The organism is Larkinella punicea, assembly GCF_003334855.1.
Taxonomy (GTDB): domain Bacteria; phylum Bacteroidota; class Bacteroidia; order Cytophagales; family Spirosomataceae; genus Larkinella; species Larkinella punicea.
The window spans coordinates 57,672-115,342 of the sequence record NZ_QOWE01000026.1; the positions used below are offsets into that span (position 1 = coordinate 57,672).

A 57,671-nucleotide genomic window follows, 5' to 3' on the forward strand; every position below is an offset into this window, starting at 1 on the left:
TACGGCCTGGATGCGCGGTATAAGTTTGTCGTGGATGGCGAGACGCTGGCCGACGAAAAACGAACGCTAACCAGCGACGATGCGCGGCTCGAATACGGTGTAACCGGTGGCCTGGGCGTATCGATTCCGGCCGGACCGGGCCGGTTGCTAATCGAAGGACGGTACAACTACAGCCTGGGAACCGACGCCGACCCCCAACCGGTGGAATACGTCAGCCAACAGGTGGCAACGTTCTCGCTGGGCTATGTTTTCCCGCTGGGAAGACGCTAGGCCGACCGATTACTCGATCACTACCGCCGTGCCGTTGGCACTCACCATGAGCAAACCGCCGTTGTTGCCGATGGTTTGGTAATCCAGATCGACGCCGATAACCGCGTTGGCACCCAGCCGCTGGGCCTGTTCGATCATTTCTTTCATGGCAATGCTTTTGGCTTCGCGCAGGGCCTGTTCGTAAGCGGCTGAACGTCCGCCCGCTACGTCGCGCACGGTGGCAAAGAAATCTTTAATCAGGTTGGAGCCAATGATGGCTTCACCGTTGGCCAGGCCCAGGTATTTGGTGATCCGTTTGCCTTCGATATTCGAAGTAGTTGTTATCAGCATAGACTTGATCTCGGTGTAACCGTCGGGCGGTTCCTGGTTTTAATGATGACTTGTTCCTCAAAATTAAATACCGGGAACATGCTAAATGACAGAGTTACACAGAAGATTATTTTTAATGGATGGGGTATTTGTTTTGCCTTACAGGCGGTAGTCGGTATGATTCAAATTCGGGTACAGAACGGGTATCGACCTTCAAAAACGATCTCCGAAAAGCCCCAAAAACCGGTGAACGCACTTCAGCAGACGGAAGTACCTGTTTAAACCTCAATATAGGCAATTCAGGCGTAATGAACTGGGTGGCCGCACCAATTTTGCCCAATTTTGAATCACAAATCAAACTTTTCTAACAATCAAATCAAACAACAGATGAAAAAGACAACCTTACTTTTGAACCGCGTGAATTTCCGTTATGGATGGACTATGGTCATGTTGCTGGCCCTACCGCTCTGGTTTGCAAGCTGTAGCAAAGATAAAGACGGCAATGGCGAACCGGATGTGAAACCCAATGCCATTGAAGGAAGCTGGAAGATTACAGGTATAAAAGCCAATGTCCAGATTGATTTGGGGAACGGTACGAAAACGAATGATTTTTTTGTCCTAATGAAAGCAATTCCCGGAACGGATGCCAATGCCTTAATTGCCTGTTTGACCGATTCCAAAACCACTTTCAACGGAAATGGTAGCATTTCAGGGACGCCGTCGCCAGCCTGTGCATCAGCGGATGTCGATGATTATAATCCAGTGGCAGACAAGTCGACCTGGAAGGTTGATGGCAATAAATTGACCATTACTACTGGTGGAACCTCTGAAATTTACGACTTGACTATCGATGGAAGTGTCATGAAATGGTCAACTCCGATTGAAGATTTAAATGATGATGGAAAAGAAGATATGGTGACGTTTGAATTCAAAAAAGCGTAATCTTCCTCGAACTCTTATACCACCGCCCGTCGACATTCGATGGGCGGTTTTTTTGTGTTGTGAAAATTTAGTTCTGAAAGTGTTACATCATCACCCCCGGCTAATCCACAGCCACAGGAACAGCCAAAATTCGTTACCGCTTAGGTAATTGTAAAAACATGTTGTTGCCTTTTTAAATGATCCGTAAACTGAATTTGTCGGTCACAAAAAAATAGTATGGGAATGGTTTACCCGGCATGAAATAGATGCTTTATTGCACAAGCATTTAAACGGTAAGCATTAATTCACATCAGGTTTCACTGCGCAACGGTGAGGTAATTTATAGTGTATGAAAAACACAGTAATAAGTTATGGGCTGATACTCACACTATGTGTAGTAAATTTTTGTTGCAAACAGCGAAACGAAGAAACCGCCCCCATTCCCTCATGCCGGATTGTTAGAGTCGTATTAAAGTCTTCCTCAACTCGTGATCGACCTATTCGTGATGAGGAAACAATACGGGTAGGCGGCAAAGACGTAAAAGTGAGTTTCTACAAAGAAAGCTTTTACACCTATGATCCACAGGGGCGACTAATCCGGGAAAAAGACCGGGTGGTAACCGGGGACTCTACGGTCGTCGGGTATGTCTATTCGCCGGGATTAGTGCTTAAGCAGACTACTTCATACTCCCGCCAATTGGGTACACAAGTATTCAATGATAGTATAGTCTTAAATACACAAGGGTTGGCTGAATCCAAATTTTATCAGCAAAAAGTCAAATATGATTCAGAAGGATATTTGACCCAACAAACAGTGCAGACAAGCTATGGCCAATATATAGGGCAAGTGGTAAACGGCAACTTAATAAAAGAATATAAGGAACTGGATTGGTTGTATATTTATAATTATTCTTATGATTTGACTCGTGCTGGTCAGCCTCCAATTCACATCTTCTTGGGAAAAGGAAGTCGTAATCTGCTTATGCATGAAGCAATTGAGCGAACAGACTTCAACCGACCACTGGTTTATTCAACCGACTACTCATATAAATTCGACGAAGAGGGCCGTGTAAAGAGGAAAATTGCTCACAGTGAAAAACGGACGGGCTGGCCCTATGATGCTAAAGTACATACTGTCGTGTTTGACTATGAGTATGATTGTTCTTCTTCCAGCCTTCATTTTAAACTCCCGCCCAAAAACGCTGAGCAATTCTAAGCACCTTGCCAGCCAAACTACCTCCAGACGTTCCTAAATTTAAATGGTTCTCCATCTCACTACAGGCCACTCTTTGTAGTAACCGATTTTGAATATGAGTGTAGTTGAAATTTACAACCCTCATTTTTAGCGATTTAGAATCATGTTACCGATTTTTGGTTCTAATAACCGCTTGATTTACAGGGTTTTTATATTGGAAGCTTACGTAAAAAAGCGCATAAAATCTTTGATTGTTTGTCTTGTAAATTATAGGTTTGTCCCGTCCCTTTTAGATCACCCATGAAGACTTCTTTCTTATCCATCCTGTTTTTGCTCAGTCTGCTGGCGATGGCGCTGAGTTGTAAAAAAGACCGGGATCTGCATCCGGCCGAGGAGTGGTTTACCGATCCGATGAATTTACCGCAACCGCCAAAAGGCTGTAAGATTGTCAAAACCACGTATAAGACCCTGATGCTGCCTAATGATCAGCGCCCAGGTGTGGAAACCATTACGCTGGAGGATGGCCAAAAAGTAAAGGTTGGCACTGTTTTTACGACTACCTACTCGTATGATGATCCAACTGGTCGGCTTGTGGAGGAATACCAACGTCGCTTACAGGGCCAGTATACCCTACAGCGCTATTCCTACACCCCTACTCACTTAAAACGCTACAAAGAGTATACGAGCGAAGGGGATAAAGGAGAACTAAGAGGTCCCTTTATCGAAGAGAATGAGTTTGCTTTAAATGCTAAGGGCAAGGTGAGCATAGGCATTGACTATACGGTTCCCTTAAAATATGATGAGGACGGGCATTTGGTTTTAGAAGGAGTCGAAGATAACACGTCGAATCAAGGCGTTTATAATTATGTGGAAGGAAACCTGGTACTCTTTCAACATGAGTCACTAAGGTATACCAATATACCGGCGGTTATGACTTTTACTTATACCTACCAATTAGACCGTCCCAACCTACCATCCATTTACAATTTTCAGGGAAAGGAAAGCAGAAACTTACCTTTATTAGAACGATGGGCAATCAAAAATAGCCGTGATTTTGAAGATGGCTCCCTCTATCAGATTAAGTACCAATACTTTTACAATAAACAAGGGTTTGTGAAGCGCCGGATTAAACACGGTAAAGCACTCAATCCCCAATGGCTGATCGAACAGGATCCTTTTGGTATCGCCGTGACGGATTATGAATATGAATGCCCCTAATTTTCCACTACTATCTAATGTGTGGCTTAACCTTGCTTAGTTAAAGGCCAGTCTGGTACTCATTCACTTTTCCACATTACCCTAATTTTTACTAATTATGCGAACAACTGTATGGTTTGTTATTTTAATTTTATTGCATGTGCATACAATTTTATGCGCTCAGACTCTTAACGTAAGTTTACCGCTGGATGGAGCTGTTTACCAACAGGTTGGAGGGAATGGAAATGTCAAAGTGTTGGGAACCTTTAATTCTAAAACATTTTTAGGGGGTGGGTACGTCGTACAGGCTTTCTTTCAGAAATTAGACCTGACCACCGGAAACCCAACGTCAGAACAGCCCCGTATCTATCAGGCCGCTCAGGGAAATACCAATTTTAGCATTTCCGCCAACGATTTGCCGAAAGGTTGGTATGAATTGACCGTAAGGGCCGTTCGAAAACCGACCTTTGGAAGCCCCAAAACGTATGAACAGAAACGAAAAGTAGGTATTGGGGAAGTTTTTCTAATTGCCGGACAATCCAATGCCCAGGGGGTACCGGGGCGAGTAGCACCTAATACCGTTTTTATGGATGCGGTTCGGGTATCACCCAATGTCATTCCGGAAGCACAATTGGGTATGACTGATCCCACTCAGTTGCCAGATAAATACAATAAAGTTCAGAACCTGGTACCCACGACGAGTCAGCCTTCTGGTATCGGTCCCTTGGGCAATTCGATGTGGTATTGGGCATCCGTTGGGGCTAAAATAGCCCAGGCATGTCAGGCACCGGTTGCATTTTTTAATGCTTCTTATGGAGGAACCACAGTAACTCAGTGGGTAACGTCCACTAATTTTGAGGCAAGATCGGCGAGTTTTGATTTCGCTGGGCAAGATAATCGTTACCAGCCAGGATCGCCCTATCAGTTTTTCGCTAATGTACTTCGCAACTATGCATCGGCGTATGGTGTGCGGGCAGTGCTCTGGATGCAGGGTGAAACTGATAACCTAGCCCAACGAGAAGGTAGCTCAGGGCAATCTCAGTGGAGCGATAAAACCTTGGTCAATCGCGCTTTTAGCCCTATTAATGCAATTTTAGGGAATGGAGCATCGCCGAATAGTCAGGAAAAACGTTACGTGCGCAACTCAGCAGAATACGCTCAAAAACTGCAATATGTTGTCCAGCAATCTCGGAATGATTTAAAACGCAGTGTTCCCTGGGTCATTGCTCGGGCATCCTATATCCAGAACACTACATCCCAACTGATCATCGATGGGCAGAACATGGTATTAAATTCGTCGGGATTGGGTTCCCTGGTTGCTGGCCCGGCCACCGATGGGATTACCAGCCGGGAAGATGGAACCCACTTCGGCTTGGGTGGTTTGGATCAAGCTGCGGATGCCTGGACAAATAGTATCATCAGCCTGTGTTCAAACCCAAATTGGGGCCAGGTGACTGTTCAAGACTTGGGAACAGAGGCCCAAAGTGTCAATATTAGTGCTGATGGGTCAACCGTATCGGCACCGGGCGGTTTATCCTATTCTTGGGTACGGGATGATGGAACTACGACCGATATGGATGCTGCTTTGTGTTTCGATCAGACAATTGGCAGCAATTGCACCGGGCGGTATCGGGCTGTTGTCAAAAACGCAGATGGAAATTTGGTCTTTTCCCAAGCCATTGATTTTCCCTATACGATCGTTGACGACACCAACGATGGCTCCACTGGCTCAGCCCCCCTCGCCACCGGCTGCTACACCCTCAAAGCCAAACACTCCAACAAATTCCTGCAGGTAGCCGATGGAAATGCCGGTACCCGCATCCGTCAGCAGGACGGCAACGGTTCTACCAACCAGATTTTCAAACTCGAAGTGGTCGATGGCTCCCTCTATCGCATCATCTCCCAATTCAGCAACAAAGTCATGGATGCGAATGGGGCCGGTACGGGCAGTGGTACCACGGTCAACCAGCATGACTGGGCCAACAGCGCGCAACAGAAATGGCGCCTGGAAGCCTACGGTGACGGCACCTACAAATTCGCGCCCTCGTATTCCAGTGCCCTGGTCGCCGATGTGGAGGGTCCCGGTCAGGACAATGGCGCGGGGCTGCATCTGTGGAGCCCATACGGCGGTGATAGCCAGCGGTTTTACGTGCAGACTTCCGGCTGCTCCGGCGGCACGACCCCTCCGCCCACCAATCCGCCTACCGGTTCATTAAGTGGCTGTTATGTGATCCGTTCCGTCCAGACCAATCAGCTCATGGAGGCCATTGCGGGCAACACCGTTGAGCAACGGGGCGCCAACGGAGCGAACAATCAGATTTGGAAAGCCGAAACTACATCGGCTAATCAGTACCGCTTCGTAACGCAAAATGGCAGTGGCCTGGCCATGAGTGTCAACGCCCTAAACAATGGCGAACTCCTGCGCCTGAGTGCGTCTTCCGGGGATACCCGGCAACTGTGGACGATTCAGGACAATGGCAGTGGAGCCTACCGCATCAACGGGAGCAATGGCGTGACCTGGGATATGAAAAATTACGGCAACGAGCCCCAATTGCAACTCTGGGGATCGACCAGTGAAGGCTTTCAGAATCAACGTTTGTTCCGTTTCGAGTCGACGGGCTGTCCGGGTGGCACCCCGAATCCAACCACTCCAACGGGGGGTAGTTTGGCTTTTCAGATTGTGAGTTATAATTGTACAACCGGGGTACTTCAATACCAGTTTACCAGTAGCAATAGCACTCCCGTCACGGTTTTTTTGCCCGGTATCTTTGCCGGAACCATGAATCCGAATATCGTCACCAGTTATACCTTTCCCAATGATGGACGAATAGGACAGACTGCTACGGGTTCGGCTACCCAATCCGGGAACCAAATCGCTATTAACTTTACCACGGGGTGTTCGATCCCAACAAACCCAACAACACCGACCAATCCCAATCCATCGGGCAGTTATGAAGGGCACTTAGATGGGGCAAATTGTGGCAATATATGGGGTTGGGTCTATACGCCCAATAGCCCCAATACGCCCGTCACTGTGGAACTACTTGCCAATGGTAATGTCGTCAGTTCGTTCGTCGCATCCGAGTTTCGTCAGGATCTACAGAATGCAGGGAAAGGGAATGGAGCACACAGCTTTAATTATTCTCCCCCATCTTCGATTAAAAACGGTCAGAATCAGTCAATCAGTGTACGAGTGTTGGGCAATGGTTTTGTTTTGACAGGTAGTCCCCAAACTATCAATTGCTCCGGTGGGCGGTTGTCGACTGGCGAAAATCTGGTTCAGGGAAAAATAACCCTATTTCCTAACCCGACAGATGGAAACTTTACGGTGCGATTCTTTGCTGCCAAAGACCAGTTAACTCAACTTAGCGTCCTCGATTTAACAGGCCGTAAACTGAGTGAGCGCACAATTACGGGAGAAGGAGTCGAACACGAAGAAGCGGTTTCGTTGTTTGGAGCTTCTAATGGCATTTATTTAATTCAAATTCAGCAGGATGTGAAAACAATTACCGAAAAGCTGATTTTGCGTAAATAATGCCGTGGGGCTTCGTTTAGGCAGCCTCCAGAAAGACAAAAACTAAAATAGCCTGATGGTCAGTTGTCAGGCTATTTTGGTACACAATCACCAGCGAAGCCCACCGGACACTTCCCGACCCCTCACGGGCAGCAATGGTCGGGAAACCCCGACGTGAAGGTTTGCAAAACCGTTTTACCTGTGTAAATTGCAGCGTTAAACGAAACGTCACGTATGAATTTTCCCGGAGAATTAAAGTATACGCAAGATCACGAGTGGATTCGCATCGAAGGAGATACGGCCATTGTCGGTATCACGGATTTTGCCCAGAGTGAATTAGGTGATATTGTCTTTGTAGACATCACGAGTGTCGGACAGAGTTTGGCAAAGGGTGACATATTTGGTTCGATTGAAGCTGTCAAGACGGTTTCGGACCTTTTTCTGCCCGTTGCCGGTGAAGTACTTGAAATTAATCCGGAAGTTGAAAAATCACCCGAACTGGTCAACGACGATCCGTATGGCCGGGGTTGGATCGTGAAACTGAAATTGACCGACGGTGCCGAATCCGATGATTTGATGTCGGCCGAAGCCTATAAAGAGTTGGTGGGGGCCTAAGTCCCCAATTGAATCAGGAAGCTCCAGCCGGGGCTTTTTTTTTGCATTTCCATGAAACTACTCATTCGTGCCGTCCGAATCATAGACCCACAGTCGCCCTTTGATGGACTGGTTCGTGACGTACTCCTTGAAAATGGTCTCATCCGCCAGATCGGCGAAGCGCTCCCGGTCGATGAGGACGACTCCTCGATTCAACGCATCGAACCGGCCGGTTTGTGCCTGTCTCCGGGTTGGGTCGACCTCCGGGTTTCGGCCAAAGATCCGGGCTATGAACACAAAGAAGACCTGACCACGGTTTGCCGGGCCGCCATGCTGGGCGGTTTTACGGACATTGCCGTGTTGCCCAATACCAAACCGGTTCTCGATTCAAAAGACACGCTCGGGTATGTCCGGCAGGCCACCCAGGGCCAAGCCGTCAGTGTGCATCCGATTGCCGCCATTACGAAACGGGCAGAAGGTCAGGACTTTACGGACATGATCGACCTGCACCACGCCGGAGCGGTGGCGTTTTCGGATGGCGAACAACCGCTGACGCATCCCGATCTGCTGCTGAAAACGCTGCAATATTTGCGGCCGTTCAACGGCTTGCTGATGAACCGCCCCGAAGAGCAGAACCTGACGCATTTCGGACAGATGAACGAGGGGCTTTCCAGTACCTTGCTGGGGTTGAAGGGTATGCCCGCCATGGCCGAAGAAATGATGATCGAGCGGGATTTGCGGCTTCTGGAATACCTGTATCCGCAATCTGCCGGGCGACCCGCCGAAACCGTCCTGCATTTCTCCACGATTTCAACGGCGCGTTCGGTTGAGTTGATTCGGCAGGCCAAGCAGCAGGGTTTGCCGGTGAGTTGCGATGTGGCCGCCCACCAACTGGCATTCACCGATTCAGATTTGATGGGGTTCGACACCAATTTGAAAGTAAATCCGCCGTTTCGACTGCCCGCCGACCGCGAAGCCCTGAAGCAGGGGCTGGCCGACGGCACCATCGACGCCGTCGTGTCGGACCATAATCCGCAGGACGACGAAAGCAAGAACATCGAATTTGACCACGCCGATTTTGGCATCATCGGGTTAGAAACCGCTTTTGCCGTCGTCCGCACGCATTTTCCGGATTGGCCGTTGGCATCGTTGATCGAAGCGTTGACCCACCGTCCGCGCCAGATTCTGCGATTGCCGGCGCACACCATCGACGAGAACCAGCCGGCCACGCTGACGGTTTTTGATCCGGACGTCGAGTGGACGTATGAGCGGACAGCTTCCCGGTCAAAAAACTCGCCGTTTTTTGGCAAGACTTTACGGGGAAAGGCGTTATGGATTATTAACAAAGGTTTTGTTGAATCTTTATAACACGCAGTGAAACAACTTATTTCGTTTTTTAACCACCCGCTGTTAAAGCTGCCGGTAATTTTCGGGCTGTTGGCGGGGGTATTGTGTTTCGGGTATTTCCTGGCGCTCTACGCGTTGGGCATCATGCCGCTGGGGAATCATAAAGTGCTGGATTTTGGTTTTCAGATCATCATGATGGTAGCGGCAGTCTGGTACTACCGCAAGCACATCGGGAAGGGATTTTTGCACCTTTGGGAAGCCCTGAGCATCTGTTACGTGGTCAATACGGTGGGCGCGATGCTGACGGCCTGGCTGATTTACCTCTTCCTGAAATACATTGATCCAACGATATTTACCCAGTATCTCGACGAAATGCGGCAGTTGATCGTTTCGACCAAAGGGCGACTGGTAGAAACACTGGGGCAGGCGGAATACGTGAAAATGCTGAAAAATGTCGATTTGATTACGCTGGAAACCCTGGTTGGTGACGAAATCAGTAAAAAAACCGTGCTGGCTATTTTACCCGTCCTGATTATTTCTTTACTTTTCAGAAGGCAGGACTATAGCCTCTACAATCCAACCCCCGACTTGCCGAATCCTTCCGAATCCCCTAAATCAAACTGATAAAACACGCACTGAAATGGAAGAAAAACCCTCTACCGCTCGTCTGGCCCTGAAATGGGGATTAATCTCCGGGGTTATTTTCATGGTCTACACCACTGCCATCAACGTCACCGGCCAATTTTCAAACACGGCCTTGCCCTGGCTCAGTCTGGTGATTTCCATTGTAATCACGGTTATGGCGATGCGCGAATACCGCACATTGAATGGCGGTTTTATGAGCTTTGGCGAAGGCGTTGGGTTGGGTACGCTGGTATCGGTCATTTCCGGCTTGATCTCCGTCACCTACAACCTGATTTACACCTCGTTCATCGATCCAACCATTCGTCAGCAAATCCTGGACAATGCCCGGGAGCAGATGGAAAACCGGGGGATGCCCGACGAGCAGATCGAACAGGCGATGGAGTTTACCGAAAAACTCCAGGGACCCGGTTTACAGTTTATGATTGGTATCCTGGTTGCCGCCATTTTTGGCGCACTCATTTCACTGGTCGCAGCCGCCTTCATCCGCCGGAACCGTCCGCCTTTTTCAGATTTTCAAAATTGATGGAGAGAAAAGACGTTAGACAAGAGAAATGAGATAAAAATATACCCATACCTGTAAAGCGTACGTCTTTGCTCTCTTGTCTAACCTCTCTCGTCTTATTAAACCATGCTCCCTGTTTTTCGGAAAGAAATCAACGGTTTTTTTAGCTCGCCGGTCGCATATGTCATCATGGTCGTCTTTCTGACGGCGGTGGGGCTGATGTTGTGGGTTTTCCCGGATACCAGCCTGCTGGACTACGGCTATGCCGACCTGGGGGTTTTCTTCAACCTGACGCCCTACGTCATGCTGTTTCTGATTCCGGCCATCACCATGCGGTCCATCGCCGAAGAAGTTCGGGCCGGCACCATTGAGTGGCTGCTGACCAAACCGCTGACCCGCTGGCAGTTGGTTCTGGCAAAATTTGGGGCCAACTGGCTGGTTGTGGTACTGTTATTGCTTCCCACTTTACTGTACTATTATTCGGTTTACCAACTGGGCAATCCGGTGGGCAATCTGGATTCCGCTTCGGTTTTCGGTTCCTACGTCGGGCTGCTGTTGCTGGGGGGCGTCTTTGTAGCGGTGGGCCTGTTTGCTTCCTCCATTAATGAAAATCAGGTAGTTGCGTTTGTGGTTGGCGTGTTTCTGTGTTTTTTGCTGTACGTCGGTATCAGTTCGGTGGCCGACCTGTCATTCTGGGGAACGCTCTCGTATCCACTCACCTGGCTGGCGCTCGATGAACAGTACCAGGCGCTGGGACGCGGTCTGATCGACTCCCGAAATGTGATCTATTTGCTCAGTGTGATTACGGTTTTTTTAGTTCTGACCGAGTGGCGAATGACCGCCCTCACCCGCTGATATGCGACTTGAAGTGTTGGTAAAATGGGCCGCCATCGGCTGGACCATCATCGTTTTTATTGGCTGTGCGTGGCCGAGTGATTATCCCTCACCAGAGATGACGGTAGATGATAAGTTTCTGCACATCAGTATCTTTGGCTTGTGGGGTTTCCTCTGGGGAACCGTCTATCGGTTTCCGCTGCGCCTTTTTGTCATCGGGGTTGTATACGGTTTTTTGATCGAGATTTACCAGTTGGTCATGCCCATCAACCGCAATTTCGAATGGCTTGATCTGGCGGCTGACGCCGTTGGTGTTGCGGGTGGGCTGCTGGTCAGTACCATCCTGATGCGAAGGATTATGAAGGGTTGATCGATTACTTAATTTTCATTTTTCGATAAATTTGTTGTGAAATCGTAGGAAATAAAACGGCTTTCTTTTTTATTTGCTCATATATGTACCACATAAGTACATTAAATAGATGAAGATCACGGACATTAGCACCCACCGGATTCGCCTGAGTGCCGAAGCCTGGTTCCATCCCCGGCCCATTCCACCCGGCCATGTTCCCTACTGGGAGTTTCCGCTGACGACGCTTCACACGGACGACGGCATTGAAGGCTACACGATGGATTACGGACCGCTGGGGCAGGGGCGGGCGTCAGCCTACGCCGTGCACGACGTCTATTACCACGAACTGGTTGGGAAAGATCCGTTGAATCACGAAGCCATCTGGCAGTCGATGCGGTCGAAACAGCGGCATTTGTATAACCTCCGGGAAGCCATCTGGGGCAATCTGGATGTGGCGTTGTGGGACATCAAAGGCAAAGCCGCCGGAATGTCGATTGCCAAACTGCTGGGTCAATACCGGGATAAAGTGCCCACATATGCCACCTGCCCACCGCAAACCATTCTGACGGTGGACGAAGTGGAACAGGAGGTTCGCCAAAAAATCGGACAGGGTTTTCGCGGGATTAAACTGCAACTGTCGGGTGGTTCGGCGCTGGACATTCCCCGTCTGCGGAAGGCGCGGGAGGTGGCGGGTGACGGTTTTCCCCTCATGCTCGATTCGTCGGCGGTGTTGACGTTTGAAGACGCACTCAGGATTGGGTATGAGCTGGACGCACTCCGGTATGAATGGTTTGAAGAACCGTTTCCGGATGCGCACCTCGTGTTGCTGAAAAAACTGTCGCAAGCCATCCGAACCCCGGTTCTGGCCGCCGAAACCGTGGGCCTGTTCGAATTGCCGCACTATATGACCGAAGGTGCCATTGACCTCATTCGGGCGGATGTTCACCACAAAAGTGGCGTCACCGGGCTGATGAAAGCCATGGGCATGTGTGAAATGATGGGCTACGGGCTGGAAATTCACACCGCCGGTGCCCCGCTGCTGGATGTGGCGAACCTGCATGTGGGCTGTGCTACGAAGCTCTCGCGTTTTCTGGAAAGTCACCATCCCATGTTCCGGTTTGGCCTGAAAACCGATCCGCTGGAAATTCGCGAAGACGGTTGCCAGCACTGTCCCACCGGACCGGGTCTGGGCGTCGACCTGGATTGGGATTGGCTGGATAACCATACCGTTGATGTGATCCGGGGATGCGAGTATTGAATCAGTCCTGAGTAGTCCTTAACCCGTATTATTTTTTCTGATAGAAATACAAAAAACTGGGGCTGCTCTTGGAATTTTCTTTCTTTCTTTTCAATATTGTGTAATTATGTACTACTTATTTACATAACAACAAAAGTCCTTTCCTAACACAACCTTACCTTATTTCGATTATGATCAATCCTCTATTTCGAGCCATCAGCTTGATTGGAATGCTGGCATTGCTGTTCAGCGGACCGGTCGCGTTGGCACAGGCCCGGCTTCAGGTGCAGGGTCGCATTGTCGGCGGAGATGGCGACGGCCTGCCGGGTGTCAGCGTCGTCATCAAAGGAACATCGACCGGCACGGTTACGGACACCGAGGGCAATTATACGGTTAGCGTTCCCAATCCGAAAAGCACGCTGGTCGTGTCGTTCATCGGCTACGTCAGTCAGGAACTCGCCGTCAATGGCCGCACACGGCTGGATGTGAAACTGGTGGAAGATGTGAAAGCGCTGAATGAAGTGGTCATTGTGGGCTACGCCGAACAGTCGCGGGCCAAAACCACGGCATCCGTATCGAAAATCGATGTGCAGGAACTCCGCAACATCCCGTCGGCGAGCCCGGTTCAGGCCTTACAAGGAAAACTGGCCGGGGTTTCGGTACCGGTTTTGTCCGGACAACCGGGAGCCGCGGGCAACATCGTTATTCGGGGTGGCACGACCCTGAATCCCTACGGAACCGGCTCGACCGGCAGTGGCACCAATCCGGTTTCCAACATCCAGGCCAGCAATCCCCTGGTCATCGTCGACGGCGTTTTTCGGAGCTTCAACGATGTCAATCCCGACGACATCGAGTCGCTCCAGGTGCTGAAGGACGCGGCTTCGACCGCTGCCTACGGCGCGCGCGGGGCCAACGGCGTAATCATCATTAAAACCAGAACCGGCAAGTTCAACGGCGGAAAAAGCAACGTAACCTTCCGGTATCAGCACGGGGTGGAAACCCAGGCCCGCAACTACAATTACCTGAATGCCAGAGAATACCTGAATCTGGCCCGCCGGACCTGGGCGCGTGGCCTCGACGTTTTCGACATCAACCAGAAGCTGTATTCCGCCGGTAATTCGGCCACTACGCCCACCTACACCCAAAAAGGGCAATATGGCAACGCGGTTTTTACGACTGCTTACCAGGACAATCTGGTGGCGGTTGAAGGCCAGCCCTACGTCGATAACCTGCTGGCCAACGGTTGGGAAACGATGGACGATCCGGTCAATCCGGGCCGAACGATTATTTTCAAGGACAGTCAGTATCAGGACGTGGTTTGGAACACGGCCGCAACCAACAACTACAACATTGGAATCGATGGCGGCACCGAACGCGCCAGTTACAACGTATCGCTGGGCTATATCGACCAGGGCGGGGTTTTTCTGGGTACGAATTACAAACGCTTCAGCTCCCTGGCCAACGCCAATTTCAAAGTGAGCGACCGGTTTCGGCTGGAAACCAACGTTTCCTACCTCTGGAACGACAATAAATTTCTGTCCAACAACCAGGTGCAGTTGACGCGCAGTGTGCGGGTGCCACCGCTGAACCGCCTGTATTACGACAACGGTTTACCGGCGCTGGGCGAGAGTGTTTCGGTTCGAAACCGGCTCCACGAGTTGTATTACCAGGATTTAAGCTCCAACAACGACCAGACGACGTTCCGGCTGGCGGGTGATCTGGAAATCGCCAAAGGGCTGCATTTCCGCCCGTCGGCTTCGCTCTATATCGTTCAAAACCGCTATCTATTTTTTGAGCGGGCTTTTCCCGGACAACAACGCCAGCGCGACAAGGCAGAAGAACTCACGCAGGACAAGCAGTTTATGACCGACCAGATTTTGCAGTATGACAACACGTTTGGCGGAAAGCACAACCTGACCGCCCTGGCCGGTTTCAACTTTACCCGCCGGGTTGAGTACAATTTGCGGGGAACGGGGCAGCGGTCTACGGATGATTACCAGACGACTTTTAATGGCAATCCGCCGACCACAGTGATCAACGGCGTTCAGCAACCGAACTTTGGGTTAACATCGGGGTACTTCGAAACCAAAACCGCCAGCCTTTTCGGTCAGGTCAACTACGATTACGATGGCCGGTATCTGCTGGGGGCTTCGTTGCGGTACGACGGTTTTTCGAGTTTCGCGCCCAACAACCAGTACGCGCTGTTTCCATCCGTTTCGGCGGGCTGGAATGTTCACCGGGAAAACTTCTGGCAGGTCAAGGCGATCAATCAGTTGAAAGTTCGGGCGAGCTACGGGCAAACCGGTTTGTCCGGATTGAATTACACCGATACCTACGGCGGCTATGGTTCGGCTCCGTACGGCGGCAACGGCGGTATTTTGCGGACCACACTCGCCAACCCGAACCTGCTCTGGGAAACCACCGAAACCATCGACGGCGGCATCGACATGAACCTGTTTAACCGGGTGACGCTGATTGTCGATGTGTATAACAAACTGACCAAAAACCGCCTGGATAACCTGCCGCTGCCAACCGAAACCGGGTTTAACAGCATTCGCTACAACGTCGGCAAACTCCGCAACCGGGGCGTCGAGGTCGAGTTGGGAGCTACCGTCCTGAAAAAAGGCAACTTTGCCTGGAATACCAATTTCTCGTTTGCGTTCAACCGAACCACCATCGTTGAATTGCCCGACAATGGCCGCGATAAAAACCGCATCAATGGCGGCTTGATTTATGATCCGGCCACGGGCAAGGACATTGAAGTCGGCGGTTACGCCGAGGGCGAGCGTCCGGGTGGTCTGTGGGCTTTTCAGTCGAACGGTATTTTTGCCACCGACGAAGAAGCCAAAAGCGCACCCAAAGATTTGCTCGTTACCAGCGTCGCACTCGGCAAACCCAAACACGGTGGCGACGTCAACTGGGCTGATCTGAATGGCGATGGTCAAATCGACGGTAAAGACCTGGTATTCATCGGGTACCGGGTTCCGGACAAGATTGGCGGGATGCAGAATGCCTTCACCTGGAAAGGCTTATCAGCCCGGTTTACAATGGATTATGCCCTCGGACACGTCGTCAGCGACGGTGCGCTGGCCCGGGCGATGGGGCAGGCAAGGGCCTCCAATGAAGGGGCGCCCCGCGAAGCCCTCAGCGACGAAACCTGGCAGAATCCGGGTGAAACCGGGAAATACTACCCCCGTTTCAGCTTCGGCGATGCCGACTTTGGCTACCGGAACCACCTGCGGCAGGTGACGCAGGTCGGCTACAACCAGGTGGGGCTGGACGACGGTTACGGCAGCGACAACTCCATTTATTTCGCCAAAGGCGACTGGCTGGCTCTGCGAGAGCTTTCGTTCTCGTACCAACTGCCAACCGCAATGGCCCGCCGGATTTTTGCGGGCTCGGTTCAGCTCAACGCCGGGGTCTACAACATTGGGTATTTGACGAAATACAAGGGACTGAATCCGGAAGTTTACAAGGGGTACGATGAGGGCGGTTATCCGCGTCCGCGTCAGTTTACGTTCGGAGCCACCATCCGGTTTTAATCAGGCATTCAATCGCTGCACTCATGAAAAAGACATTCATCCAATTCCTTTTGTTGACGGCGACGGGCTGGCTCGGCTCTTCCTGTCAGGATATTCTGGAGGTAAAACCGCGTTCGCAGATCACCAATCAGGTTTTCTGGCAGAGCGAAGGTGACTTCACGACCTACATGACCGGCATTTACCAGCGGTTTCGGGGCCACATGAACGAGCAGGCTTTCGGCGAAGACCGCAGCGAACTGTACGTTCAGGGCTCGCTGCCCCGGTTTTCGGCCTACTGGTCGCAGGTTATCAACGCGGGCAACTCGCGCGACTGGACGGCATTTTACGGCACCATCGGCCACGTCAACCTGCTGTTGCGGCAGATCGACGGTTTTACGTTCACCAACGAGGTGGTCAAAAAACGGACGCAGGCCGAGGCCCTGTGCGTTCGGGCGTACCTATATTATTACATGGCCAAAATCTGGGGCGATGTGCCGCTGGTGCTGGAACCGGTGGTCGATGAGAATGTGCCGCTGGTGGCCCGAACCCCCGTTGCCGACGTATTCAAGCAGGTCTTTGCGGATCTGGATCAGGCCCTTGCGCTCTTTCCCGAAGCCGGATATCCGGACAAAAACCGGTTTTCAAAACCGGCCGCCTATGCCTTCAAAGCCGACGCGAAGCTGTGGACGGCCAAAGTCCTGGGGGGCGGCAATGCGGATTTGAACGAGGCTCTGGCGGCCATTGCGGAGGTTGAAAAATCAGGTGTGAGTCTGTTGCCGGTTTTTCGGAATGTCTTTTTGTCTACCAATAAAAAGAACACCGAAGTGATTTTTTCGCTGTATTTCAACCGCAACGAAACGGGTAGCGATATGTACGCCCGGTCGGCTCTCCCGCTGATCAACTACTCCGGCACGGCTGCCAATGCGGCCGATTTACCGCTGGTGAAAGAGCCGGGCAATGCGCAGGCGGGTTATGCCGCCAGTCCGGAAGCCCTGGCGTTGCTGGATATCTATCCGGGCGATGTTCGCCGGGATGTGAGCTACATCTGGGAATTGCAGGGCACCAAAAAACTCATTGCCTGGCCCAATAAGTTCCGGGGGACGTTGTATGCAGAAGACCGGCTGGCCGACGATGATGTGATTCTGTACCGCTTCGCCGACCTGTTGCTGTTGAAAGCCGAAGCACTGGCGGCTTTGGGCCAGTCGGCCCCGGCCCTGGTTGAACTGAACAAAGTCCGGAAACGAGCCGGTGTGGCCGACTTCACGGCGACCGATAAGAAGACGCTGGAAAAGGAAATTCTGGACGAGCGCGGCCGGGAGTTTTTCCACGAAAATAAGCGCTGGTGGGATCTGGTCCGCTTCCACAAAGGTGGCACCATCAATGTCTACGAACTGGTGCCGAACCTGCGGGGAAAAACCACACCTTTGTACTGGCCGGTAGCGACGCGCGTGCTTTCGCTGAATAATTTGATTAAGCAGACCGAAGGGTACTGATCAATGTCCGGAATCCATAGACTCCCTAAACCTTTACTCTTAAAACATGAGGCACTTTATTTATTTCCTGTTTCTGAGTGTGTTGCTGGCGAATTGCAGGACCGCGAACCGCCCCGCTCAGGTGAGTGAGCAGCCGGTTTTTGAAACCACGGCTACGGTTTTTGATCCCGGCACTTCCTACGCAACGACCCGCATTCCGGCTTTGGTGATGACCACCAAAGGCTCGCTGCTGGCGTTTTGTGAAGCCCGCGTTAATAATTCCGGCGACTGGGCTGACATCGACATGATCATGCGCCGGAGCACGGACGGTGGGAAAACCTGGGAAGAAAATGTGGTCATTGCCGCCCGTGAAACCAAACGGCCGACATCCAATTGCACGCCCATTGTCGACCGCGATGGCAAAACCATTCATGTGCTCTATCATCGGAACTACAGCAATTGTTATTACGTCCGCTCGACCGATGACGGCAAAACCTGGTCGGCACCGAAAGAAATCACCTACGCTTTTGATCAGTTTCGGCCCGAATACAACTGGAAAGTGCTGGCCCCCGGCCCCGGCCATGCCATTCAGCTTCAGAACGGGCAGCATAAGGGGCGGCTGGTGGTGCCGGTCTGGCTCTGCGAACCGAATCCCAAAATTCCGGGCGGTGACCACCGGCCTTCGTGCGTGGCCACCATTTACAGTGACGATTTTGGCCAGACCTGGAAACGCGGAGCCATCGTGGCGAACACCACCCCGGAAATCAAAAATCCGAGCGAACACGTTGCCATCGAAACCGCCGATGGGCGGGTGATGCTCAACATTCGCACCGAATCCGCACCGCATCAACGGATGATTGCCTACAGCCCGGACGGTGCTACGAACTGGACAAAGCCGGTTTTTGACGAGGAACTGTTCGACCCGGTTTGTATGGCGAGCCTGATTCGGGTGAGCAGCCCCGGCAAGGGCAGTAAAAACCGTATTCTGTTTGTGAATCCAGACAGCCAAAATGATCCGGAATACCTCAACAAACGCAACGATTTTCGCAAACGGCAGAACCTGACGGCGAAGTTGAGTTACGACGATGGACAGTCGTGGCCGGTGCAGAAAGTGATCGATGCGGGCAAGGCGGGGTATTCTGATCTGGCCGTTGGTCCGGATGGCATGATGTACTGCCTTTACGAAACCAACGAAGGGTCAACCGAAACCTGGCGGTATCGCATTGTGCTCAAACGCTTCAACCTGGCCTGGCTCACGGATCAGAAAGATCAGGTCAACATGGTGTCTTCTACCCGCTAAATCTTATGAATTATTTCCTGAAACAATCGATAAAGTGCTGTATAGTAACGGTTTTAGGGGCTAGTGCGACTTTGTCTGCTGTAGCACAGCCTTACCACCCAAATCTCCCGATTTTGGATGTGTCCGGCGAGAAAAACCGGCAAACAGTCGTCGCCCGGGGAACGGATGAAATCTACCAGGGCCACCCGACAACGGTCTTGATGCCCGACGGCAAGACGCTGTTTTGTGCCTGGTCGTTCGATCACGGGGGCAAATGCGGTCCGCTGGCGAAGAGCACGAACGGCGGTGTGCAGTGGGAAATGATCCCGACACCCGCCGACTGGAGCACCACCTTCAATTGCCCCAGTATTTATCATTTAACGGACAAAACCGGGAAGGCACGTCTGATGGTGTTTGCGGCTCGTCCGGGCATGTCCCAGACCTGGAGCGAAGACGGCGGCAAAACCTGGACACCTGTCAAAAGTCTGGGAAAACCGTGCGTCATGGCCTTTTCGAGCATCGTCAAACTACAAAACGGTGATTATCTGGGGCTGTATCACCGGGGACCGGACGACAAGGACAAATCTCCGCTGAAAATCTGGCAATCGATCTCGACGGACGGCGGAGTGACCTGGGGCGAATCGGTGATGGTGGGCGAAATGGAAGGCCGCTCGCCCTGCGAACCCGCCGTGTTTCGGTCGCCCAACGGCAAACAATTGCTGTGTTTGATGCGGGAAAACCAGCGGAAAGGCCGGGCGTTGATGATGACGTCGGAGGACGAGGGAAAAACCTGGTCGAAGCCCGTCGAAACGCCCTGGGGGCTGACCGGCGACCGCCATATGGTGCGGTATACGCCGGATGGCCGGATTGTGTCGGTTTTTCGGGATATGGCCCCCAACAGCCCCACCAAAGGGCATTTCGTGGCCTGGGTCGGAACGTATAATGACATAATCAACGGGCTTTCGGGGCAATACCGGGTGAAACTGCTGCATAATTACGCCGGAACCGATTGCGGGTATCCCGGTCTGGAACTCCTGCCCGACGGTAAGCTCGTGGCGACGACCTACATCAAATATGAACCCGGAACGAAAAAGCATTCGGTCGTCTCCGTGCGGTTCAAGCTCGACGATTTCGACAAGAGGCTTTAAAATTAATGAGCGTAGAATTGACCAAAACACCATGAACGTACCAAAAACCGAAGGACTGTTGTCCGCACCATTCACCCCTTTTCACGAAGACGGTTCCCTCAACCTGGAATTAATACCGGTTATACTTGACAAAATGGTTGCCGATGGGCTGAGTGGCGCCTTCATCTGTGGCAGCAACGGCGAAGGCCCCAACATGACGACACAGGAACGCATGACCGTGGCCGAAGCGTTCGTGCAGGCATCGGCGGGGCGGTTGCCCATCTGGGTTCACGTCGGGCATTCGAGTATTCGGGAATCGCAGGCCTTGCTGCAACACGCCTACTCAATCGGGGCCGATGCGGCTTCGTCGGTCGCTGCGTTTTACTTCAAACCCACATCGGTTCAGAATCTGGTCAGCAGCATGGCCGAAATCGCGTCGGCCGCGCCCGAAATGCCGTTTTACTATTACCACATTCCGACCCTGACCGGTGTAGGCATGGACATGGTTGAGTTTCTCCGGTTGAGCGAAAAACAGATTCCCAACCTGCGCGGAATTAAGTATACGGCCACGACGATCTGGGAATACCAGGTGTGCCTGCGGTATGCCAACAGCCGGTTTGACGTTCTGTACGGTTACGACGAAATGTTGCTGCCAGCCCTGAGCATTGGGGCAAAAGCAGCCATTGGCAGCACGTATAATTTTGCCGCCCCGCTGTATCTGGAAGTTCAGCGGCATTACAAGGCCGGGCAGATGGAGCAGGCGCAGGAGGGCATGGCCCACCTGATCGAGATGATCCGGGTGATGACCAAATTCCCGCCCATTCCGGCTCAGAAAGCCATCATGCACATGCTGGGCTACAACGTAGGGCCGTGCCGTTTGCCATTGACGCGGCTTTCGGAGAAGCAGTACAATCAGTTATACACCGAACTGGAAACCATCGGTTTCTGGCAACGGCTCCAGGCGGCTTCCGAAAGTCCGGTCGTTCTGCCAGTAGTGAGCACGTCGAACGGCCAACCCTGAGTCGGTTTTTGAACGGGCTGAACGGCCCATCAACGCGTTTTTTTACAGACGTTATGAATCGAAACGGATTTTTTGTTCTTCTCTTTTCAATGGTATATGATCTTGCTTTGGCGCAATCACTGACCTGGCGACTATTGCCTCCCGTTCCCGATCCAGTGGGGTTTGCGGGTTCTGTCGCCGGGATCAGCAACGGGGCTATGCTGGTAGGAGGGGGCGCTAATTTTCCCGATAATGTAGGTCCCTGGGGCAAAACGCCGAAAACCTGGTACGACGATCTGTTTGTGCTGGAAAAACCGGACGGTTCCTGGAAAAAAGTGGGTAAACTGCCGCGAAAAATGGGGTACAGCGTGGCCTTGACGGTGCCTGACGGTGTTTTGTGCATCGGTGGTGCCGACGGGGATCGGCATTATCCGGACGTATTTGTATTGCAATACCGGCATGGCAAGGTGACGACGAAAAGCCTGAGTCCGTTGCCATTGCCGTTGGCCAATGCCTGCGGGGCGGTTCTCAACGGAATCGTTTACATGGCCGGTGGGATTGAAACGCCGACCGATACCACCGCCGAAAATCTTTTTCTGAGCCTGGATTTGCGCCAACCCGAATCCGGCTGGCAGCGGTTACCACCCTGGCCGGGGCCGGGCCGAATGCTGGCGGTGGCCGGTGCGCAGGCCGGAAAATTCTATCTCTTTAGCGGTACGGAAGTCTTTGCGGAGCCAAAAACCGGAGCGATCAAACGCCGGTATCTGGCCGATGCGTATGCCTACGACCCGGAACAACGAACCTGGACGCGCCTGGCCGATTTGCCGAATCCCACCGTTGCCGCGCCCTCACCCGCTTTTCCGTCCGGACAAAACCAACTGCTGGTGCCGGGTGGCGACGACGGTGCCAATGCCGACCGGAATCTGATTCTGAAAGAAAACCACCCCGGTTTTCGTGCCGAGGTTCTGGCGTACAACACCCTGACCAACACCTGGACGGTTGTGGGCAACGTCAGTCCCAAAACCGGGGCGAATGACGACACTAAGAAACCGGCGTTGTGGGCACCCGTTACCACGCCTGCGGTGGTCTGGAACGGGAAATGGATTCTTCCCGGTGGCGAGGTACGACCCGGCCTGCGCACCAACCGGGTACTCATCACCAGCCCCCAAAAACAATGAATCAGCCCCTCAACGTGCCGAAGCTGAAACCGGCTACCGGTTATCGACCCTGGAAACACCTGCGCTGGTGGGTGCTGGCGGTTTTGTTTCTGTCGGGTATTGTCAACTACGTGGATCGCAATGTGCTGTCGTTCACCATGATTGATCCGTCCTTCAAGCGGGATATGCTGGGGCTACCCGCCGATGCGGTTCTGACCCCGGCGCTCGACGGGCAGTTTAAGGAGCAGATGGGTTTTGTCGATGCGGCTTTCAAAGCGGCCTATGCGGTGGGCTTTCTGCTGACGGGCTGGCTCACCACGCGGCTGGGCCTTCGTCGGGGATTTTCGCTGTTTGTGATGATCTGGAGCCTGGCCGGAATGCTGACTTCGCTGGTCGGCTCGATCCGGTCGCTGGCGTTGGCGCGGGCGGGGCTGGCCGTTGGCGAGGCCGGGAATTTTCCGGCGGCTACGCGCACGGTATCGGAGTGGTTTCCCCAAAAAGAACGCTCGATTGCATTTGGTATTTTTAACGCCAGCGGTAACATCGGGATCATTCTGACGGCCTGGCTCGTGCCGTTCCTGACGCTGCAATACGGCTGGCGAAGTTGCTTTTTGCTTACCGGTTTACTCGGTATCGGGCTACTGGTGGCCTGGTTGGTGATTTACCGCCCGCTGGCCGAACATCCCCGTTTGTCGCCCGACGAACACGCTTTGATTCGGGCCGATGAGGTTCCTGAGCCGGAGCGGGCTTCCGTGTCCTGGTGGCAACTGCTGCGCTACCGCCAAACCTGGGCGTATGCGGGCTGTAAATTTCTGATCGACCCGGTTTTCTGGATTTACCTGACGTGGTTGCCCGATTTCTTCAACAGCAGCGAAGCCCTGGACCAGAAGCTCGACCTGAAAAATCTGGGGTTACCGTTTCTGGTGATTTACCTCGTTACCGATGTGGGCAGTATCTTTTTCGGCTGGCTTTCGAGTTACTTTCTCAAAATCGGCTGGTCGGTCAACCGCGCCCGCAAGACCACCTGGCTGATTTGTGCCCTCTGTGTGTTGCCGATTGTGCTGGCCGCTCAGACGCACAGTTTATGGGTGGCCATTGGTTTGATTTCGCTGGCCACGGCGGCCCATCAGGGTTTTTCAGCAACCTTGTTCGCCAGCGTTACCGATCTGTTTCCTAAACCACTGGTGGCCCAGGTCACGGGAATCGGTGGAGCGGTCGGGGCTATTTCCGGCGTTCTGCTGGCACTGGTGGCGGGTATCATCCGCGTCCGGTATGGCTATTTTCCGCTGTTTGTGGTAGCGGCCTGCTCATATCTTCTGGCGCTGGGGATCATTCATCTGCTGGTTCCGAAGATGGAACGGGTCGTGCTGGCTCCTGACTAATTGCCGGATGAAAAGCCGGTTTCGATTGGCTCATGGTTTCAAAATCGTCAGAACCGGTGGCCCCACCGGGTGTTCACAGGTGAACGTCTGGCCCAACAGCTTCGCCACCGTAGCCGCCAACTGGTTCTGAAACAAGACTGGTCCGCCGGACTGTTCGCCGGTGGGTGGCGTGTCGGGGCCGATCACGGCAAACCACATCTGGTAGGAATCCGGCGTTTTGGCACCGTGACCTTTCCAGGTGGCTTTCGGCGTGTGGCCCCGTCCGTGGTCGGTAGTGAGGATGAGCGTAGTTTTTCCGGCGTATTGCGGAATTTGCTGGATGGTTTTCCAGAGGTCGGCCATGAACGCATCGGCGGTGTTCACCATGCGCAGATCGTCGGCATACCGTCCGGCATGGGCCAGCCCGTCGGTTTCGTCAAACTGCATGAACAACACCCGGGGGCGGTTTTGCAGCAGGTAGCTTTTTGCGGCATAATAGGTCAGAAAATCACTGCGGACGGATTTGTCCCAAACCTGCGCCGGAATGGTCGTCATCATGCTGTTGAGCAGCGAATCGGTGGCGGTTTTGGGAGATGGAATCAACTCGTTACCGGCACTGGCGAAAATACCGGTTTTCTTCTCGTTTACAGCCGCTTCGATTACATCCCAGGACGAAAATGCCGCAATCCGGCCCTTGTAATCGGGTTGGTTGTGGAGAAATTCGAGAACGGTGGTATTCGGATTGTCGATTTTATCATTCGACTTGATGCGGTCGTCGGCATAACCCGAAAGAATTTCATTGTACCCCGGATAGCTGAACCAGTAAGGATTTGAGGCATTGACGCGACTGTTTTTCAGTCGGTTTCCGTAAAGCTGACCTTCTTTGGCGACGGTATTCCAGAAGAACGGAAACAACCGCTGGCGTCGTTCCTGGGGTGTGGCCGCCCAGAAAAACTTCCGTGCCGTGGCCGTATCGGGTGAATAAGCCGGGTCGAACAGCAGCGTCGAATCGGCACCGGAAAATACTTCCTGCCAGCGAACCCCGTCGAGCGTAACCAGAATGACGTTTTGCGTTTGCTGCGCCGTGGCGAAAGAAAGGCTGCTGATTGCCAGAAAAAAGGACAATGTAAAAAATCGTATCGGTTGGTTCATACCGGAAAGCAGAAAGATCTGATGAACCGGTAAAATACTGAAAAGCCATTAGAACCGCTGGCATTCAGGCTGTTAAATTTTTGTAAAGATTCATTTCGGCGGTTATTAAATTTAACACGAACTATGGGATTATTGGCCGCGTAGCGGACTGATGTTTCCGGGTGATCCGTTTTGCTACAAATATGTCGTGCCTATGGTACTTAATTAGCTCATAATCAATTAATAAATCTCATAGTTCGCGTTAAATTTAAATCAATTAGGAGAACGGGGCAAAAACGAAAGGATAAAGAATGCTAAGACACAAATCCTAAGAAAAGAAGTTGGACTTCTAAATTGCCCAATGGTTTGGTTACGTATCCGACGTAATGTACAATTTCAATCGGATGCGGTCGGTGGTGCTTTGCCGGTTTCCGAACGTAACGCGTTGAATCATAGTCTTCATCGTGCTCTGACCGACCGGAACCTTCAGCAACATAGGCCGGTTGACAGACAAACCCTTCATCACCTGGTTGACGTAATGCGTGATGTTGAAGACGTACGCGTCCTCCAGTTCGATGGCGTTGGGCAAATACGAATAACTGGCGACGGCGGCCGATGCACCGGTGGAAAAACCGGGAACGGCTTCCACCGTTTCGTTTTGATTGTTGGTAAAATACAGCGCCAACTGGTCGGGGGGCGGATTGTTGTCACGCACATCCCGCCGGATGGGTTCGATGATCAGTTCCGCGCGGTTCAGGCCAATGAAATTTTCCGGTTTAATAAATTCACTCAGCGACGGGATTTCGAGCCGGGTAGACAGAAACGCACCGGGCACGACAAACGATGAATTTTGCGTCGTTCGGCTGGAAACCGCATCCGATGCGCGCTGCAACGCCTGCAAGGGCGTTCCGCTGCGGTTGTTGGTCAGTTGGGTAAATTGCGACGCCTGGAACGGAAAGAGCAGGTTACCCGCCGTCTGGCTAATGTCGTTGCCCCGGTAATACAACCGGATGCCGGAAAGCGACGAGGTGAGGTTTAACCCCAGAAAAACATTGCTGGCCGCTGGACTCAAAAACGCAAATCCCTTCCAGTAATCAGACATGGTTTCGTTGCTGTTGATTTCCTTGCTGACCAGCTTGGCATAGAACGCCTGCGCCATGGCGTCGGGTATCCGAACCCGAACCTGCCGGATTTCTTCCTTGAATTGAGGGAGAAACGTGTTGGTAATCAGTGGTGTGGCGTTGTAGGCGACCGATTGCGTATTGTAATGAACCGCCCCAATATCGAGTGGCTGCCGAAGCTGGTGAATTTGAAGCGTAAACGGTTTCAGGGTGTCGCCCACCGAATAACCGTACACCATTTCCAACACCAGTGAGTCGAACCGGATGCCTTTTTGATCGGGTAAATCGTTGGTGACGTACGATAAGGACGCAAATCCCCGGCCTTCCATCTGGCCCGTCTGTGTGTCGGTCCAGCGCCCCACCAGAATCGTGCTGTCGGAGGAGGTAACAAACGAGTCGGGGACCATGACGGTCGACAGGTTGACCGTCACCGTGTCGATGTACTGGAGTTCCATTTCGTCGGGATTGATCAGATTCTGGCCGACGTCCAGATCCCCCGACATGCAGCCGGAAATCAACAGTCCGGCCACAATCGGTAGCGCTAAGCGCAGTAAGGTTCGCATGTATTTTTTCTAAAGTAGGGAACTAAAAACCGTAAACCGCTTATTGTACTGACACGCCTAGCTGGCTGAGTTCCGGCGGGCTGAGCGTGGGCGGGAATTGCCCCTGACGCAGCTTGGAAACAACGCGTTCGCCCACCTTTCGGGCCAGGGTTTCGCTGGCAAAACCGCGTTGGCCGGGCAGACCCGGCACCGTCGGCTGGTCGATCACGGTTTTTCCGTTCAGCATAACCTGATACCCCCATCCCGTCGGTGTGCGGGTCGTTTGAAGCTCATACTGCGATTTTTGACGGAACAAACGGTACGTCGTGACAATGGCCAGCCCGATCAGCAGGATCGCCAGGGACTGAAATTTTTTACCTTTCATGAGTCTCATCAATTCGTATCCGTGTCCTGTTCAACGGTCGGGTCGTATTCCCAGATGTCGTCGAACCGGCCGGAACCGCTGCTGCCGGTGGTGACGTACCCTTTGCCGTTGATGGCGAATCCAAAGGCATATTGCCGGGCCGATCCTTCAAAAATGCCCTGCTCATACCAGTCGTCAGTGGCAACGTCATACACCCAAACCGCCGTGCTGCCATCCCCGAGGGTTACATAGCCTTTGTTCCCAATCGAAAAGCCAACGGCGTAGCTGCGTTGTACCAGTTCATCGTCTTCAAAATCGCCTTTTTCGATCCACTCGTCTTTGGTCGCATCGTAGGCCCACCAGTCTTTTTCGGCCGATCCGTTGTTGTTGCCGGTTCCGACATACGCCAGTCCGTCGATCACGAACGAAATGGCTCCCAGCCGTTTCGCTCCGCCGTAGCTGGCGGTTTTCTCCCAGGTATCTTTGGTGGGATCATAAGCCCAGAAGTCTTTCAGATAATTGCCGTCGAAACCGGTGCCGACGTAGCCTTTGTTGCCCACCGAGAAGGCCACGGCGTTGCGTCGGGCGGTGCCGCCGAAGTCGGCAATGCGTTTCCAGGCGTTGGCGGTCGGGTCAAATTCCCAGAAATCTTTCAGCCGGTCGCTGTTGGCATTCAGCCCGGTACCCAGATAGCCTTTCGTGCCGACGGCAAAACCAACGGCGGTATTGCGGGCTTCTCCGCCAAAATCGGCCAACTGCGTCCAGGTGTTGCGGGCCGGGTCATACGACCAGAAATCCTTCAGCCGGTCGTTGTCGGCGTTGGTGCCGGTACCCATGTAAGCCACATTGTTCAGCACAAAACCGGCCACGGCATTGCGGGCCACGCCTTCAAAGTCGGACCGGCGGTTCCAGTCGCCCAAAACCGCAACGTCGTCTTCGTTGGAGCAACTGCTCAGCATAGCACCCCATAACACCCAGATTAAGGTGTAGGAAAAAGCCGGGATCAGGATCGAAAAACGATTCTTAAAAAATGAGCTTACCGTCGAGGGTGTAGAGCGCAACGCGCGGGGGAATGAAATTTTCATAGAAAAAAAGGGGAAAGTGAGTAAACAGAAAAACCCGTTACCGATGGGGCAACGGTGAAAGAAAATAAAGGGTGATTGTTTTCGGTATCGATATGCATGAGTTATAACTGAGTACGTCGTCGTTTTTCGTTGACGGTTTCCGGTCGATTGCCCCGCAGGTTAAAAATGCCCGGCATTTTTCGCAGGTCATAGCGGAGGGCGTAGACGTACCGCAAGGATACGCCTACACTCCAGCCGCTGCCGTCGGCCCGAAGGACGGCGGACTGCGACTCTCCGCGGTTTACGGTGTATAATAGGTTGGTTGTTATTGAGTTGCTGAGTCCCCAGTATTTCCGGGCAAACAGACTGAGTTCGGCTTTTCCGCCCAGTTTGACGGTATATTCGGCTGAGGCTTCGGCCATGCCGTTCAGGCGCGGGCTCAGGCGGGTTGCGCCAAAGATTTGAATGGTGTCGACCCGGGCGCGGCTATTGCGGCCAAAACCGCCCCCGGAACCACTGTAGCTGTAGCCTTCCACCAGAAAGCTGCTGACTTGCTGCCCATTGTTCGGGACCATCCAGACCCCGGCTCCGAGCCATAAGCCGGAGCGACGGGCGGCCCGGTTGCCAAACCGCATCAGCCGTTTGCCACGTACCACAAAACCGTGCTTATTGTTCTCAAACCGCAGATCGAGGGCATTCGAGCCGCTGCCCACCACCAGCGTGTTGTGAATGGGGGAACGGGCATAGCCACCTTCCACGGCCCAGCGCTCGTTGCTAACCCAGCCGATAACGGCACTCCAGCCGGTTTGTGTGGTTCCTTTGGTGCTAATCAATCCGTTGAAGGTTTGGTCAAGCTGCCCTTTGTCGGTTCGGAAAAAACCGTCTCCTCCGATGTACCAACGCTCCCGGATATACGTCTCGCCGTAGCGGGCGATCAGCTTCGTCATTTCGGCCCGGCGTTCCTTATTCGACCGGAATTCGGGCGTGAATTCATCCGCGGACTTCACCGGCGGGCGATAGTAGTCGGTGATTCCCTGGGCAATAGCCGGGCAGACGAGGATAGAGAGCCAGAACGTAGTCAGAGCAGTTTTCATGGAAAAAGGCCAGCTTAAAAGTGTTTTATAGGGTACTGGGTTTAAAGGTTGGCAAGCTTTTGATCATGCGTCCTCCGCCGGCTTTCCGCTGGATCGACGACCCCAGGGCAGGCAGGCGGTTGGGTTCGGCAACACCCCGCCGGGCGATGCGGCTTCCGGTAATCTGGTAAAGCGCTTCGTTGAGCAGAGGCTCGTTGACGTCGCCCAATGGTTGCAAATTGAGCGGTTCCTGCACTTCCACCGTGGGCGTAAAACCGGTGGAATAATCGGACTGGCCGAGGCTGTTGAATGACTTAAAGACGATTGGCTGCATACCCCATTTAATGTTTCCGGAATCATCGACTATCGTAATAGACCCCACATTTTTGCCATAGGTTGTAGTGCCAATGGTAGTTACGGTCATATAAGGGCGCAGGCCATTGATAATCAATTCACTGGACGAAGCGGTTCCGTCGGTGGTCAGCACGAAAACCCGCTGGAGGTTGCTGCCAATGTTTTGCGATTTGGTAACAAACCGCTGGATGAAGAACTCATCGCCGTATTCCTGCTGGAGATAAGGCGTCAGCGTAGAGTTCCATTCTTCGCGGAAATAGACTTTCGTTCGGTCAACGTTTTTTCCGATCAAACTGGCCAGATTGGCGGATGAGGACGTATAACCGCCCGGATTGTAGCGCAGATCCAGCACCAGTTCGTTAACGCCTTTGGCTTTGAAGTTGCTGAAAATGGCATCGACCTGGTCGTCATATTCCGAACCATTGCTGTTGTTGGGTGCCGGAACAAATTGATTGTAAACCAGATAGCCAACGGTTTTTCCGCCAACGGTGTAGACCGAATCCATGAAAACGGGGTTGGCCTGAAAAACCGTAGCCGTTACTGCGCGGGTCAGATCCGTATCGACCAGCGTGCTGTTTTGCAATTCGGCCAGACCAAAGGAGAACGTTGTGCCGCCCGAATAGAGCAACGAAACGTAGTTGGACGTCGTGATGGTTTGACCGTTCACTTTGCTGATGATGTCGCCCCGTTTGAAGCCCGCAGCGGCTGCCGGAGAGTTGGGCAAAACGTATAAAACCTGCGCAATAACGTTGGTAGAACCCTGCGAGCGCAGGTAGAGCATAAATTCCATGCCGGTGGTGGTCGATTCTCCGCTCAGCGACGCCGACAGATCGTCCGCATTTTCTTCGATCCACGAAAACCGGTCGCCATCGGGTCGGGCGGTGGCGTCGTAGGAATAGAGAATGGAATCGAAAAAATCGGAGGGTGCGAGCGTCAGATCCGGGCTGGCCGGAATTTTGTCATTCCAGTAATAATACTCCCGCATGTTTTCCAGAATCCATTTGTTGATGGTCTGGTTTTCGGCGGTCGTGGTGGTCGTGGTCGTTGGTTCAACGAGGTCGGTTTCTTTGCGGCAACCCGCTAGCAGCGTAACGGAAAGCAAAACCATTCCCCACCAGGCAGGGACACTGCGCAGTTTATTATTCATAGCGTTTTCAATTCAGGTTGTATTCAAAAAGTAAAAGTCATTTACCAAATCAATTGGCATCCTTCTCCACCGCTCCGTATCCTGTTTTCGGAGAAGGATGCCAATTGACTTTTCAACGCCGTTGCCTCAGCACCTGCTTGAAGGTGCCGTCGGCCTCAAAAAGCAGGGCTAACGGTTTTCCATCGCTGGTTTTCACAACGACCACCAATTGCCCTTCGGCATTTTTGGCCGCATCTTTAATCGTCGAACCGGCATACGTCGTCGTGATGTAGGTCGTAACGGCAGCGGGCAAATCTGCTACGGCAACGGCCGTAAAGTTGCCGCGCAACGGTTTGGAAACTTCCTTGTTGAAGGTTCCGTCGGTGTTGAAGAGCAGCGTTTTGGCCTGATCGCTCACCACAATCATCACCAGATAGCCGCGGGTGCTGTCTTTGGCTGCGGTTTTTACCTCGGCTCCGGCATAATTCGTGCTGATGTAACTGGTGATGGCCGATGGCAGGTCAGCGACGGCAATCTGTTCCAGCGATCCTTTTTTGCCACCGCCTTTTCCGTGCGAACCACCTTTTCGGCCGGGGCCGCCTTTCAGGGCTAATTCTTCGTTAAAGGTGCCGTCGGCGTTGAATAACAGGGCTTTGGTTTCGCCATTTTGCGTGATCGCTACCAGGAAATTGCCCGTATCATCTTTGGCGGCATAGTCAACGGTGGCGCCGGCATAATTAGTAGAGAGGTAGTTGCTTACAGACGTTGGGAGGTCGGTTACGGCGATTTTCGTAATGTTCTTCCTGCAAAAGAATCCGGAACTGTCGGACGCCAGCCGGGCGGTGCTGGTGGCCGAGATAGCCGAATCGGTGTCCGGCGTGACGGTTTGCTGGCTTTGGTTGCAGCCGTACAGGCCGGCGACGATAACGGTCAAGGCAATGAACAGGGATTTTTTCATGGTTTTGCTGTCTATTATGATGGTGGTTGGTAATGCAGAGTAACAAATTAGGTGTCCTGTTTCAAAGGACCAGTGGTCATGCTGGGTTCAGTTCGGTAAAAATCATACAGCCGTCGTCCGATCAGTTCGTGGCTGATGGCGTTGAGCCGTTCGCGGTCGCCGGTACTGAAAAACTCCTCGCGGGAATCGACCAGTGCCTGCACATCGAACACCCGGAACCCCCGGTGATGGCCTTCGCTTTTGAGGATGGCACTCCCTTTGCGTCGCAACCAGCCACTGACGGGTTCGCGGTGGGGGAAAGGGGTCATCAGAATAACCCGGCTGCGGTGAAACCGGAGGGTTTCCAGGATCATCGACAAATGGGCGTATACTTCGTTGAGGGGCCGAATGGCACCCAGCACGGATTGGATGCGTAACTTCCACGCCATCACATGCTCCACAAACCGGGTTCCGGCGGTGGGGCGCAGGGCCAGCCGCGAATCGCGCAGATGGCGGTTGGCAATTTGCAGAATGATCAGGTCATAGCGTCGGAGCGGAACCCGCTGCAACACTTCCGCGATGGTGCTGATGGCCATCGGCGCATGGTAGGTCACGATTACTTCCTGCCCCCCGCGTTCCAGTTGCTGCACGAACTGATCGATGTAGCTCTGCCGGGAGTTGAGGCCCGAGTCGTAATGGAGACTATCCGCAATGACCAACAGATGTATTTTCATTGCTTTAGAATTTCAGGTTCGGAGTCGGAAAAAGCGGGAGACTCACTCAGGAGCGAACCGTTTTTTTCGACGATACAATTGACATTACGCCGGGAAAACCGGCACCGTTGCAGACCAAATCGAAAAAAAATGTAGAAATTAGGAGAGTGAAAAAAAATAAAAAAAAGTCGTTAGCTGCTGCAACAGTCGCCCGGTTTTTGACGTACATGGGATGGTATGAGTGAATCATTTACTTAAATCGTTACGGCCTTGTTCTTCCGAAAGCGCCCCTCCTTCGCGGAAAACGATATTGATAGTGTTATTGAAGCCTGCCGCAACCATGATGCGCAGGCTCAGCGTGTTTTATTCAAAAAATTTTATGGCTATTCCAAAAGTATTTGCCTGCGGTATTCGGCTACGACGGAAGAGGCCGAAGAAGTGTTGAATGAGAGCTTTCTAAAAGTATTTCAACGGCTGCATCAATATGATGCCACGCATCCGTTCAAAGCGTGGCTGCGGTCGATTCTGATCAACACCGCCATCAGTTATTACCGCAAATACCACAAACTAGACATGAGTTCGTTGGAGGCCGGTCAGGATGTGCCGTTTGAAGACGATGTGATTGGCCAGATTTCGGCCGACGAAATTCTGGCGCTGGTGCAGCAACTGCCACCGGCCTACCGTACTGTGTTTTCGATGCATGTAGTAGATGGCTACAGTCTTCGGGAAATTGCCGAGGTGTTACAGAGCAACGAAGCCACGATCCGTTCGCATTTTTTACGGTCGCGGCAACGTCTTCAACAGGCCATCCGGTCTGCGTACCCACACCTGTTTCCATCCGACCCCGCGATTCCTATTCGTTACTATGAAAACTGATAAATTTGAGGAAAATATACGACAAAAGCTGGAGGGGATAGACCCTCCGTTCCAGGAGACAGATTGGGTGCATCTTCGGTCTGTTCTGCGTCGCAATGGCGTACCTTCCATTGGCGGAGCGGTTACGCAGTGGCTTGTGCCGATGATGAGTGCCGCCACGGTGGCCGGGCTGGTCATTCTGGCGGTGTGGCAATACCGTACCAATCAGAAACTGGAGCAAACCGTTCAGTCTCTGAAGGATACTGTCACGATTCTGCAACAGGCTCCGCTGGAAACACCGGTTGCTCAAGGGCCAAAAACAGACACGGTCTACATAACACGCGAAGTATCGATTCCATCACCCCGGTTATCGCCTTCTGTCCCGGGCGTTCAGCAGGATGATGATCGTGAGTTGGCCAACCGGTCAGAAACCGATCCGGCGGCAACGGATCGCTCCGGCGAAAGCCCGTCAATCGAATCAGCTTCAAATCCGAATCGGGAACGCAACCGGCTGGAAGGGAGTACTTTATCGGGTCGATCCGGCTCAAAAGAGCGCCTGACAGAATCCGAAACGGGGGTGAATGGATCGGAATCGGATCCTTCCAAAACCGGTCGTGTACCTTCGGAGCAATCGGAGCGAAATGCACTTCCTTCAGGCCGTTTGCCGAAATCCGCTACAGACCGCTGGAATCGGAACCCGGATCGGTATTCGGGACGGCAGAAACCTGCCGGTTTGGAAACCTCCCGGCCGTTGTCAAACGGTGTTTCGGGTTCGGTAGATGTTCCGGGGAATGACGGGTCGACAGCCGGTTCGTCCTCATCAGCTTCGATTTCCTGGGAGCCGGTGCTGAATCGGGCATTGAAATTTGATTCCAGTTATTACGTCGAAAACTACCAACGCCGGGTCCGCCGAATTCGGCCGTTGGCCATGCATTCGGCCGTAGCCACCTCTTCGGGTTCAAAACCGGTGGTGGAAGAACGGCAGCGGTTCGTTCATGTCCGGATTGGGGGCAGTGCGCAGTTGAGTGGCGGTCAATCGGGTTACGGGCTGGCGAGTGAAATTCTGATGGGGGATCGTTTGACGATCGGCCTCGGATTGACGCGCCTGAGTGTTTCGGGCGAAGAGTACATCACGGAAGGACAGTATTTAGTCAAGAAAAAGAGCGATTTTAGGCGGGATTATCAGGGTAAAGTGCCTGGGCCTGGGGATAAGCGTTTCGAAATTTTGAACATCGCCCGCAGTGGAAAGAGCTGGCAGTTACCGATCACTTTTGGGTATCGTCTGCCGGTCGGGAACTCTGTTACGATTACGCCATCCGTTGGCGCGAGTTTCAGTCTGGAAGCCCGCGAGAAAATTTCGTTTACCAACCGCATGGGGCCGTATGAATTTATGGCGCAAAAGTTCTACGAAAAATGTTCTCCCGGCGTGTACAACAACTGGCTTGTGGGGATTGCTTTCGAGAAGCAATGGAGCCACTGGGTGATTCAGGCCAATCCGTATCTGTCAAGCCCTTTATTGTCTTCGCAGTTTAGTTTGAACCGGACTTCAGCCGGGATGCGGGCGCGGTTGTTGTATCAGTTTTAGGAGGGATGAACTCTAGGCAAAATATGATGGGGCTACCCGGCGGCTATAAAGGAAATTGTTGGGATAAAGTGGTTATTGAGAGTTTTTTTAACTACTCTCATAAGCGATTTGATAAACCATATTCGTATCGTATCGGTTAGCTACCTTTGATGCATTGAGGATTGGCACAATGGCACAGGGCTGTGACAACATTCGCTATTCAACTACCGTACGCCCAGTTAAGAGGAATCATATTTTTACAGTTCCTTAGAGACTGTCTAAAAATGGTCTTTGAAATAAAATAAGGAGCCGGTAAGTTGGTAGGAACAAAGAACCACCAATGTATCCTACTGATCTCACCAACTCCCAGTGGCAACGGGGCCGCCCTTTAGGTTTGTGTGGTGGTAAGAAACTAAGAATTGGTAGCTTGCCATCAGTCAACCAGAGTGGGGTAAACTAAGGGGCCGCTAAGGAGAAAGACCTATGCGCGGATTCAGAACCCCACTCTGTTAGACTTGCAAAGGCTCGAATAGAAAGACGGGTTCGCGGCCCATTAGAAGGGTTTGAGCAAAGGCAACGGGGCCGCCCGAGCGGTCGGTTGACTGACAACCAAAACTAAACGCTTTTATGGACATTCACCACTACGTCGGCATTGATATTAGTAAAGCAACACTCGATTGGGCCGTCTTTGATGGCAAGGCTTTGGTTTCACAAACGACTACACCCAACACCGTTACTGGGATTAAAACAGCCTTACGGCAGTTGAAAAAAATCGTCAACTGGAATCTTAAACAAACCGTGTTTTGCATGGAACACACCGGCATTTATAATGCCCATCTACTCGAATTTCTCCACAAGGCGAGCCTGCCGATTTGGTTAGAGAACAGCACGCAGATCAAACAAGCCGGTGGGATGCAACGGGGCAAGAGCGATGCAGTTGATGCTCGACGCATCGCCGAGTACGCCTATCGTTTCCGAGACCGAATGCGTCTGTGGGAGCCGCCCCGACAAATCATCCAGCAACTTTCCTTCCTAAGTGCTGTTCGTCAGCGACTTATTCAGGCACATAATCTCTTAGCTGGCCCCTTGGCCGAGCAAGAATCGTTTGTTGGTACCCCCTTACAAAAACAGCTACGGGCCACGTCCAAAAATTCATTAGCCGCTCTGTGAAAGCCGAACAAAAAGCCATTGACCAGCATATTGATAGTCTCATTCAAGGCGACAGTCGGCTTAAAGAGCTTTTTGAATTAATCGTCTCTGTTCCTGGTGTTGGTTCTGCCACCGCTACCGAAATATTGGTATCTACCAACGAACTGAAAGCCATCAAAGATCCTAAAAAAATGGCGGCACGGGCCGCCCCGCTGTCATGCGGGTGTTGCCCCCTTTGAGCACCGTTCAGGAACAAGTGTCCGCGGCAAAACCCAAGTAAGCCATCAGGCTCGTAAACGGCTGAAGTCGCTATTTCATTTGGGGGCTATGTCAGCCATTCGAATGAAAGGCGAACTCCAGGACTACTACCAGCGAAAAGTCAGTGAAGGCAAGAACAAAATGTTGGTCTTGAACGCCATTCGGAATAAACTTATTCACCGAATTTATGCAGTTGTTAAGCGGGGTGAAAAATATGACGAAAAGTATTTGTCACCACTTGCATAGACCATAGAAATCCACGCGGTTATCCAAGAACTGCTTGCCGACCAACGAAAACGCAAATATGAACTGCGTAATGTCCTTAATGCTATCTTTTATGTTGTCAAGGGTGGTATTCCCTGGCGGCTGATGCCCAATGACCTTACCACCTTGGCGAATCGTGTTCTATTACTATACCAAGTTTCGTCGGTTGGGAATTTGGCAAGAACTAAATGATGCATTACGAGAAAAAATCCGTTCAAAGGCGGGACGCAAACTCAGTCCTTCTGCAGGTATTCTTGATAGCCAAAGTGTTAAGACAACCGGCGTAGGTGGTCAACGCGGTTTTGATGCTGCCAAATGGGTCAAGGGCCGTAAACGGCATATTGTCGTCGATACCCTGGGCTTGTTATTGGCGGTGGTCGTTCACCGAGCCGATATTGATGAACGTCGAGGAGCGGGATTTGTTTTAGCCCGACTCTTCAGTCGTAAAGCGATGTTTCCCCGCTTAGTGGTCATCTTTGCGGATGGAGGTTATAGTGGTGATTTTGAGACGCTTGTTAAGAAAATGTACCGTTGGCTATTGCTGATCGTACGAAAACCGTTTGGTTTAAAAATATTTATTCCATTACCGAAACGATGGATTGTAGAGCGCACCTTTGCCTGGTTAAATCAACACCGCCGATTAAGTGTCGATTACGAAAGATCGGTCAAGTCGTCAGAAGCTATGATTCAACTAGCCATGATTCGCACTATGCTTAAACGAATTTAAAGACCATTTTTAGGCAAGTCTCTTAAGGGTCGCCTAAAAATCTCCACTCACTATACTATTGCAAGTCCAAATTCAGTTTTCCACGAATTTTCAATATGTCTTTTCTTACATATACTAAAACCCCTGCTTGCTGGTCTATTAGTGTGTAGTTTGTCGAAATGATATTTTTTAAATTTGGAATAGTTTGGTGTGCAACCAAATTTGGATCTTCAAAAATTGAATTCATTCTAACTTCATCTATAAATACAGCAGGTCGATTCCGTTTGATATCATTTACATATTGCCGACAGTAATATTCAATAAGATAAGGGTCGTGGATAGCGCCTAAAGAGTTAGTTGTCATGCATCGTATTGAGTGATTTTCTCGAGTGCCTTGCCTTAATCCGGTAAGAGTATGATAAGTCAAATTCCATCCCCATACGACAAGGCAATCAGTTGGTTTAGTGTAGTAGTTAATTAATTTAATAACATTAATTTCATGTTGTGCAGGTTCAAATCTCTTGAAATTTTGATTTTTTCTATTATACTTAAATGTGTACACGGTAACAAGGCCGATGAATAATACAGCCATCATTATACTTACTATTGGAAAAGTATATTTTTTAATGTCACTGTACTCAAAGATATGGCTTAGCATATATGATGTGAGTAAAGTGATAGGAAAAAGTGTGTAGAATAAATAATGTTCAAAAGTATAGCCTGTGCGAGTAACAATAAGGTAAGAAAGTACAATGTTTATTGATAAAAAAATGAATACATTATCTTTATATATTATATATAAAGAATGTTTATTGTTAATAATTATGAAAAAAAATAACCAAACTGCAGTGCTATATATTAAAAAAAATAGATAATCGTAAGACGATTTGAATATTAATTTAATAAATAAACTAAACGGATCACCCGTATTATAGTGGCTTAAATTGGTTTTGATATACATTATATAGAAATCGTATAATATATTATTGTATAATAAATATACCAATAAAGATCCTCCTACAATTGCCATTCCACTACCAAGACCTAGAAAAGCTGCTATTTTATCTTTTTTATTTAATTTTGTTTTTAATATAATAAAAAATCCATATAATAAGTATAGAATAGCAAGCGGCCCTCCTTGCAGTTTTGCGAAAGGTATTAAACAGCAAATGATACTTAATAGAATGTATAAATATATTGATACTATTTTGGTACGATATATATAGGCCAATATGTAAATAATTAAAGTAATTAAAAAAAATGATGGTAACTCGCTATTATAATGGTTAAAATCATTGTGATTGGTGAAGAAAAAAAAACTGTATATTATTGTAATGCTTAAGAATGACACTTTAGTAGTATAAAATAGCTTTAATGTAAGATACGTAATGAATAAGGAAAATATGACTAATCCTGTAGCTGTAGCATGAAGCGTTAAGTAATTAAATGGTAATCCTATATATTTTAATAAAAGAATTATATAGCTGTTAATTGGGCCACTGGTAGTTCCATCAACTGATCGCCAAAATATTGGATCAAATTCTAACGTAATTGCCTGTGTTAACATTTGACTTTCATCAGGATTTATTTGACCATTGTATAAGATGAATGGCAATTTTTTAATTATAAATAAAATAGAAAAAAAAGTAATCGTTATATATTCCTGCGGTGACAGGCCTATGTAGCTCTTTATTTTTACTGCTGTGTTATTCTTGGTTATCATAATTGTTTCTTAATAAACTTCTCATAAATGGTCGTTACATAGCTATATAACGACCATTTATGAGAAGTTTATTTTACTGGTTTAAAAGTTAATACACGGAAATTAGAGTATCTTAATTAATTAAGACAACATGTAATGCATTGCCTTTAAGGATTATATCGACTGATGACCCGTCATTAAGGTTTACATTAATTGTTTGTATTGAATTTGGTTGACAGTATGGGTCAAATGCCCAGACAACTTTCTTATTGCCGTTATGTAAAATCATTGCCATGGGCTTATAGTCAGATGCATGTTGCAGAATAGCTGATCCATCTGCAGGAGCGGTACGCGTCGAGCCATTTAATGTGTATGTCGCGTATTCCCAATTCGGAGTTGCCGTTTCTAGCCAATTTAAAGCTCTTTGTGCTTTGATACGTCCGTGATAGCTTGCGTCAAAACCTACTAATGGTGATAATGGGACTATTCCCTCACTTGATGTCACAAAAGGAAAGTTATTGGTACTTCCAGGGTTCGGTATCCATGTGGTCGGGTAAAATTCACTACTACCAATTTTATTACGATCATTGCCTGTTAAAGGTAAATTATGAAAGTAGACTAATCCTTTTCCACGAGTTATCATATCAAATGCAAATACTTCTGCTGCAATCAAACTACAAATGCTGTGTGATTTTTGACGTACTTTTCCAATAGGGTTTGTTGTTTCATGCTCCCATTCATAAGAATTTTGTCCACTTGAAGCATCTCCTCCACTACTTCCCGCGGGATTTTCCCTAAGCGGCCAGAAATAGCCAATTGGTTTGTTGTTAGGATCTTGCTTTAACATAATATCCATTTCATGTAGTTTTACATAAATGATATCAATGTCATTTACATCAAAAGGGTAGAGGTTCAATAATTGCTCTACTCCTATACTACTCAGACTTTTTCCGCCATGATCGGAATAAAATGGGTCTGCGTTTCCATTGACTCCCATCCTTGCTTGTTGCTGACTTTGATACGGGCGTAAATAATTATTAAAATTTAAAGGATTACGTGAGCCGCCACCAAGAGGCTGGAAATTGTAGGAGAAGGCTCTATAACGAAAAGAATTTGAGCTGTAATTGCCAAAAGTATGGCTATTTGGATTTCTTGTTTTGTACCGTTCATGGTACCCTAAATAACCATCACTATTTCCTAAAACAAAATTATTACCTTCTCCAACTTGATCAATTAGCCATCCGAAGCCATCAATTCCTGCATAATCTTGGGATGCTACACCTTGTTCATAGGTAGGATTTCCATTAGAGTAATTTTTATTAGGTATGCTTGAATTTTGAAGGCCTTGCTTAAAATTATCAGAATTAGGCATCACCAATCGCTCACTTAATGGTATATCTTGGCCATTGATGTGTGATCGATGAAATACGTTCCATCCATGTGAACGATAATCATCTAAATTTGCAGTTGCATCTAAAGGATCTCCTCCAAAAATTTTCCCGGGAGGTAATGCTAAAGGGGAAGTGCTTTTCAAAAATTCAGAATTCCAATTATTTGACCTGATAAACCAGCTTTCGTATAGAGGTAGTAGTTTTCCTTTACCGTCACTTACGGTCTGATCTCCTATTGGCATACTTCCATCATACGTATCGATTATTTGCTGGTGCCAACTATTGATCCATTGAGAATCTTGACTGTTTTGTTTCCACAAATCGTCAACACGGTGGTATCCATTTGTTACATCAGACTTTGTGATCAATTTGTCTACAATGTACTTAGCATTAACAGGTAGTTGATAGTTATTTAAGCTCTTTCCAACGTAGACATCGTTTATAAAATACAATGAATTGTATCCGCTAACACTGTAGTTTGAAATATCACTAATGCCAATAATTCCATTTTGAGCATTAGATTTAGCAATGTCAAATTGGTCGCGTCGTGTCCCAGCTCGCCCCATATCTTGAAAGCTAAGAGTTGTACACCCTATGATGGTTACACTAGTATTTGCCGTTTTGCTATTGCACCCATTCTTGCTAACCGTTACGGTGTAGGTAGAAGTACCGTTATTGCTTGGAACATTGGTGTTGATTGATTGACCGTTTTGTCCGGTGCTCCACTGATAACTAACCCCGTCGCAATCAATTCCTGTGCAGGGGGCATTGAGAGTAATGGCACTAGTGCAATTAGCCGTAGTCGGCGCAGTGGCACTGACGACAAAGTCACAGGCGACAGTAGCGCTTCCACTGCGAAACAAGGCTCCGGCGGGGATCTCCTGCTTGGCAAAGGTGGGCCCCTGCCAGAACGTCTGGAATCCGAAGCCCCCGTCCCCCTGGCTGTAAAGAATCTGAATGGGGTGATAACCCGCCCGTAGACAAATCATACCAGTGGGTTCCTGGCCCGCGGTTGTCGTGCCGTGGCAACCACTATGAGCGACGATCAATTGCCCCCCAATGCTGAGCCGGGACTCATCGTCGCTGTTAAGAAAAAATGTATACTGTCCATCAGCCGGGACTTGAATATATCCGGCAAATTCGAAGCCAAAATGGTCGTCGCGCTGGCGGGGCGTGAGGCTAATGGTGCCGACCGAGCCGGAACTAACGACAGCCTGACTGCCGAGTCCGGTGGCTGAGCACCAGTCGTTGTTGGCGATGCTTTGATAATACTTATACGTCAAACCGCCGGCCAGGTTGGTTGGGGAGTCGGCATTTCGCGAGGTGGTGCAGGAACCGGTTACCGGAGGAGTGGTAGGACAACCGGTAGACTCGAATGTAAACAGACGCTGGTCGGCGAAACCTTCGGTGAGATTCCCCCACAACTGAAGCTGTGGTTCTGCGCCATAATTTCGCATATCCCAGGTAAGCCCATTGGAGGTGCTGAGCCGATAACTGCCGTTGTTGTCGCTTTGAAGTGTCCATTTCTGCAAATCGGCTCCGGTGTAGGTTCCGATTCGGAGTAATTCGCCTTGGCTGGCGGCATTGACCTGCATGGTTTTGCCGGAGCCATCCTGTGTGGTAAAACGGTATTGATTGGCTCCTACACTTTCGGCTTTCCATATCTGGGTTGCCTGGTTGTTGGCGGTTCGTTGTTCGACTACATCACCCGCTAGTGATTGTAATACTTGACCGGTTTTTTTTGAGCGGATGATATAACAACCCGTAAGTGATGATCCACACCCGTTAACAGTAACTGCCGTTTGTGCTGTTTTACTGCATCCGCTTTTACTTGCCGTAACTGTGTAGGTATAAGATCCATCGCTGGTAGGCGTATTCACGCTTATCGTCTGGCCATGTTGATCAACGCCATTTCCACTCCAGCTATAATTTAGCCCAGCACAGTCACTACCTTCACAGGTTGCACTTAAATTTACCGAAGTCCCACAGCCTGGGGTCATATTGCTAACGGTAGCAGATGGTGTATAGCTACAAGAGTTATCAGCGTTGGTCAGACAGATGTTATTAAAACAAACCAGGCCACCTTCGGTACCTGAACTTAATCCAATCGTGTGAGCGCCCGCACTGAGTGACACGGTACCTACGACCTGATTTATGTACGAAGTAGTCATGGCAAACGCTACATTTTGGGCAACACCATCGATTCGCACGATCCCAATCGCAGATTTTTCATGGGAACGGTAAGAAACCGCCAACGAATAGGTGCCTGTCTGGGCTACAGTAATAGTTTGATTGCGAATCTCAAAGTTGTTACCAGAACACACAATTGAAAAAGGTGTACAAGCAACTTCACCTACAGCAATTCGCGATCCTTTCAAAGAACCAGCATTGGCAAGGCTTTCGGCGGAGTTCTGGCAATGAATCTGGAATTTGCCTTTTTCTATAAATTTGCTGTCAGCACCGGCGTCCTTATGGCTTCGTAGCAAGCGGAAGGTGTGATTGCTGGAAATTGAAACAAACTTACCCTTGAGAGAATAAGTAACCGTTTTCCGGTGGGTAGAAAGCTCTGTACCGATCAGGTCGACATAGTCACCGCCCGTTTGAACGAAACCGTCCGGGACGAGCACTTTGAGACTGAACGCATTTGAGCCGGGAAAGGTCGCTAACAAGCCGGGATGCATGGCCATGTAGTGAGCCGTTATCGTTAATTCCACTTCTTCACCAAGGCTAACCTGCTTTTTATTGGTGTAAAAAACAAAACGAATCGGATCACTACCCGAGGAGGCTGATTTTCGATTGGGGGATGGATAGGAAGGAGAAAGAATCGATCTCCTGGATTTACCGCTTCCCGGGTTTCGGCTCTTTTCAAGTATGTATTTAGCGGGGTTCTCCATATTCTTTAGCAAAATAGACGGGATTTTTCCTTCCCTATTTATGTTACTAAATCGAAAAGATGGTAAACTTAATAGCGCCAATAATGCTATTAAGTTTATGAAGGTACGATTCCTTCCTGCAAGGTAGATTCTTTTTCTCATGATAGCAAGGATGTGAATTTTACGATAGTGTTTTTGTAAAATTCATAAAGTCTTTCCTTGACTACATGAGTGATATTATGTATATTTTTAGGATAGTTTACCTATTTTTGTTTCTATATTTAATATTTAGTTGATAAAATGTCTACTTTGTTTTTAAAAATGAATCTTAATAAAGAACCCGGCCCTCCATTTACATTTAGCTTCGAAGAAATACTTGCCTTATGGTTTTCGACTGTTTTGGTGCTGATGTATAATAGACCGGCTATTTCCGCTGTAGATTTGCCTTCCGCTAATTCCCACAATACTTCTTTTTCACGCCCCGTCAATTCATTCCATCCTTGTATAGCATGCGTTCTTGATATTGGGGGTAATGAGGGCAGAAAGCACTGTCCCAGGGAAATTAATCTTAAACATTGTGGTAATTCATGAAAACCACAGACTAAATCGGGCTTTAAATGCTGAATATGATAGTCGATAATTTTATTATAAATTACGCTATTGTCTACTAATATCGCTAATTGGAAACGTTGATCACGAAATCGTAATTCTTGCAGAATTTCAAAATAAATTGTCGATTTTTCATAAATGTCAAATAAAATCCAATCAATAGGTTGATGTTTTACGATCTTTTCAACTTGTTGAATGTCAAAAATGATGTTTATACTTAAATGTACCGATCTGGTAATTTCGGTCATGTAAGAGGCTATAAAATGGTTCGATGGTATACCAATTATTCTAATCATATAGTATATTTTTTGTTTTAAAAATTTGTATAAACTTATAAAAATATTTTATAAAATAATACTTAATTTTATTGGTAATAATGATAGATTTAATTAAAAAAAACACGCTATTTTTTGATAGAGTGTGATTTCACAAGCTGCTATTTGTTATATAAAGAACTGATTTAGAGTGTTATCCACGAATGGGAAACTAAATGACAGTGTTCAAAAAATGGAAGATTTGGATGGAAAGTCGATGCAGATGGAAGCGACCAGACCTTGACCCTGGATTTGACTGAAGCGAACTTTTGCAAAAAAACCTAAACAGACACCTGCGAAAGGCCGTTTAGGTAAGTAACCAGACAATCTGCTATGAGACCACTGTTAGGAACAAAGGCTAGCCCATCCATGGTGCATATTTCACTCTTGATACTGCGAATTGGCGTAGCGGCCCTCATGTTGACACACGGCTGGCCTAAATTTACAAAAGTACTAGCCGGTAATTTCACTTTTGGCGACCCCATCGGGATCGGTAGTATGCCATCGTTGATCCTGTCTATGCTGGCAGAATTTGCTGGTTCTATTCTAATTCTGCTTGGCTTTCAAACGCGGATTGCAGCCATCATCCTGATGATCAACATGCTGGTTGTCACCTTTTTTGCGCACGGTGCTGACCCTTTTGGAAAAAAAGAGATGCCCTTGCTCTATTTTCTTATTTATTTTACTCTCTATTTTGTAGGCCCCGGTAAGCACTCCATCGATGGCCGTACCAATAAAACATGGCCGGGTTGATAACCGGCAGGGCAGGAGAAAACTAAACTATTTCTTTCGCCACAGATTGGGCAGCAAGCGGTAATAGAGCAAATGTCGCCAGGTTGCCCAATCGTGAGCACCATCGCCCCCTACGTAATAATCGTGCTTCACATTGTGTTTTTGCAAAGCCTCATGCAACGCAACCGCCCGTAGCCCAATGGTGGCTATTTCGCCGGGTCCTTGCCCAACCAGGAGATAATCTACTTTTTTGTTGATATCCGGGTCGTTCAGAAAGGATGCGCTGGCTTGCTCCGTGTTCAGATCTCCTGAACTCAGACAACCGAACGAACTGAACAAATCCAGACAATTGAAACCCACCAGTTGCGTATGTCGTCCGCCCATCGACAGACCTGCCAACGCCCGGCCTTTGGGGTTGGTTTGCGTACTGTAGTTTTTATCGACGAACGGAACAATCTGCTTCCGTAATTCATCTTCAAACAGCTTGAAAGTCAATTCGGTATGTCTTGGGTCACTGCGATGAATGACCTGGTTATTCGGCATGGCAATAATCATCGGAACCGCTTTGCCTTCCGCAATCAGGTTGTCGGCAATAAAGTTGGCCCGACCGTCCAGCGACCAGGTAGAAGCCAACTCCCCGCTTCCGCCCAACAGGTATAAAACCGGGTATTTTTTCTTCGGGTTGTAACCGGGTGGTGTATAGACGTACAATTCACGTTCGCCCTTGAGCACATCCGAATGGTATGTGTGGCGGCTTACGGTCCCGTGGGGTACCTGGCGGGCATCGTAATACGCCGGGCTATCGCCGTGAACGACCAACTGGCTGTAGCCGGGCTGATCCGAAAAACCGGTTAGGGTGTTGTTGGGATCGACCACGGTTACACCGTCGATGATAAATTTGTAGACGTAAATATCCGGTTTCACCGGCCCGACGGTCAGCGTCCACAGCGTATCGTTGTCCTTTTTAAACGGAATCGGTTTACTGGCTTTGAGTGCCAGCAGCATGGGTCCACCGGTTAACAGAATCTCCTGCGCCCGGGGTGCCTTGAGTCGAAACGTTACCATGCGGTCGTCGCTAACCTCCGGTGAGATGACGTTAGCACCAAAGGGATTCAGGTTTTGGGTGTTTTTATGCGGATTCCAGTCTAAATTAACGTGCGCTTGCTGCGCCTGAACGGATGGAAACTGGGTCACAAACAGAAAACCCAGAAAAACTCGGATGGGGAATGATTTCATCATGGGTAGGTTTAACCCTGTCAGGGTCGGCGACCGCTGACAGGGTATAAAAATAAATAGTGTATATGTAAGGAATACATAAAGCTTATTTTTTATTTTTTCCCTATGAATTACAAAAAACAACTGGAGGAGTATTTCAAAGAGGTCGACATACGGTGTGTGTTGGGCCTTTCAATCGACTGCGTGATTTTTGGATTTTATGATAACCAGTTAAAAGTGTTATTGTTACGATGGAAGCAGACCGAGGAGTGGGGATTGCCGGGCGGTTTTATCTACAAGAATGAATCGGTCGATGTGGCAGCTCAACGCATTCTGGAAGAACGCACCGGAATCAAGGAGCTTTTTCTCCAGCAGTTTCACACCTTTGGCGAAGACGTACGGTATAACCGGCAGGAAATCAGCCAGAAACTGAGCTGGCCGGATACATCGTCCCGACAATGGCCCGACCGCACGGTTTCGATTGGTTATTTTGCTCTGGTCGATTTTTCGAAAGTAACCCCCACCGCTGATTTTCTGACGGATGAATGCCGGTGGTGGGATGTTGAAAAATTGCCTTCCTTGCTTTTCGATCACAATCATATTGTCGCCGTGGCTCTCAGGACGTTACGCGTTCAATTGAGCTGGCAACCGGTCGGGTATAATCTGCTGCCCGAAAAATTTACCATGCCCGAACTCCAGCGGCTCTACGAAACCATCCTGAACCGACCGTTGGACCCCCGTAATTTTTCCAAGAAAATGCGGGCGTTGGGCATCATCGAACGGCTGGAAGAACAGCGGAAAGGCGGGGCTTTCAAGTCGCCGTACCTGTTCCGGTTTAACAAAGAAAAATACGAAAAAGCGTTGCAGGAAGGCAATCTCGCTTTTAGCTAAAGGTCAAAACGAAGCGAGCCCGAACGGAGGTTTTCTCGGCTCTGGCTCGATTCATTTGAACACAAATCCGCCTATTTTTCCACCGGGCTGAACTTGATACTGACCAGGGACAGTAGCGGCTCGATGGCTTTCGCCTGGTCATTTTTGAAAACCAGGTAGACATCATGGACGCCGTTGGTTTCTTTCAGCGCAACTTTCAGAGGAACCGGGCCGCGGGGCGTGTAAGAAGGAGCAACCGCCGTTGTCGATTTTGGCGGAGTCGCAGCACCCGTTCCGGCTGTGGACGCATTGCCCCCGGCGGTTTGAATGGCCGTCGCCGTGGGTGCAGCCCCCGGCGCTCTCGGTTGAGCCACCTCCACAACGGTTTGGCCGATCAGATCGCCCGTTGGAGAGTCCAGTCGGATTTCAATCGTGCCACCGACACTGCCATCGCGTTTTTGGGCCGAAGCAATCAGTTCCAGTTGTTTGATGTCGGTCAGGTCCAGTTTCTTATAACCAATGTACCCCTTTGAAAAAGCCACCAAACTCACCCCGGTTCCCATGCCCCGGGCTTTGATATCGACGCCTTTGGTCACTTCGGCATCGGCCGGGCTAACTTCCGGGTTGCGCAGAATTAGCTGACTTTCCGAGGTCTGCGAGGGAATGGTTTTGACCGGTCGGTCGGTATAAGCCGCCCGCACCAGGACCGTCCCTTTTCCGTTGTCGCCTTCCGGAATTTTGAGCGCATAACTACCCTGCGTCGGTAAGGTGCTCAAGGTTTTTTCGGTGCTGTTCAGAATGTATTTAACAATCGCAGCGGCATCACCGGCCGACATCGCCGGGTGAGCGGGCATCACGACTTCGCCCCAGACGCCACCACCACCGTTGATGATTTTTTTGACCAATTGACCCGACGCTTCGGATTTGCCTTTGTAGCGGTTGGCAATGTCATGGAACGACGGCCCAACGGATTTAGTGGCAACCTGATGACAGACTTTGCAATCGCTCTGGCCAATCAGGGTCTGCGCCACGGCGAACTGGGTGGACGCATCGACACTACGCTGACTTTGAATCACTTCGGCATAATCGAATCCTTCGGACGTGTAATCGATGCTGATGGCCACCCGCGACGGACTGATTTGCCCTGGAGCCGCGTTCGCTTTGGCGAGGCTGCCATCTTCTTTATCGGTGACCTGAACCGCATACTGAATCGGTTTGTCAGGAAAGAAAAAGGACTTATTACCGGTCAAATTCACGGCCACAACGGGCGGTTCATTCCCCGCGATGATTTTTACCGACTGGCTGTTGCTGGCGCCTTTCGGATCGCTCACCGTCAGCGTGGCGGTATAAACACCCGGTTTATCGAAGGTTACCGTTGGGTTGGCGGTTGTAAACGACCGGGCGGCACCACCGGCCGAAGTCACTTTCCACTGGTATTTCAGCGCGTCGCCGTCGAAGTCTTTGCTGCCTTCCGACGATAAGGTGATCTGAAAAGGAACCGTGCCGCCTTTTTTACTGGCGGCTGCCTGAACAAGCGGTTTGCGGTTCCCGCCGTTGTATTCGAGCCGAACCAGCCGCGAATTATCGCTTTTTCGGAACCAGTTGCTGCCGTATTCCAGTGTATACAAATCACCATCCGGCCCAAATTTCATGTCGATTGGTTCAACCGGGCGGTAGTTGGGCAACACCCGTTCCATGGATTTGTAATCGCCGTTTTCGTCCATCGTAATGGCCATAATCCAGCCCCGCGAAAAGTCGGTCGCAATCCATTTTCCTTCGTAATAGGCTGGCCACGGACGCTTGGGATCTTTGAAATCGGAGCGGTGATAAATCGGGCCACCCGTCGCACTGCGCGAACCGCTGCCTACCAGCGGGAACTTCTCCGAAATACCGTATGGATAATAAATGAAGGAAGGCGCTACGGGTGGTAGTTCCGTTAAACCGGTGTTATTGGGCGAATTGTTAACAAGTTTTTTAGGGTCTTTTTTGTCCAGCGGTTTATTCGTTGCATAATCGAAAACCGGGAAAGCCTGGTCGTTGCCGACAAACCACGGCCAGCCGAAGTTGCCCGGTTTCCGGCCCTGGTTCAGTTCATCGTACCCGCGCGGACCAATTTCGGTGTCTTCACCGGCATCGGGGCCGACTTCGCCCCAGTAGAGAAAGCCGGTTTTGCTGTCGATGGAAATCCGCCAGGGGTTGCGGTGGCCCATCGAATAGATTTCGGGGCGGGTTTTGGCGCGGTCCGACGGGTCGGTTCCTTTCGGGTACAGATTGCCTTCCGGAATGGTGTAAGAACCGTCGGCTTCGGGGTGAATGCGCAGAATTTTACCGCGTAAATCGTTGGTATTGCCGGCGTGTCCCTGGTCATCCCAACTGGCGCGACCGGGCCGTTCGTCGGTTTGGGCCGCCTGCTGGTTGCCGGTGTTGTTGCCAACGGTCAGGTAGAGGTTCCCGGCTTTGTCCCAGGTCATCCCACCACCGGTATGGCAGCACACTTCGCGCTGGGTTGTTACTTCCAGCACCACCTTTTCGGAACTCAGTTTATCATCGACCAGATTCCAGCGCGTCAGAATGTGTTTTTTTTCGGTCGGGTGGGCATAATACAAATACACCCAGTGGTTTTTATCGAAATTGGGGTCGAGCGACAGCCCCATCAGCCCTTCTTCTGCTTCACGCGAGACGCCTTCGGCACTCGTGTATTTGGTGTTGACGGGAATGGTCGCAATCAGATTGACGGTTTTGGTCGCCGGGTCGTATTTTTTGAAAGCGCCTTTGCGTTCAATGATGTAAGCTGTGCCATCTTTGAGCACTTCAAAGACCATCGGTTCGTCTAAATTCTCGGCAATGACGACGGGTGTAAACCGGCTCTCATCCGGTTTTTGATCTTTAGGATTGTCTTGTATCGTAAACGAAACCAGCCCGATCAGCAACCCCGTATTCAGCAGGATGGAAAGCGGTTTTGGTAAATAGTCTTTATAGTTCATACTAATTGGTCAGGTATTCTTTGTGGTTTGTTGTTGAGCAACGAATGCCATAAAAAAGTCATTCGTTGCCATCAGAATGTAGCGGTTTTCATTAAAAATAATATTAATTAATGAAAATTCGTAAATTCTTTTGACAGCGAATGACTTAAAACGGTGAGCAGGAACTGCACGATTCTGAATTACATCGGTTTCGATTTCTTGCCGACCAGTTTCAGATCCAGCGTAAAGGTATCTTCAATGATTTTATCAGCCGCCGTACCGATAACCGCAGCCCGGTATTTGATGTCGTACGCCAGCCGGTTGACAACCAGTTTCGCCGTGGCTTCCACCGCGTCGCCCGCTACTTTCACAACCGCCGGAAACGTAATGGGGTTGGTGTTTCCTTTGATGGTCAGATCGCCGGTTACGTTGTAGTTGGCTTCTCCGGCTTTGGCTCCCGAAATGGCATCCAGCTTCGTGATTTTGAAAGCGGCTGTTGGGTTCTTTTCGACGGAAAAGAAATCATCGCCTTTCAGGTGGTTCACCACGCGCTCGCTGTTTTTATTCTCGCTGAGTGTCGTCATGTCGGCCGTAAACGTACCCGCTGTCAACTTGTTGCCATTGAAAACGAATTCGCCTTTCGATAATTTGATGTTTCCGGTATGTTCACCGCCCACTTTCTTGGCGTTCCAGACCACGGTACTCTGTTCGGTATCAACCGCGTAGGTAACGGTTTTGGCGACGACTTTTCCCGGACGTTTGTCAGATCCCGGCGTACCGGCGATGATGGTCAGTGGGGTGGAAGCCAGCATACCCAGAGCTAACAGGCCGGCAAAAATTTGCTTCGTTTTCATAAAAAATAGAGAGGTTGGTTAAATGATACGGTTTTAACTAAACCGCACTTTCAGAGTTTGGTCTGAAAGTGCGGCCATGGATTCAGGGTACTCCAAATTATTTTTGACGGGGACGTCCGCCCGTTGCACCACCGGTGGCGGGAGCCTGTTGTACGGCACCACCGCCATCGTCACCACCACCGCCTTTCTGGTCGTCGTTGTTGATGGTTTTCTTCCGGCGGCCGAAGCTGAATCCGGAACCGTCGAGGCTCATTTTACCCAAACGGTAGGAGAAGTTCACGCGAACCCCGGCATTGTACATGCTGTTGACGCTTCTCTGGGTCAGAATCGGTGATGACGATTCCGAACGCACTTTGAAGGGGTGGTTCAGGAAGTTTTCGGCACCCAGACCGATGCTGCCCCGTTTGTTGTTGAAATCTTTCTTGACACCCAGGTTGTAGAACGCAAAGCTGCCCTGATAACCCTGCAGGTTGATCTGACGTCCGCGTCCTCCGCCGAAGCCCTGCAGGCCCCAGCCGTTTTTCAGCGTAACGCTCGTGAACAACCGGCCACCGATGACCCAGCCCGAGTTGGAAGCGCCGTAGATGGCACTGGCGTTGTTGTTGGTCAGGTACGTGTGGTACAGATCAACACCACCACCCAGTTGCCATTTGGAGAACAGGGTCACATTGGTGAACAAATTCACACCATAGGCCTGCTCTTTCCCGATGTTCTGGAAGGTGCTGCTGATGGCCTGCTGATAAACCGGATTGGCTTCCGTTCCGGTATTGATCTGCGTCACATCCCGAACACTCGTAATGGAGTTGTTGGTCTGGCGGGCAAACAGCGTCGCATTCATGTAGAATTTCTTGATCTGACCGCTCAGGCCCAGTTCAACGTTGTCGGTATATTCCGGTCTCAGATACGGGTTCCCCTGGCTGGTGTTGAGGGGGTTGGCCGAGTTGATGTTGGGGTTCAGGAATTGGATGCCCGGCCGTTGAATCCGGCGGTTGTAGCCCAGTTTCACGATTTTTCCGCCTTTCAGTCCTTTCGACAGGTTCACGCTCGGTACAAACACGCCATAATCCGGAATATCACTCAAATCGCTGCCCTGCTCGTTACTGAACTTGGCGTTGATGAACGTGTATTCGTAACGACCCCCGGCTTTCAGCGTCCATTTCGTCTTGGATGCATACGTGTAGGCAACGTACGTCGCCATGATGTTCTGGTTGTAGTCCAGCGTATTGGCCGGTTGAATCGGACTGATCTGATAGTTCTCGTTATCGCCCATCGTCGTATAATACTGGTAGTCGCTGTTGACATTCCGGAAGATGCCTTTTCCGCCAAACTCCAGCAATTGATTCGCTTTGATCGGCGTCTGGTAATCCATCTGCAAGGTCGATTCCTGGTTGTAGCTCAGGTTGTCGTTGCGCTGGCGGCTGGTGATGGTTTGCATGTCGGTGCCATTGAGCAGTTCCGCTACAAAGTTGTTGGTGTTGTTATTGCGGCTGTATAACCCCAGAACGCTGAATTCCTGGTTCGGCTTGTAGGTTTTGGTGTAGCTCACGTTCGCATCGACCGTACCCGAAAGGTTTTTGGTTTCCACGTTCCGACCGGTCATGGTCGACAGCAGGTTGATATACGACAGCGTTTGCAGGTTATCCTGGTAATTGATCATGTTCCGCATGCCGTAGCGCAGGCTGGCCGACAGCGAGGTGTTTTTGTCGATGTCGTAATCCCAACCCAATTGGTAGTTGCCAAACATCCCGGCCTGGCGGGTATCGGCGTTTTGAATTGTGGTGGTCGTACCCAGTTGGCCGATGGTCTGTTGCGTGCTGTTGAAGGCCCCTCTGATGTTATACATCGCCCGGCCAAAACCGCCGAGGTTGAAGCCCATTTTACCCTGGCGATAGCTGGCATTCAGGTTCAGGTTCGAACTCCGGTTGCCCGTGCCGACGTCCATGTTCAGGGTCGCGCCTTGCAGGGTGTTCTTTTTGGTAATGATGTTGATGATACCAGCCGAACCTTCCGCATCGTATTTGGCTGAAGGGCTGGTGATGACTTCAATCGACTTGATCATGTCGGCCGGAATCTGCTTGAGTGCGTCGGCCACGCTGCTGGCTACAATCGTCGACGGTTTGTTGTTGATCAGCACCCGGACGTTGCTGCTGCCACGCAGACTGACGTTTCCGTCCAGATCGACACTCAGCATCGGCACTTTCCGCATGATGTCGGCGGCATCGCCCCCTTTGGACGTAATGTCTTTTTCGGCGTTATACACCAGCCGGTCTACTTTCTCTTCGATCAGAGCCGCCTGACCCGTAACGGTTACTTCGTTGAGCAGCCGAACGTCCTGCGACAGTTTGATGACGCCCACGTTAATATCCGACCCTTTCTCAATTTTGATCGGAGCCGACACTTTATTTTGGTAACCAATGAAAGAGTATTGGAGCCGGTATTCGCCGGGAGCGAGTTTCGATAAGGTAAATTTCCCTTTGCCATCGGCCGTGGTCCCGTCGATGGGCTTGCCGGTTTTGATATCGAGCAGGGCAATGGTTGTATATTCAACGGGTTTGTTGGAAGTCGAGTCCATCACCAGACCGGAAATCTTGCCGTTGCCGCGGGGTTTGTCGTCGTCTACCGTTCCGGGAATGAATGTTTTTTCTTTTTCACCACTGCGCTGGCCACCGGGTCCCATGCGACCCCCGCCAAAACCACCGCCCCCGCCCGGAAACTGGGCGAATGTCTGAACGGCAGCCAGACTGCATAGTACTGTAACAAATAGAGAGAGGGAAAATTTGTTCATGATTTTGAGTTCATTAGACAATGAATATGCAAATCAACCATTGTGGGGGGATTCTGAAAAACGAAATAGACTAAGGGCGTGAAAACGTCGCCGGATGGCGTCTTTTGACCGATGAATCCAAATGGTATTATTGGGATGAAGATCAGGACAACCATTGTTAGACGGTTGTCCTGATCTTCAAATTACCCAATGGAAACCGTCCGGTAGGTCGTGGGGGTTGGCACATTGGTCGAAATATTGATTTCCTGCGTCCGGGTGTTGGCACCATCTGACACCACTACTTTGTAGATGCCGTCGGTTAGGGCACTGATATCGAAGCGGGTACGGAGGGCTTTCTCGTGTTTGCCGAGTCTTTGCGTGGCCTGGGTATTGCCCAGGTGGTCGACGAGCCGGATCGTCAGGTTGGCACCTTCCAGATTCTGGACAACTACGTCAATTTTCATGGTAGACGGAAAAGCAATGACCGACGACTCGAAGGGGGCCTGATCACCCGGTTTGGGGTTGCTGTTGGCGAAAGTAAGGGATGAGGCACTGACCAAAAGAGCGACAACGATGGAAGCGAATGCGGTTTTCATACGGATATGTATTTTTGTGTGAAATGAACTGGTTTGTGGATTGGCTGCCGGTTTCGGCTGATCAACGACACAAAGCAACAGCGGAAAAAATGGCCCGCAAAACGCGATATACCAGCAAGTTACGGATGTCGACTAAAGGCGTGTTTCGACCGATTAATGCCAAAAACGAACCGGTTTTGTTCCGAAAAGAGGTTCGGAGGTGGCTAATAGGTAAAAATCGGCTATTGGTCGGGACAAGCTGGCAATTTGTCGATTCTTCCCGTCGGTTTTGGCTTTTGTGCCGTATGATTGTAAATCAATTGACACCGTTACTCGTTTGACACCCTTCCTTGATTTCCGTCGAACGATCACTACATAGATACACTTGCTGCACAGATATTTTTTAATAGAGATGGTAGTTGGACAACCTGGTTTCATTTGATACCAGGTTGTTTTGTCGTTTCAGAAGATTTTTGAACCTGAGCGTTTTGCTCACAATCATCCTATCATCCCATGAATTTACTCACGTTACGTCGTACTGTTCCGGTCCTGACGCACGTTCTGGCCTGGGGCTTGCTGGGTTTTGCCCTGCTGGTTTATCAGCCATTGAACTGGGACGTTACGTTGCCCACCTTATTCTGGATCAAACAGGGAATTTACTTCTGTCTGCTGGTCGGCGCCTTTTACCTCAACACGCTGGTATTGGTGCCTCAACTGCTCTTCCAGGATAAAACCGGGATGTATGTAGGATCGCTTGTTCTGACGGCGGCCATTGTCCTGATCCTGCTGTTTAGCATCGATACCTGGTTTAACTTGCCGGAGCTGATGTTCAGGGCGTTTCATCCTGAGGGTGGGGTTCGGAAACCCCGGAACATCTGGGGCTGGAGCCAGTCGGTGCTGGTCACCACGTTTTTGATGTTAGGCATCGGAACCAGCATTGCCTCCGTTCAGAAATGGCAGGAAGACGCCCGGCTGCGGCTGAGTCTGGAACAGGCCCGGGTCAGTTCCGAATTGTCCTTTCTGAAAGCCCAGATCAACCCCCACTTCTTTTTCAATACGCTCAATAACATCTACGCGCTGACGCTCCTCGACGTGGAAGCGTCGCGGGAAGCCCTGCACCGGCTGTCGCGTATGATGCGGTACGTTCTCTACGAAACCGGCAACGATACCACCATGCTGAGCAAGGAAATCGACTTCGTTCAGGATTATATTCAACTCATGCAGCTTCGGTTGACGGATAAAGTAACCGTGACGCTCGAACAACCGACGCCCTTGCAGGATGTGCCGGTTGCGCCGATGCTGCTGTTGCCTTTTGTCGAAAATGCCTTTAAACACGGGGTCAGCGCCATGCGACCCAGCCGGATCAGTATTGTTATTCATCAGGAAGGGTCAAAGTTGGAAATGGAAGTGAGAAACACGATCTTTCCCGAAAAAAATCAGTCACTCGAAGTCGGCAGTGGCATCGGCCTCACCAACACACGTCGGCGGCTTGATTTGCTCTATCCCGAGCGCTATGAGCTTTCGGTGAAAGAAGACACCCCCGAAAACGAGTATCTGGTTCATCTGAACCTGCAACTCACATGACCCTCAATTGCATTGCGGTAGACGACGAACCCCTGGCCCTCGGGCTGGTGTGTGCGTTTGTCGAAAAAACGCCGTTTCTTACCCTGGCTGGTCGCTACAGCAGCGCCGTTGAAGCCTTACAGGGCCTGCACGATCATCCGGTCGATCTGTTGTTTCTGGATATTCAAATGCCCGATCTGACGGGCATGGAGCTTGCCCGCGTGCTGGAGCGGAATCAAACCGGCAGCGCCCCACGGATCATTTTCACAACGGCTTTCAATCATTTTGCGCTGGAAGGCTACAAGGTCGATGCGCTGGATTACCTGCTCAAACCGTTTAATTACGAAGAGTTTTTGCGGGCAGCCAACAAGGCCCGGGCCTACTTTGAGTTGATCAACCGGCCCCCCATCGCCTTGCCGGTTGCGCCCGAACCGGAAGAAGAATACCTGTTTCTGAAAGTGGAGTACCAACTGGTTCGGATTGCCTTCAACGACATTTTCTACATCGAAGGATTGAAGGATTACGTGAAAGTGCATTTGCGCAAAGACCGCCCCGAAGCCGTTCCGAAGCCGATTCTGTCGCTAACAAGCCTGAAAGCCCTGGAAGACAAACTGCCCTCCCGGCGGTTTATGCGCGTTCACCGCTCGTTTATCGTCGCACTGGACAAAATCGAGGCTGTAACGCGCAACACCATCCAGATTGGTTCGGCCACCATTCCGGTTAGTGACCAGCACAAAGACGCGTTTAATCAATTCCTGAGCCGCTGGTCGTAGACTCAGCGGTTGCCATCTGGCGTTCAATGGTCGCTTCAACGCCCAGCGTCAGCAGGTTATTAAGCTGCTCGGCAACGGCGTCGGCAAAACCGCTGAGGGGTCGCAGGTCCATTTCCCACAAGGCCGAATCGTCGCAGATGGCGTGAACGAAATTGCGCACCGAAGCCGCATCGTGTACATCGACTTTCTGCCACATATTGAAGAAATATTCGGCGTAATCGTCGCGGATGGGGTAGGTGATGATGCCACCGGAGGGCGTAGTCGCTTCGCCCAGATAAGCCCCTTTCTCGAACCGAACCGCTTTCATGAACCGTAGATAAGCCGCAAAGCCGAGCACCATTCGTTGCGGCACCTGTTGCTGCTGTTCCACAAATCGCTGAATGGTCGGCAGATTCCGGGCGCGCATTTTGGAGGTTTCCTGCATCGTAATGCTGAGCAGGAGGTGTTCAATATACGGGTTGCGGAACCGGTCGAGCACGTCGGCGGCAAATTCGCGCACGGCGTCCGGGTTTTCTTCCGGAATCATCCACTCGGGTAGGGTCGGCACAATCTCCTGGGTAATCACCTCCTCCACAAAACGGCCCATCAGCGGGTGCAGCATCATTTCGTTGACGGTTTCCAGACCGAGCAGATACGCCAGCGGTACGCTGATGGTATGGCCTCCATTCAGAACGCGAAGTTTGCGTTCGCGGTAAAAATTGATGTCTTCGTCGATCACAACGCTCGGGTCGGCTTTGGCAAAGGTCAGCACGCTTTTGACGCGGTCGTCGCCTTCGATGGCCCACAGCCGGTAGGGTTCGGCCATGATCAGTAGTTTATCTTCATAGCCCAGTTCTTCCTGTTTCCGGAGCAACGTTTCGGCGTCGGGCTTTCCCGGTACAATGCGGTCGACCAGCGAGTTACAGAAGCGAACGTGGTATTTCAGCCACTTCATAAACAGCTTGCCGAGTTCGTTGTGTTTGGCTACTTTTTCGACAATGTCGCGCAGTTTCAGCCCGTTGTCGGTAATCAGTTCGGTGGGAATGACCACCATCCCCTTGCTGCGTCCACCACCAAAATTCTTGAATCGTTCGTATAAAAAAGCCGTTAGTTTGGCCGGATACGACTGCGGAGGATTTTGAAAAATGCTCTCGGCTACATACTGAATTCCTACTTCGGTCGTGTTGGAAATGATGACCTGCAACGACGGTTTTTTGGCAATGTCGAGCACGGCTTTCCAGTCTTCCTTCGCCGAAATAACGCGGCTGACGGCCGATACCACCGTATGTTTATCCACCGTCTGACCCTTCTGAATTCCTCGCGTCACCACCGTATACAAACCGTCCTGTTCGGCAAATTCATCCGTTGCACCACCGGTGGATTTCACCACAACGATGCTGCCGTTGAAAATACCCTGCTGGTTGGCTTTGTGGATCAGGTAG

At 50.5% G+C, this 57,671-nt stretch carries 48 protein-coding genes (2 of these 48 cut by a window edge); 30 read left to right on the plus strand and 18 right to left on the minus strand.

Annotation, left to right across the window (positions count from 1 at the left end; all coding sequences use genetic code 11):
* On the plus strand, positions 1–270 hold the 3' end of the coding sequence (locus tag DUE52_RS26160) for a porin family protein (RefSeq protein ID WP_114409039.1). Its footprint begins 777 nt before the window's first position; only the last 270 of its 1,047 coding nucleotides appear in the window; its start codon lies beyond the left edge, outside the window; its stop codon occupies positions 268–270.
* A 9-nt stretch (positions 271–279) separates the two neighbouring features.
* Here the strand turns inward: DUE52_RS26160 and DUE52_RS26165 are convergent, their stop codons facing one another.
* Entirely contained in the window at positions 280–600 is a 321-nt protein-coding gene (locus DUE52_RS26165) for a heavy metal-binding domain-containing protein (RefSeq protein WP_114409040.1), read from the minus strand.
* A gap of 366 nt (positions 601–966) precedes the next feature.
* Between DUE52_RS26165 and DUE52_RS26175 the strand changes: the two genes are divergently transcribed.
* The 18 genes from DUE52_RS26175 (at position 967) to DUE52_RS26265 (ending at position 23,852) form a co-directional block, all read left to right on the plus strand.
* Positions 967–1,521, plus strand: coding sequence for a lipocalin family protein (locus tag DUE52_RS26175; protein ID WP_229312312.1), 555 nt, complete (start codon positions 967–969; stop codon positions 1,519–1,521).
* A gap of 328 nt (positions 1,522–1,849) precedes the next feature.
* Positions 1,850–2,716: a hypothetical protein gene (locus tag DUE52_RS26180; protein WP_133299950.1), complete on the plus strand. Its 867-nt coding sequence runs from the start codon at positions 1,850–1,852 to the stop codon at positions 2,714–2,716.
* A gap of 279 nt (positions 2,717–2,995) precedes the next feature.
* Positions 2,996–3,913 carry a hypothetical protein gene (locus DUE52_RS26185; protein ID WP_114409043.1) on the plus strand — a complete coding sequence of 306 codons (918 nt, stop codon included), beginning with the start codon at positions 2,996–2,998 and terminating at the stop codon, positions 3,911–3,913.
* A gap of 97 nt (positions 3,914–4,010) precedes the next feature.
* Positions 4,011–7,427, plus strand: coding sequence for an RICIN domain-containing protein (locus DUE52_RS26190; protein WP_114409044.1), 3,417 nt, complete (start codon positions 4,011–4,013; stop codon positions 7,425–7,427).
* Between the two features lie 213 nt (positions 7,428–7,640).
* On the plus strand, positions 7,641–8,021 hold the full coding sequence (gcvH, locus tag DUE52_RS26200; protein ID WP_114409046.1) for a glycine cleavage system protein GcvH: 381 nt from the start codon (positions 7,641–7,643) through the stop codon (positions 8,019–8,021).
* A 51-nt stretch (positions 8,022–8,072) separates the two neighbouring features.
* Positions 8,073–9,368: a dihydroorotase gene (locus tag DUE52_RS26205; protein ID WP_114409047.1), complete on the plus strand. Its 1,296-nt coding sequence runs from the start codon at positions 8,073–8,075 to the stop codon at positions 9,366–9,368.
* A 6-nt stretch (positions 9,369–9,374) separates the two neighbouring features.
* On the plus strand, positions 9,375–9,971 hold the full coding sequence (locus DUE52_RS26210) for a DUF4199 domain-containing protein (protein WP_114409048.1): 597 nt from the start codon (positions 9,375–9,377) through the stop codon (positions 9,969–9,971).
* Positions 9,972–9,987: 16 nt separating this feature from the next.
* Positions 9,988–10,515: a DUF4199 domain-containing protein gene (locus DUE52_RS26215; RefSeq protein WP_114409049.1), complete on the plus strand. Its 528-nt coding sequence runs from the start codon at positions 9,988–9,990 to the stop codon at positions 10,513–10,515.
* A 105-nt stretch (positions 10,516–10,620) separates the two neighbouring features.
* A complete protein-coding gene (gene gldF / locus DUE52_RS26220) occupies positions 10,621–11,349 on the plus strand; it encodes a gliding motility-associated ABC transporter permease subunit GldF (RefSeq protein WP_114409050.1) in 729 nt (242 codons plus the stop codon).
* 1 nt (position 11,350) lies between these two features.
* Positions 11,351–11,698 carry a VanZ family protein gene (locus tag DUE52_RS26225; RefSeq protein ID WP_114409051.1) on the plus strand — a complete coding sequence of 116 codons (348 nt, stop codon included), beginning with the start codon at positions 11,351–11,353 and terminating at the stop codon, positions 11,696–11,698.
* A 109-nt stretch (positions 11,699–11,807) separates the two neighbouring features.
* Positions 11,808–12,935, plus strand: a complete 1,128-nt coding sequence (locus tag DUE52_RS26230) for a mandelate racemase/muconate lactonizing enzyme family protein (protein ID WP_114409052.1) — start codon at positions 11,808–11,810, stop codon at positions 12,933–12,935.
* Positions 12,936–13,105: 170 nt separating this feature from the next.
* Positions 13,106–16,456 carry a SusC/RagA family TonB-linked outer membrane protein gene (locus DUE52_RS26235; RefSeq protein ID WP_114409053.1) on the plus strand — a complete coding sequence of 1,117 codons (3,351 nt, stop codon included), beginning with the start codon at positions 13,106–13,108 and terminating at the stop codon, positions 16,454–16,456.
* Between the two features lie 23 nt (positions 16,457–16,479).
* A complete protein-coding gene (locus DUE52_RS26240) occupies positions 16,480–17,928 on the plus strand; it encodes a RagB/SusD family nutrient uptake outer membrane protein (RefSeq protein ID WP_114409054.1) in 1,449 nt (482 codons plus the stop codon).
* Between the two features lie 46 nt (positions 17,929–17,974).
* The gene (locus DUE52_RS26245; protein WP_114409055.1) at positions 17,975–19,207 is read left to right on the plus strand and encodes a sialidase family protein; all 1,233 of its coding nucleotides are present in this window, start codon (positions 17,975–17,977) and stop codon (positions 19,205–19,207) included.
* Positions 19,208–19,278: 71 nt separating this feature from the next.
* Positions 19,279–20,334: a sialidase family protein gene (locus DUE52_RS26250; RefSeq protein ID WP_222930327.1), complete on the plus strand. Its 1,056-nt coding sequence runs from the start codon at positions 19,279–19,281 to the stop codon at positions 20,332–20,334.
* A gap of 31 nt (positions 20,335–20,365) precedes the next feature.
* On the plus strand, positions 20,366–21,334 hold the full coding sequence (locus DUE52_RS26255; protein ID WP_114409057.1) for a dihydrodipicolinate synthase family protein: 969 nt from the start codon (positions 20,366–20,368) through the stop codon (positions 21,332–21,334).
* An 89-nt stretch (positions 21,335–21,423) separates the two neighbouring features.
* The gene (locus DUE52_RS26260; protein WP_114409058.1) at positions 21,424–22,491 is read left to right on the plus strand and encodes a tRNA wybutosine-synthesizing protein 4 beta-propeller domain-containing protein; all 1,068 of its coding nucleotides are present in this window, start codon (positions 21,424–21,426) and stop codon (positions 22,489–22,491) included.
* Entirely contained in the window at positions 22,488–23,852 is a 1,365-nt protein-coding gene (locus DUE52_RS26265; protein ID WP_114409059.1) for an MFS transporter, read from the plus strand. Before DUE52_RS26260 ends, DUE52_RS26265 begins: the two co-directional genes overlap by 4 nt.
* Before the next feature lie 30 nt (positions 23,853–23,882).
* On the opposite strand, the gene DUE52_RS26270 is transcribed toward DUE52_RS26265, so the two are convergent.
* From DUE52_RS26270 to DUE52_RS26305, 8 genes are all read right to left on the minus strand, one after another.
* Positions 23,883–24,983 (minus strand): alkaline phosphatase family protein, encoded by a 1,101-nt coding sequence (locus DUE52_RS26270; RefSeq protein ID WP_114409060.1) that lies wholly within the window; start codon positions 24,981–24,983, stop codon positions 23,883–23,885.
* Positions 24,984–25,332: 349 nt separating this feature from the next.
* A complete protein-coding gene (locus tag DUE52_RS26275; protein ID WP_114409061.1) occupies positions 25,333–26,646 on the minus strand; it encodes a DUF4270 family protein in 1,314 nt (437 codons plus the stop codon).
* Positions 26,647–26,686: 40 nt separating this feature from the next.
* Positions 26,687–27,010: a DUF4907 domain-containing protein gene (locus tag DUE52_RS26280; RefSeq protein WP_165841042.1), complete on the minus strand. Its 324-nt coding sequence runs from the start codon at positions 27,008–27,010 to the stop codon at positions 26,687–26,689.
* 8 nt (positions 27,011–27,018) lie between these two features.
* Positions 27,019–28,074: a Kelch repeat-containing protein gene (locus tag DUE52_RS26285; RefSeq protein WP_229312313.1), complete on the minus strand. Its 1,056-nt coding sequence runs from the start codon at positions 28,072–28,074 to the stop codon at positions 27,019–27,021.
* Positions 28,075–28,175: 101 nt separating this feature from the next.
* A complete protein-coding gene (locus DUE52_RS26290) occupies positions 28,176–29,147 on the minus strand; it encodes a hypothetical protein (RefSeq protein ID WP_114409064.1) in 972 nt (323 codons plus the stop codon).
* A 25-nt stretch (positions 29,148–29,172) separates the two neighbouring features.
* Positions 29,173–30,627, minus strand: coding sequence for a S41 family peptidase (locus DUE52_RS26295; RefSeq protein WP_114409065.1), 1,455 nt, complete (start codon positions 30,625–30,627; stop codon positions 29,173–29,175).
* 112 nt (positions 30,628–30,739) lie between these two features.
* Positions 30,740–31,564: a PepSY-like domain-containing protein gene (locus tag DUE52_RS26300; RefSeq protein WP_114409066.1), complete on the minus strand. Its 825-nt coding sequence runs from the start codon at positions 31,562–31,564 to the stop codon at positions 30,740–30,742.
* A 47-nt stretch (positions 31,565–31,611) separates the two neighbouring features.
* A complete protein-coding gene (locus tag DUE52_RS26305; RefSeq protein ID WP_114409067.1) occupies positions 31,612–32,277 on the minus strand; it encodes an SGNH/GDSL hydrolase family protein in 666 nt (221 codons plus the stop codon).
* A 249-nt stretch (positions 32,278–32,526) separates the two neighbouring features.
* Here DUE52_RS26305 and DUE52_RS26310 point away from each other — a divergent pair, with 249 nt between their 5' ends.
* The 7 genes from DUE52_RS26310 to DUE52_RS26325 all read left to right on the plus strand — a co-directional run bounded on the left by DUE52_RS26310 (position 32,527) and on the right by DUE52_RS26325 (position 37,073).
* The gene (locus tag DUE52_RS26310; protein WP_114409068.1) at positions 32,527–33,132 is read left to right on the plus strand and encodes an RNA polymerase sigma factor; all 606 of its coding nucleotides are present in this window, start codon (positions 32,527–32,529) and stop codon (positions 33,130–33,132) included.
* On the plus strand, positions 33,122–34,696 hold the full coding sequence (locus DUE52_RS26315) for a hypothetical protein (RefSeq protein WP_133299951.1): 1,575 nt from the start codon (positions 33,122–33,124) through the stop codon (positions 34,694–34,696). The genes DUE52_RS26310 and DUE52_RS26315 overlap by 11 nt, the downstream gene beginning before the upstream one ends.
* A 606-nt stretch (positions 34,697–35,302) precedes the next feature.
* Positions 35,303–35,845 (plus strand): IS110 family transposase, encoded by a 543-nt coding sequence (locus DUE52_RS32865; RefSeq protein ID WP_229312314.1) that lies wholly within the window; start codon positions 35,303–35,305, stop codon positions 35,843–35,845.
* Positions 35,842–36,063 (plus strand): transposase, encoded by a 222-nt coding sequence (locus DUE52_RS32870; protein ID WP_229312315.1) that lies wholly within the window; start codon positions 35,842–35,844, stop codon positions 36,061–36,063. The genes DUE52_RS32865 and DUE52_RS32870 overlap by 4 nt, the downstream gene beginning before the upstream one ends.
* Positions 36,005–36,328: a transposase gene (locus DUE52_RS32875; protein ID WP_229312318.1), complete on the plus strand. Its 324-nt coding sequence runs from the start codon at positions 36,005–36,007 to the stop codon at positions 36,326–36,328. Before DUE52_RS32870 ends, DUE52_RS32875 begins: the two co-directional genes overlap by 59 nt.
* A 30-nt stretch (positions 36,329–36,358) precedes the next feature.
* On the plus strand, positions 36,359–36,538 hold the full coding sequence (locus DUE52_RS33155; RefSeq protein WP_374755924.1) for a transposase: 180 nt from the start codon (positions 36,359–36,361) through the stop codon (positions 36,536–36,538).
* The gene (locus DUE52_RS26325) at positions 36,459–37,073 is read left to right on the plus strand and encodes an IS5 family transposase (protein WP_229312316.1); all 615 of its coding nucleotides are present in this window, start codon (positions 36,459–36,461) and stop codon (positions 37,071–37,073) included. The genes DUE52_RS33155 and DUE52_RS26325 overlap by 80 nt, the downstream gene beginning before the upstream one ends.
* A gap of 55 nt (positions 37,074–37,128) precedes the next feature.
* Here the strand turns inward: DUE52_RS26325 and DUE52_RS26330 are convergent, their stop codons facing one another.
* The 3 genes from DUE52_RS26330 to DUE52_RS33020 all read right to left on the minus strand — a co-directional run bounded on the left by DUE52_RS26330 (position 37,129) and on the right by DUE52_RS33020 (position 43,875).
* On the minus strand, positions 37,129–38,775 hold the full coding sequence (locus DUE52_RS26330; protein WP_114409070.1) for a hypothetical protein: 1,647 nt from the start codon (positions 38,773–38,775) through the stop codon (positions 37,129–37,131).
* A gap of 112 nt (positions 38,776–38,887) precedes the next feature.
* Positions 38,888–43,180, minus strand: a complete 4,293-nt coding sequence (locus DUE52_RS26335) for a PA14 domain-containing protein (RefSeq protein ID WP_114409071.1) — start codon at positions 43,178–43,180, stop codon at positions 38,888–38,890.
* A gap of 119 nt (positions 43,181–43,299) precedes the next feature.
* Positions 43,300–43,875 carry a response regulator transcription factor gene (locus DUE52_RS33020; RefSeq protein WP_133299952.1) on the minus strand — a complete coding sequence of 192 codons (576 nt, stop codon included), beginning with the start codon at positions 43,873–43,875 and terminating at the stop codon, positions 43,300–43,302.
* Between the two features lie 399 nt (positions 43,876–44,274).
* Between DUE52_RS33020 and DUE52_RS26345 the strand changes: the two genes are divergently transcribed.
* Positions 44,275–44,694 carry a DoxX family protein gene (locus DUE52_RS26345; protein WP_114409073.1) on the plus strand — a complete coding sequence of 140 codons (420 nt, stop codon included), beginning with the start codon at positions 44,275–44,277 and terminating at the stop codon, positions 44,692–44,694.
* A gap of 27 nt (positions 44,695–44,721) precedes the next feature.
* Here the strand turns inward: DUE52_RS26345 and DUE52_RS26350 are convergent, their stop codons facing one another.
* Complete coding sequence (locus DUE52_RS26350) at positions 44,722–45,912, minus strand: esterase (protein ID WP_229312317.1); 1,191 nt, start codon at positions 45,910–45,912, stop codon at positions 44,722–44,724.
* A gap of 102 nt (positions 45,913–46,014) precedes the next feature.
* Between DUE52_RS26350 and DUE52_RS26355 the strand changes: the two genes are divergently transcribed.
* Positions 46,015–46,779 carry an NUDIX hydrolase gene (locus tag DUE52_RS26355; RefSeq protein WP_114409075.1) on the plus strand — a complete coding sequence of 255 codons (765 nt, stop codon included), beginning with the start codon at positions 46,015–46,017 and terminating at the stop codon, positions 46,777–46,779.
* Between the two features lie 71 nt (positions 46,780–46,850).
* On the opposite strand, the gene DUE52_RS26360 is transcribed toward DUE52_RS26355, so the two are convergent.
* The 4 genes from DUE52_RS26360 to DUE52_RS26375 all read right to left on the minus strand — a co-directional run bounded on the left by DUE52_RS26360 (position 46,851) and on the right by DUE52_RS26375 (position 53,935).
* Entirely contained in the window at positions 46,851–49,742 is a 2,892-nt protein-coding gene (locus tag DUE52_RS26360) for a PQQ-dependent sugar dehydrogenase (protein ID WP_114409076.1), read from the minus strand.
* Between the two features lie 179 nt (positions 49,743–49,921).
* Entirely contained in the window at positions 49,922–50,575 is a 654-nt protein-coding gene (locus DUE52_RS26365; RefSeq protein WP_114409077.1) for a YceI family protein, read from the minus strand.
* A 97-nt stretch (positions 50,576–50,672) separates the two neighbouring features.
* Positions 50,673–53,360, minus strand: a complete 2,688-nt coding sequence (locus tag DUE52_RS26370) for a TonB-dependent receptor (protein ID WP_114409078.1) — start codon at positions 53,358–53,360, stop codon at positions 50,673–50,675.
* Positions 53,361–53,542: 182 nt separating this feature from the next.
* Positions 53,543–53,935, minus strand: a complete 393-nt coding sequence (locus DUE52_RS26375; protein ID WP_114409079.1) for a T9SS type A sorting domain-containing protein — start codon at positions 53,933–53,935, stop codon at positions 53,543–53,545.
* Positions 53,936–54,427: 492 nt separating this feature from the next.
* Here DUE52_RS26375 and DUE52_RS26380 point away from each other — a divergent pair, with 492 nt between their 5' ends.
* Both DUE52_RS26380 and DUE52_RS26385 read left to right on the plus strand, forming a co-directional pair.
* A complete protein-coding gene (locus DUE52_RS26380) occupies positions 54,428–55,498 on the plus strand; it encodes a sensor histidine kinase (protein ID WP_114409080.1) in 1,071 nt (356 codons plus the stop codon).
* Positions 55,495–56,250: a LytR/AlgR family response regulator transcription factor gene (locus DUE52_RS26385; RefSeq protein WP_114409081.1), complete on the plus strand. Its 756-nt coding sequence runs from the start codon at positions 55,495–55,497 to the stop codon at positions 56,248–56,250. Before DUE52_RS26380 ends, DUE52_RS26385 begins: the two co-directional genes overlap by 4 nt.
* Here the strand turns inward: DUE52_RS26385 and DUE52_RS26390 are convergent.
* Positions 56,222–57,671, minus strand: the 3' portion of a protein-coding gene (locus DUE52_RS26390) for a tagaturonate reductase (protein ID WP_114409082.1). The gene runs 95 nt beyond the window's last position; only the last 1,450 of its 1,545 coding nucleotides appear in the window; the start codon falls outside the window, past its right edge; it ends in the stop codon at positions 56,222–56,224. The two genes, DUE52_RS26385 and DUE52_RS26390, sit on opposite strands and share 29 nt — an antisense overlap.

What these genes read in the sequence shown, in the direction of transcription:
- DUE52_RS26355 (WP_114409075.1), top strand. Translation starts at nt 46,015, where the DNA reads ATGAATTACAAAAAACAACTGGAGGAGTATTTCAAAGAGGTCGACATA.
- DUE52_RS26215 (WP_114409049.1), top strand. Translation starts at nt 9,988, where the DNA reads ATGGAAGAAAAACCCTCTACCGCTCGTCTGGCCCTGAAATGGGGATTA.
- DUE52_RS26370 (WP_114409078.1), bottom strand. Translation starts at nt 53,360, where the DNA reads ATGAACAAATTTTCCCTCTCTCTATTTGTTACAGTACTATGCAGTCTG.
- DUE52_RS26325 (WP_229312316.1), top strand. Translation starts at nt 36,459, where the DNA reads ATGACCTTACCACCTTGGCGAATCGTGTTCTATTACTATACCAAGTTT.
- DUE52_RS26235 (WP_114409053.1), top strand. Translation starts at nt 13,106, where the DNA reads ATGATCAATCCTCTATTTCGAGCCATCAGCTTGATTGGAATGCTGGCA.
- DUE52_RS26265 (WP_114409059.1), top strand. Translation starts at nt 22,488, where the DNA reads ATGAATCAGCCCCTCAACGTGCCGAAGCTGAAACCGGCTACCGGTTAT.
- DUE52_RS26290 (WP_114409064.1), bottom strand. Translation starts at nt 29,147, where the DNA reads ATGAAAACTGCTCTGACTACGTTCTGGCTCTCTATCCTCGTCTGCCCG.
- DUE52_RS26245 (WP_114409055.1), top strand. Translation starts at nt 17,975, where the DNA reads ATGAGGCACTTTATTTATTTCCTGTTTCTGAGTGTGTTGCTGGCGAAT.
- DUE52_RS26230 (WP_114409052.1), top strand. Translation starts at nt 11,808, where the DNA reads ATGAAGATCACGGACATTAGCACCCACCGGATTCGCCTGAGTGCCGAA.
- DUE52_RS26280 (WP_165841042.1), bottom strand. Translation starts at nt 27,010, where the DNA reads ATGAAAGGTAAAAAATTTCAGTCCCTGGCGATCCTGCTGATCGGGCTG.
- DUE52_RS26275 (WP_114409061.1), bottom strand. Translation starts at nt 26,646, where the DNA reads ATGCGAACCTTACTGCGCTTAGCGCTACCGATTGTGGCCGGACTGTTG.
- DUE52_RS26365 (WP_114409077.1), bottom strand. Translation starts at nt 50,575, where the DNA reads ATGAAAACGAAGCAAATTTTTGCCGGCCTGTTAGCTCTGGGTATGCTG.
- DUE52_RS26380 (WP_114409080.1), top strand. Translation starts at nt 54,428, where the DNA reads ATGAATTTACTCACGTTACGTCGTACTGTTCCGGTCCTGACGCACGTT.
- DUE52_RS26350 (WP_229312317.1), bottom strand. Translation starts at nt 45,912, where the DNA reads ATGATGAAATCATTCCCCATCCGAGTTTTTCTGGGTTTTCTGTTTGTG.
- DUE52_RS26385 (WP_114409081.1), top strand. Translation starts at nt 55,495, where the DNA reads ATGACCCTCAATTGCATTGCGGTAGACGACGAACCCCTGGCCCTCGGG.
- DUE52_RS26240 (WP_114409054.1), top strand. Translation starts at nt 16,480, where the DNA reads ATGAAAAAGACATTCATCCAATTCCTTTTGTTGACGGCGACGGGCTGG.
- DUE52_RS26345 (WP_114409073.1), top strand. Translation starts at nt 44,275, where the DNA reads ATGAGACCACTGTTAGGAACAAAGGCTAGCCCATCCATGGTGCATATT.
- DUE52_RS26225 (WP_114409051.1), top strand. Translation starts at nt 11,351, where the DNA reads ATGCGACTTGAAGTGTTGGTAAAATGGGCCGCCATCGGCTGGACCATC.
- DUE52_RS26205 (WP_114409047.1), top strand. Translation starts at nt 8,073, where the DNA reads ATGAAACTACTCATTCGTGCCGTCCGAATCATAGACCCACAGTCGCCC.
- DUE52_RS26255 (WP_114409057.1), top strand. Translation starts at nt 20,366, where the DNA reads ATGAACGTACCAAAAACCGAAGGACTGTTGTCCGCACCATTCACCCCT.
- DUE52_RS26270 (WP_114409060.1), bottom strand. Translation starts at nt 24,983, where the DNA reads ATGAACCAACCGATACGATTTTTTACATTGTCCTTTTTTCTGGCAATC.
- DUE52_RS26175 (WP_229312312.1), top strand. Translation starts at nt 967, where the DNA reads ATGAAAAAGACAACCTTACTTTTGAACCGCGTGAATTTCCGTTATGGA.
- gcvH (WP_114409046.1), top strand. Translation starts at nt 7,641, where the DNA reads ATGAATTTTCCCGGAGAATTAAAGTATACGCAAGATCACGAGTGGATT.
- DUE52_RS26285 (WP_229312313.1), bottom strand. Translation starts at nt 28,074, where the DNA reads ATGAAAATTTCATTCCCCCGCGCGTTGCGCTCTACACCCTCGACGGTA.
- DUE52_RS26375 (WP_114409079.1), bottom strand. Translation starts at nt 53,935, where the DNA reads ATGAAAACCGCATTCGCTTCCATCGTTGTCGCTCTTTTGGTCAGTGCC.
- gldF (WP_114409050.1), top strand. Translation starts at nt 10,621, where the DNA reads ATGCTCCCTGTTTTTCGGAAAGAAATCAACGGTTTTTTTAGCTCGCCG.
- DUE52_RS33020 (WP_133299952.1), bottom strand. Translation starts at nt 43,875, where the DNA reads ATGACCGAAATTACCAGATCGGTACATTTAAGTATAAACATCATTTTT.
- DUE52_RS26190 (WP_114409044.1), top strand. Translation starts at nt 4,011, where the DNA reads ATGCGAACAACTGTATGGTTTGTTATTTTAATTTTATTGCATGTGCAT.
- DUE52_RS26180 (WP_133299950.1), top strand. Translation starts at nt 1,850, where the DNA reads ATGAAAAACACAGTAATAAGTTATGGGCTGATACTCACACTATGTGTA.
- DUE52_RS26185 (WP_114409043.1), top strand. Translation starts at nt 2,996, where the DNA reads ATGAAGACTTCTTTCTTATCCATCCTGTTTTTGCTCAGTCTGCTGGCG.
- DUE52_RS26165 (WP_114409040.1), bottom strand. Translation starts at nt 600, where the DNA reads ATGCTGATAACAACTACTTCGAATATCGAAGGCAAACGGATCACCAAA.
- DUE52_RS26300 (WP_114409066.1), bottom strand. Translation starts at nt 31,564, where the DNA reads ATGAAAAAATCCCTGTTCATTGCCTTGACCGTTATCGTCGCCGGCCTG.
- DUE52_RS32865 (WP_229312314.1), top strand. Translation starts at nt 35,303, where the DNA reads ATGGACATTCACCACTACGTCGGCATTGATATTAGTAAAGCAACACTC.
- DUE52_RS26360 (WP_114409076.1), bottom strand. Translation starts at nt 49,742, where the DNA reads ATGAACTATAAAGACTATTTACCAAAACCGCTTTCCATCCTGCTGAAT.
- DUE52_RS26335 (WP_114409071.1), bottom strand. Translation starts at nt 43,180, where the DNA reads ATGAGAAAAAGAATCTACCTTGCAGGAAGGAATCGTACCTTCATAAAC.
- DUE52_RS26260 (WP_114409058.1), top strand. Translation starts at nt 21,424, where the DNA reads ATGGTATATGATCTTGCTTTGGCGCAATCACTGACCTGGCGACTATTG.
- DUE52_RS26330 (WP_114409070.1), bottom strand. Translation starts at nt 38,775, where the DNA reads ATGATAACCAAGAATAACACAGCAGTAAAAATAAAGAGCTACATAGGC.
- DUE52_RS26295 (WP_114409065.1), bottom strand. Translation starts at nt 30,627, where the DNA reads ATGAATAATAAACTGCGCAGTGTCCCTGCCTGGTGGGGAATGGTTTTG.
- DUE52_RS26315 (WP_133299951.1), top strand. Translation starts at nt 33,122, where the DNA reads ATGAAAACTGATAAATTTGAGGAAAATATACGACAAAAGCTGGAGGGG.
- DUE52_RS26305 (WP_114409067.1), bottom strand. Translation starts at nt 32,277, where the DNA reads ATGAAAATACATCTGTTGGTCATTGCGGATAGTCTCCATTACGACTCG.